50 protein-coding genes and 1 pseudogene (2 of these 51 running past the window's edge) are annotated in these 56064 nt (G+C 66.4%); 26 read left to right on the forward strand and 25 right to left on the reverse strand.

Annotated features, from left to right (window positions below; translation table 11 throughout):
* On the reverse strand, positions 1 to 701 hold the 5' portion of the coding sequence (gene rpsB / locus ILP92_RS09400; RefSeq protein ID WP_198916129.1) for a 30S ribosomal protein S2. 160 nt of this gene lie to the left of the window's left edge; 701 of the gene's 861 nt are visible here — the first part of the coding sequence; it begins with the start codon at positions 699 to 701; its stop codon lies off the left edge, out of view.
* 246 nt (positions 702 to 947) lie between these two features.
* On the opposite strand from rpsB, the gene ILP92_RS09405 reads away from it, so the two are divergent.
* The 3 genes from ILP92_RS09405 to ILP92_RS09415 all read left to right on the forward strand — a co-directional run bounded on the left by ILP92_RS09405 (position 948) and on the right by ILP92_RS09415 (position 3519).
* A complete protein-coding gene (locus tag ILP92_RS09405) occupies positions 948 to 1835 on the forward strand; it encodes a PfkB family carbohydrate kinase (protein WP_198916130.1) in 888 nt (295 codons plus the stop codon).
* On the forward strand, positions 1832 to 2758 hold the full coding sequence (locus tag ILP92_RS09410) for a pseudouridine-5'-phosphate glycosidase (RefSeq protein WP_198916131.1): 927 nt from the start codon (positions 1832 to 1834) through the stop codon (positions 2756 to 2758). Before ILP92_RS09405 ends, ILP92_RS09410 begins: the two co-directional genes overlap by 4 nt.
* A 71-nt stretch (positions 2759 to 2829) precedes the next feature.
* Positions 2830 to 3519, forward strand: coding sequence for a DUF502 domain-containing protein (locus ILP92_RS09415; RefSeq protein WP_198916132.1), 690 nt, complete (start codon positions 2830 to 2832; stop codon positions 3517 to 3519).
* On the opposite strand, the gene ILP92_RS09420 is transcribed toward ILP92_RS09415, so the two are convergent.
* Positions 3520 to 4554, reverse strand: a complete 1035-nt coding sequence (locus ILP92_RS09420; protein WP_198916133.1) for a patatin-like phospholipase family protein — start codon at positions 4552 to 4554, stop codon at positions 3520 to 3522.
* Positions 4555 to 4647: 93 nt separating this feature from the next.
* Entirely contained in the window at positions 4648 to 5421 is a 774-nt protein-coding gene (locus ILP92_RS09425) for a 3-hydroxybutyrate dehydrogenase (RefSeq protein ID WP_198916134.1), read from the reverse strand.
* A gap of 337 nt (positions 5422 to 5758) precedes the next feature.
* On the opposite strand from ILP92_RS09425, the gene ILP92_RS09430 reads away from it, so the two are divergent.
* The 7 genes from ILP92_RS09430 (at position 5759) to ILP92_RS09455 (ending at position 12190) form a co-directional block, all read left to right on the forward strand.
* Complete coding sequence (locus ILP92_RS09430) at positions 5759 to 7582, forward strand: extracellular solute-binding protein (RefSeq protein ID WP_198916135.1); 1824 nt, start codon at positions 5759 to 5761, stop codon at positions 7580 to 7582.
* Entirely contained in the window at positions 7569 to 7700 is a 132-nt protein-coding gene (locus ILP92_RS18720; RefSeq protein WP_268968521.1) for a hypothetical protein, read from the forward strand. Before ILP92_RS09430 ends, ILP92_RS18720 begins: the two co-directional genes overlap by 14 nt.
* 62 nt (positions 7701 to 7762) lie before the next feature.
* The gene (locus tag ILP92_RS09435) at positions 7763 to 8110 is read left to right on the forward strand and encodes a CsbD family protein (RefSeq protein WP_198916136.1); all 348 of its coding nucleotides are present in this window, start codon (positions 7763 to 7765) and stop codon (positions 8108 to 8110) included.
* Between the two features lie 112 nt (positions 8111 to 8222).
* Entirely contained in the window at positions 8223 to 9713 is a 1491-nt protein-coding gene (locus ILP92_RS09440) for a class I adenylate-forming enzyme family protein (RefSeq protein WP_198916137.1), read from the forward strand.
* Entirely contained in the window at positions 9710 to 10357 is a 648-nt protein-coding gene (locus tag ILP92_RS09445; RefSeq protein ID WP_198916138.1) for a DsbA family oxidoreductase, read from the forward strand. The genes ILP92_RS09440 and ILP92_RS09445 overlap by 4 nt, the downstream gene beginning before the upstream one ends.
* An 88-nt stretch (positions 10358 to 10445) precedes the next feature.
* On the forward strand, positions 10446 to 10985 hold the full coding sequence (locus ILP92_RS09450; protein ID WP_198916139.1) for a methyltransferase family protein: 540 nt from the start codon (positions 10446 to 10448) through the stop codon (positions 10983 to 10985).
* Positions 10985 to 12190, forward strand: a complete 1206-nt coding sequence (locus ILP92_RS09455) for a multidrug effflux MFS transporter (RefSeq protein WP_198916140.1) — start codon at positions 10985 to 10987, stop codon at positions 12188 to 12190. Before ILP92_RS09450 ends, ILP92_RS09455 begins: the two co-directional genes overlap by 1 nt.
* Before the next feature lie 120 nt (positions 12191 to 12310).
* Here ILP92_RS09455 and mfd read toward each other — a convergent pair whose 3' ends face one another.
* Complete coding sequence (gene mfd, locus ILP92_RS09460; RefSeq protein ID WP_198916141.1) at positions 12311 to 15793, reverse strand: transcription-repair coupling factor; 3483 nt, start codon at positions 15791 to 15793, stop codon at positions 12311 to 12313.
* Between the two features lie 247 nt (positions 15794 to 16040).
* Between mfd and ILP92_RS09465 the strand changes: the two genes are divergently transcribed.
* Entirely contained in the window at positions 16041 to 17210 is a 1170-nt protein-coding gene (locus ILP92_RS09465; RefSeq protein ID WP_198916142.1) for a type III PLP-dependent enzyme, read from the forward strand.
* A 72-nt stretch (positions 17211 to 17282) separates the two neighbouring features.
* Here ILP92_RS09465 and ILP92_RS09470 read toward each other — a convergent pair whose 3' ends face one another.
* The 3 genes from ILP92_RS09470 to rplM all read right to left on the reverse strand — a co-directional run bounded on the left by ILP92_RS09470 (position 17283) and on the right by rplM (position 19618).
* On the reverse strand, positions 17283 to 18563 hold the full coding sequence (locus tag ILP92_RS09470) for a PQQ-dependent sugar dehydrogenase (protein ID WP_214650008.1): 1281 nt from the start codon (positions 18561 to 18563) through the stop codon (positions 17283 to 17285).
* Between the two features lie 102 nt (positions 18564 to 18665).
* Complete coding sequence (rpsI, locus tag ILP92_RS09475) at positions 18666 to 19154, reverse strand: 30S ribosomal protein S9 (RefSeq protein ID WP_198916143.1); 489 nt, start codon at positions 19152 to 19154, stop codon at positions 18666 to 18668.
* The gene (rplM, locus tag ILP92_RS09480) at positions 19154 to 19618 is read right to left on the reverse strand and encodes a 50S ribosomal protein L13 (protein ID WP_198916144.1); all 465 of its coding nucleotides are present in this window, start codon (positions 19616 to 19618) and stop codon (positions 19154 to 19156) included. The genes rpsI and rplM overlap by 1 nt, the downstream gene beginning before the upstream one ends.
* A gap of 380 nt (positions 19619 to 19998) precedes the next feature.
* On the opposite strand from rplM, the gene speD reads away from it, so the two are divergent.
* From speD to speE, 3 genes are all read left to right on the forward strand, one after another.
* Positions 19999 to 20487, forward strand: a complete 489-nt coding sequence (speD, locus tag ILP92_RS09485; RefSeq protein WP_198916145.1) for an adenosylmethionine decarboxylase — start codon at positions 19999 to 20001, stop codon at positions 20485 to 20487.
* Positions 20488 to 20563: 76 nt separating this feature from the next.
* A complete protein-coding gene (locus tag ILP92_RS09490) occupies positions 20564 to 21067 on the forward strand; it encodes a 2'-5' RNA ligase family protein (RefSeq protein WP_198916146.1) in 504 nt (167 codons plus the stop codon).
* Complete coding sequence (gene speE / locus ILP92_RS09495; RefSeq protein WP_198916147.1) at positions 21064 to 21918, forward strand: polyamine aminopropyltransferase; 855 nt, start codon at positions 21064 to 21066, stop codon at positions 21916 to 21918. Before ILP92_RS09490 ends, speE begins: the two co-directional genes overlap by 4 nt.
* 36 nt (positions 21919 to 21954) lie before the next feature.
* On the opposite strand, the gene ILP92_RS09500 is transcribed toward speE, so the two are convergent.
* The gene (locus ILP92_RS09500; RefSeq protein ID WP_198916280.1) at positions 21955 to 22200 is read right to left on the reverse strand and encodes an usg protein; all 246 of its coding nucleotides are present in this window, start codon (positions 22198 to 22200) and stop codon (positions 21955 to 21957) included.
* A gap of 217 nt (positions 22201 to 22417) precedes the next feature.
* Between ILP92_RS09500 and gyrA the strand changes: the two genes are divergently transcribed.
* On the forward strand, positions 22418 to 25174 hold the full coding sequence (gene gyrA, locus ILP92_RS09505; RefSeq protein WP_198916148.1) for a DNA gyrase subunit A: 2757 nt from the start codon (positions 22418 to 22420) through the stop codon (positions 25172 to 25174).
* Positions 25175 to 25195: 21 nt separating this feature from the next.
* Here gyrA and ILP92_RS09510 read toward each other — a convergent pair whose 3' ends face one another.
* Positions 25196 to 25621 (reverse strand): BLUF domain-containing protein, encoded by a 426-nt coding sequence (locus ILP92_RS09510; protein WP_198916149.1) that lies wholly within the window; start codon positions 25619 to 25621, stop codon positions 25196 to 25198.
* A 219-nt stretch (positions 25622 to 25840) separates the two neighbouring features.
* On the opposite strand from ILP92_RS09510, the gene ILP92_RS09515 reads away from it, so the two are divergent.
* From ILP92_RS09515 to gluQRS, 3 genes are read left to right on the forward strand one after another with little or no spacing between them, the layout of a single operon-like run.
* A complete protein-coding gene (locus ILP92_RS09515; RefSeq protein WP_198916150.1) occupies positions 25841 to 26380 on the forward strand; it encodes a DoxX family protein in 540 nt (179 codons plus the stop codon).
* A gap of 41 nt (positions 26381 to 26421) precedes the next feature.
* A complete protein-coding gene (gene trmFO / locus ILP92_RS09520) occupies positions 26422 to 27783 on the forward strand; it encodes a methylenetetrahydrofolate--tRNA-(uracil(54)-C(5))-methyltransferase (FADH(2)-oxidizing) TrmFO (protein WP_198916151.1) in 1362 nt (453 codons plus the stop codon).
* A 7-nt stretch (positions 27784 to 27790) separates the two neighbouring features.
* The gene (gluQRS, locus tag ILP92_RS09525; protein ID WP_198916152.1) at positions 27791 to 28636 is read left to right on the forward strand and encodes a tRNA glutamyl-Q(34) synthetase GluQRS; all 846 of its coding nucleotides are present in this window, start codon (positions 27791 to 27793) and stop codon (positions 28634 to 28636) included.
* Here gluQRS and hisI read toward each other — a convergent pair.
* Entirely contained in the window at positions 28617 to 28976 is a 360-nt protein-coding gene (gene hisI, locus ILP92_RS09530; RefSeq protein ID WP_198916153.1) for a phosphoribosyl-AMP cyclohydrolase, read from the reverse strand. The two genes, gluQRS and hisI, sit on opposite strands and share 20 nt — an antisense overlap.
* Before the next feature lie 67 nt (positions 28977 to 29043).
* On the opposite strand from hisI, the gene ILP92_RS09535 reads away from it, so the two are divergent.
* Positions 29044 to 29493 carry an iron-sulfur cluster assembly scaffold protein gene (locus tag ILP92_RS09535; protein WP_198916154.1) on the forward strand — a complete coding sequence of 150 codons (450 nt, stop codon included), beginning with the start codon at positions 29044 to 29046 and terminating at the stop codon, positions 29491 to 29493.
* 478 nt (positions 29494 to 29971) lie between these two features.
* On the opposite strand, the gene recG is transcribed toward ILP92_RS09535, so the two are convergent.
* The 4 genes from recG to sciP form a co-directional block, all read right to left on the reverse strand.
* Positions 29972 to 32056 (reverse strand): ATP-dependent DNA helicase RecG, encoded by a 2085-nt coding sequence (gene recG / locus ILP92_RS09540; RefSeq protein ID WP_198916155.1) that lies wholly within the window; start codon positions 32054 to 32056, stop codon positions 29972 to 29974.
* The gene (ligA, locus tag ILP92_RS09545; RefSeq protein ID WP_198916156.1) at positions 32053 to 34356 is read right to left on the reverse strand and encodes an NAD-dependent DNA ligase LigA; all 2304 of its coding nucleotides are present in this window, start codon (positions 34354 to 34356) and stop codon (positions 32053 to 32055) included. The genes recG and ligA overlap by 4 nt, the downstream gene beginning before the upstream one ends.
* 66 nt (positions 34357 to 34422) lie before the next feature.
* Positions 34423 to 35136, reverse strand: coding sequence for a response regulator transcription factor CtrA (gene ctrA / locus ILP92_RS09550; RefSeq protein ID WP_198916157.1), 714 nt, complete (start codon positions 35134 to 35136; stop codon positions 34423 to 34425).
* A gap of 100 nt (positions 35137 to 35236) precedes the next feature.
* Positions 35237 to 35515, reverse strand: coding sequence for a CtrA inhibitor SciP (gene sciP, locus ILP92_RS09555; protein WP_198916281.1), 279 nt, complete (start codon positions 35513 to 35515; stop codon positions 35237 to 35239).
* Positions 35516 to 35647: 132 nt separating this feature from the next.
* Between sciP and mnmA the strand changes: the two genes are divergently transcribed.
* Positions 35648 to 36784, forward strand: a complete 1137-nt coding sequence (gene mnmA, locus ILP92_RS09560; protein ID WP_198916158.1) for a tRNA 2-thiouridine(34) synthase MnmA — start codon at positions 35648 to 35650, stop codon at positions 36782 to 36784.
* 285 nt (positions 36785 to 37069) lie between these two features.
* Here the strand turns inward: mnmA and ILP92_RS09565 are convergent.
* Positions 37070 to 38023 (reverse strand): annotated as a pseudogene (locus tag ILP92_RS09565) (NAD(P)-dependent oxidoreductase); the annotation flags it as partial.
* Positions 38024 to 38058: 35 nt separating this feature from the next.
* On the opposite strand from ILP92_RS09565, the gene ILP92_RS09570 reads away from it, so the two are divergent.
* Positions 38059 to 40521, forward strand: coding sequence for a penicillin acylase family protein (locus ILP92_RS09570; RefSeq protein ID WP_198916160.1), 2463 nt, complete (start codon positions 38059 to 38061; stop codon positions 40519 to 40521).
* Here the strand turns inward: ILP92_RS09570 and ILP92_RS09575 are convergent.
* Both ILP92_RS09575 and ILP92_RS09580 read right to left on the reverse strand, forming a co-directional pair.
* Entirely contained in the window at positions 40518 to 41222 is a 705-nt protein-coding gene (locus ILP92_RS09575) for a VIT1/CCC1 transporter family protein (RefSeq protein WP_198916161.1), read from the reverse strand. The genes ILP92_RS09570 and ILP92_RS09575 overlap by 4 nt on opposite strands.
* Before the next feature lie 12 nt (positions 41223 to 41234).
* Positions 41235 to 42788 (reverse strand): helicase HerA-like domain-containing protein, encoded by a 1554-nt coding sequence (locus ILP92_RS09580; RefSeq protein ID WP_198916162.1) that lies wholly within the window; start codon positions 42786 to 42788, stop codon positions 41235 to 41237.
* Between the two features lie 408 nt (positions 42789 to 43196).
* Between ILP92_RS09580 and ILP92_RS09585 the strand changes: the two genes are divergently transcribed.
* Positions 43197 to 43877 carry an invasion associated locus B family protein gene (locus ILP92_RS09585; RefSeq protein WP_235971291.1) on the forward strand — a complete coding sequence of 227 codons (681 nt, stop codon included), beginning with the start codon at positions 43197 to 43199 and terminating at the stop codon, positions 43875 to 43877.
* Between the two features lie 36 nt (positions 43878 to 43913).
* On the opposite strand, the gene ILP92_RS09590 is transcribed toward ILP92_RS09585, so the two are convergent.
* The 4 genes from ILP92_RS09590 to ILP92_RS09605 are packed head-to-tail and all read right to left on the reverse strand — an operon-like array spanning position 43914 to position 48146.
* Positions 43914 to 45122, reverse strand: a complete 1209-nt coding sequence (locus tag ILP92_RS09590; protein WP_198916163.1) for a beta-ketoacyl-[acyl-carrier-protein] synthase family protein — start codon at positions 45120 to 45122, stop codon at positions 43914 to 43916.
* On the reverse strand, positions 45119 to 45385 hold the full coding sequence (locus ILP92_RS09595; protein WP_198916164.1) for an acyl carrier protein: 267 nt from the start codon (positions 45383 to 45385) through the stop codon (positions 45119 to 45121). Before ILP92_RS09595 ends, ILP92_RS09590 begins: the two co-directional genes overlap by 4 nt.
* 29 nt (positions 45386 to 45414) lie before the next feature.
* Positions 45415 to 46506 carry a UDP-3-O-(3-hydroxymyristoyl)glucosamine N-acyltransferase gene (gene lpxD, locus ILP92_RS09600; RefSeq protein ID WP_198916165.1) on the reverse strand — a complete coding sequence of 364 codons (1092 nt, stop codon included), beginning with the start codon at positions 46504 to 46506 and terminating at the stop codon, positions 45415 to 45417.
* A 38-nt stretch (positions 46507 to 46544) separates the two neighbouring features.
* A complete protein-coding gene (locus tag ILP92_RS09605) occupies positions 46545 to 48146 on the reverse strand; it encodes a L,D-transpeptidase family protein (protein WP_198916166.1) in 1602 nt (533 codons plus the stop codon).
* 329 nt (positions 48147 to 48475) lie between these two features.
* Between ILP92_RS09605 and mepK the strand changes: the two genes are divergently transcribed.
* Positions 48476 to 49045, forward strand: a complete 570-nt coding sequence (gene mepK / locus ILP92_RS09610) for a peptidoglycan L,D-endopeptidase MepK (RefSeq protein ID WP_198916167.1) — start codon at positions 48476 to 48478, stop codon at positions 49043 to 49045.
* A gap of 64 nt (positions 49046 to 49109) precedes the next feature.
* On the opposite strand, the gene ILP92_RS09615 is transcribed toward mepK, so the two are convergent.
* The 3 genes from ILP92_RS09615 to ILP92_RS09625 all read right to left on the reverse strand — a co-directional run bounded on the left by ILP92_RS09615 (position 49110) and on the right by ILP92_RS09625 (position 51657).
* Positions 49110 to 49775, reverse strand: coding sequence for an HAD-IA family hydrolase (locus tag ILP92_RS09615; protein ID WP_198916168.1), 666 nt, complete (start codon positions 49773 to 49775; stop codon positions 49110 to 49112).
* A 45-nt stretch (positions 49776 to 49820) separates the two neighbouring features.
* Entirely contained in the window at positions 49821 to 50774 is a 954-nt protein-coding gene (gene lipA, locus ILP92_RS09620; protein ID WP_198916169.1) for a lipoyl synthase, read from the reverse strand.
* 91 nt (positions 50775 to 50865) lie between these two features.
* Entirely contained in the window at positions 50866 to 51657 is a 792-nt protein-coding gene (locus ILP92_RS09625) for a DUF6456 domain-containing protein (protein ID WP_368667860.1), read from the reverse strand.
* 505 nt (positions 51658 to 52162) lie between these two features.
* Here ILP92_RS09625 and ILP92_RS09630 point away from each other — a divergent pair.
* Positions 52163 to 52453 carry a DUF6477 family protein gene (locus tag ILP92_RS09630; RefSeq protein ID WP_198916171.1) on the forward strand — a complete coding sequence of 97 codons (291 nt, stop codon included), beginning with the start codon at positions 52163 to 52165 and terminating at the stop codon, positions 52451 to 52453.
* Here the strand turns inward: ILP92_RS09630 and ILP92_RS09635 are convergent.
* A complete protein-coding gene (locus ILP92_RS09635; protein WP_198916172.1) occupies positions 52446 to 53993 on the reverse strand; it encodes a trimethylamine methyltransferase family protein in 1548 nt (515 codons plus the stop codon). The two genes, ILP92_RS09630 and ILP92_RS09635, sit on opposite strands and share 8 nt — an antisense overlap.
* A gap of 149 nt (positions 53994 to 54142) precedes the next feature.
* Here ILP92_RS09635 and guaA point away from each other — a divergent pair, with 149 nt between their 5' ends.
* The gene (gene guaA / locus ILP92_RS09640; protein WP_198916173.1) at positions 54143 to 55729 is read left to right on the forward strand and encodes a glutamine-hydrolyzing GMP synthase; all 1587 of its coding nucleotides are present in this window, start codon (positions 54143 to 54145) and stop codon (positions 55727 to 55729) included.
* Positions 55730 to 55875: 146 nt separating this feature from the next.
* On the forward strand, positions 55876 to 56064 hold the 5' end (the start) of the coding sequence (locus tag ILP92_RS09645) for a DMT family transporter (protein WP_198916283.1). It continues 651 nt past the right edge of the window; only the first 189 of its 840 coding nucleotides appear in the window; its start codon is at positions 55876 to 55878; its stop codon lies beyond the right edge, outside the window.

Here is a 56064-nt window from a genome sequence, read left to right on the forward strand (position 1 = left end):
CCGGCGGCCGACATCTGGGCGGACATGCCGTCAAGTGCAGCGCGGCTGATCAGGTCGCAGTAAAGGGCGATGGCGCGCGCCGCGTCGTCGTTGCCGGGTATGATGTAGTCGATGCCGTCAGGGGCGCAGTTGGTGTCGACCACGGCCACGACCGGGATCCCGAGCTTCTTGGCTTCGGCGATGGCCAGGTCTTCCTTGTTGACGTCGATGACGAAGAGCAGGTCCGGCACGCCGCCCATCTCGCGGATGCCGCCCAAGCTGGCGTTCAGCTTGGCCTGGTCACGCTCCATGGACAGGCGCTCGCGCTTGGTCAGGCCTTCGGCGCCTTCGGCCATGCGCTCGTCGATTTCCTTCAGGCGCTGGATCGACTTCGACACGGTCTGCCAGTTGGTCAGCGTGCCGCCCAGCCAGCGGTGGTTCATGTAGTATTGCGCGCAACGCTCGGCGGCGTCGGCGATGGGCTTTTGCGCCTGGCGCTTGGTGCCCACGAACAGGATGCGGCCGTTCTTGGCCACGGTGTCGCGGATGACCTGCAGCGCCTTGTCGAGCATCGGCACGGTCTGCGTCAGGTCGAGAATGTGGATGCCGTTGCGGTCGCCGTAGATATATTCGCCCATGCGGGGGTTCCACCGCTGGGTCTGGTGACCGAAGTGCACGCCAGCTTCGAGCAGCTGACGCAAAGAGAACTCGGGAAGAGCCATTTGCTTATCCTTTTCCGGTTTCAAGCCTCGGCGGAACTGTTCAGGACTGTCGTCCCAACCGGTGGATCGTTCGGGGATGTCTCCCCCGAGGACCCGAGCCCCGCCTGTGAAGTGCGCGCGACTTAGACCGGAACGCGCCGCTTTGCAAGGGGCTCGGGGAAGGCCGAGGATGCGCCGGGATATTTATGAGAACAAAGATGGGGCGGGGCTTGCCCTTGGCCCGGCGGTGGCGCAACACATCGCGGCATGGATAGTCGCGTCATCTGCATCGGATCGGTCCTGTGGGACACGATCGGCCGCACCTCCCGCACGCTGGGACTGGGCAACGACGTGGCGGGATACATCACCCGCGATCCCGGCGGCGTCGCGCTGAACATCGCGGTGGGTCTGGCGCGGCTGGGCGCGTCGCCCGAGCTGCTGAGCGCGGTGGGACGTGATGTCGATGGCCAGGCGATCCTGGAGGCGGCGCGGGTGCGCGGCGTCGGCTGCGATCTGGTCTACGTCTCCGAAGATTTGCCCACCGACCGCTACATGGCGATCGAAGGCGGCAACGGGCTGATCGCGGCCGTCGCGGACGCCCATTCGCTGGAAGCGGCGGGCGACAAGATCTTGGCGCCGCTGGTGGACGGGCGGCTGGGCGATGCCGACACGCCCTTCGACGGCGTCGCCGCGCTGGATGGCAACCTGTCCGAGGATCTGCTGGCCCATATCGCCGACGGGCCGTGGCTGGCGCGGGCGGATCTGCGCGTGGCGCCCGCGTCGCCCGGCAAGGCGCTGCGCCTCTTGCCGCTGCTGCGCCACCCGAGCGCGGTATTCTACGTCAACCTCGAAGAGGCGGGGCTGATGCTGGGCGCGCCGCAGCCCGACACCGCCGCCGCCGCCCGGGCGCTTGTGGCGCGTGGGGCTTCGCGGGCGCTGGTCACCCACGGCGCTGATCCCTGCGCCATGGCCGACGCGAGCGGCGTCCTCCAGGAGCCGCCGCCCCTCGTCACGGTCACTCGCGTCACCGGCGCGGGCGACACCTTCATGGCCGCCCATATCGCCGCCGAGCTGTCGGGGGCGCGCGGTGCCCCTGCCCTGCACGCCGCGCTGGCCGCCGCCGCCGCCCATGTTTCCGGAGAGAGCCCCGTATGACCGAACCCTTTTCCGTCCTGCCTGAGGTCGCGGATGCGCTGGCCGACGGGCGCCCCGTGGTCGCGCTGGAATCGACCATCATCACCCACGGAATGCCCTGGCCCCGCAACATCGAGACCGCGCGCGCGGTCGAGGCCGAGATCCGCGCGAACGATGCCGTGCCCGCCACGATCGCGGTGATCGACGGCACCCTGCATGTGGGGCTGGGCGCGGACCGGCTTGACGCCTTGGCTGAAGCCGAAGACGTCGCCAAGCTCAGCCGCGCCGACCTGGCGGCGGTCATGGCGACGGGCGGCACGGGTGCCACGACCGTCGCAGCCACGATGATCGGCGCGCGGCTGGCGGGGATCGAGGTCTTCGCCACGGGCGGCATCGGCGGCGTGCATCGCGGGGCCGAGCTCAGCTTCGACATATCGGCGGACCTGCACGAATTGTCGCAGACCGCGGTCACGGTGGTCGCTGCGGGCGCCAAGGCCATCCTGGATCTGCCGAAGACCTGGGAAGTGCTCGAAACGCTGGGCGTTCCGGTCATCGCCGTGGGCCAGGACCGACTGCCTGCCTTCTGGTCCGCCGCGTCGCCGCACCCAGCGCCCCTGCGGATGGATCGCGCGGCCGACATCGCCGCGGCGCACGTGATGCGCGGCGCCATGGGTCTGCCGGGCGGCCAGCTGGTCGCCAACCCGATCCCCGCCGAGCACGAGATCCCCGCCGACGACCTGGCCCCCATCATCGAGCAGGCACTGGACGATGCCGAGATCGCGGGGATCAGCGCCAAGTCCGTGACGCCCTTCCTTCTGGCGCGGATCTTCGAGCTGACCGATGGCCGCTCGCTGGAGGCGAATATCGCGCTGGTGCTGAACAATGCGCGCCTGGGTGCCGCGATTGCCCGCGAAATCAGCGCGATCCGACGCGAAATGGCCTGAAGCATCCCGGCCATGTTGTAGCCCCCGGTGGATGGCCCTAGATAAGCTGAAACATCTAGGCACCCGGATCCATGCTGCCCCAAGACGAAACACCCAAGCGCCGGTCGTTCCTGGCGGGCTTTCGCGCGAATTTCCTGACCGGGCTGGTCGTGATCGCGCCCATCGGGCTGACCGTCTGGCTGATCTGGTCGGTGATCGGCTGGATCGACGGCGTCGTGCTGCCCTTCGTGCCGAACCGCTTCAAGCCCGAGCTCTACGGCATCAACCTGCGCGGCGTGGGCGTGATCTTCTTTCTCGTCTTCACGATCCTCGTCGGCTGGATGGCCAAGGGCCTGATCGGCCGCTCGCTGATCCGATGGGCCGAGGGCCTGGTGGATCGCACGCCGATCGTGCGCTCGGTCTATAACGGGTTGAAACAGATCGCGGAAACGGTCTTCGCGCAATCCGAAAGCAGCTTCGACAAGGCGGTCCTGATCGAGTATCCCCGCAAGGGTCTTTGGGCGATCGCCTTCGTGTCCACCGAGGCCAAGGGCGAAATCGACCGGCGCATTCCGTCTCCCGACGACAAGGTGTCGGTGTTCCTACCGACCACGCCCAACCCGACATCGGGCTTCCTGCTGTTCGTACTGCGCCGCGACCTGATCGAGCTGGACATGACCGTGGAAGACGCGGCGAAACTAGTGATCTCGGCGGGGCTGGTTTACCCCAATGCCAAGGATCCGTCGCAGCCCGTCCGCACCCCCGCCGAGGCGGCCGAATAGTCAGCCGTAAAGCTCTTCGAGCTTCACCGACGACGTCTTGCCGACCTTGTCCAGGTGGTCGTCCAGGAAGCGCTCGGCGGCGGCGCGGCCCGCTGCTTTCAGGCGCGCGACGATGATCGGCTGGGGCACGGTCTTCGTGGCCACCGATAGATTTGACATGAGCGCGTCGTCGGAAATCATGTGGACCAGGACGCGTTTCTTGGTGCCGGGCTCGATGGTTCCGTCGGCCAGCATCCGGTGCACGAAGGCGATCGAGCGTAGTTCGGCCAGCAGCGAGGCGTTGAAGCTGACCTCGTTGATGCGGTTCAGGATCTCTTGCGGGTAATAGGGCAGCGTTTCGCGGCGCAAGGGGTTGATGTTCACGATGACCACGTCGTCCGGCAGATGCATCGGGTACAGCGGAAACAGCGCCGGATTGCCTGAATAGCCGCCGTCCCAATAGGCCTGCAGATTGCCGTCCGCATCGGGGATTTCGACGGCCTGGAACAACGTGGGCAGGCAGGCCGATGCCAGCAGCGCGTCCGGCGTGATGTCGTCGCCTTCGAATATGCGGATCTTCCCGCTGCGCACATTCGTGGCGCAGACGAAGAAGTCCGGGCCCTGCGCCGCGCAGACTTCGTTGTAGCGCAGCTCGCGCACGATGGGCGCCAGCGGGTTCTGGTAGAACGGGCCAAGGCCATAGGGACTCGTCGCGCGCGACAGCCAGTCGCTGAACGCGTAGCCGGGCGAGTATTCGATGGACTGGCTCAGATACGGCGTCGAGGGCAGGAACATCTCCATCCAGGCGGGCACGTGCAGACTGCTCAGGTGACCGATCCGGTCCCACATCCAGTCCAGGTTGGCGCGCGCCGCCTCGGCCCCCTCGCGCACCAGTCCCGCTTTCACCGCCGCGCCGTTCAGGGCCCCCGCCGAGGTGCCGCTGATGCCCGCGATCTCGACCTCGCCGCCCTCCAGCAGCCGGTCCAGAACGCCCCAGGTGAAGGCCCCGTGCGCGCCGCCGCCCTGCAGCGCCAGGTTGATCTTCGGTTTGGTCATGGTGCGTCCTCCGTCTTTCGGGATCCCGCCCCTGGCTTCATCTTTCCATAAATACCTGACGGCGCGACGGCTGCGACCGGTGCCGCGCGCGCGTCATAGCGCCGTCCAGCCGCCATCCACGCTGATGGTCGTGCCGGTGATCTGCTCGGCCGCGTCCGAGCACAGGAACACCGCCGTGCCGCCGATCTGTTCGACCGTGGCGAATTCCTTGCTGGGCTGGCGCTCCAGGATGACCTTCTGCTTGGCCTCTTCTTCCGTCATGCCGTATTTCTTCGCGGTGTCGGGGATCTGGCTTTCCACCAGGGGGGTCAGCACGTAGCCGGGGCAGATCGCGTTGCAGGTGATGGGCTCTTTCGCGGTCTCGAGCGCCACGGTCTTCGACAGGCCCACGATGCCGTGCTTGGCCGCGATATAGGCCGATTTGTAGGGCGACGCGGTCAGCCCGTGCGCCGACGCGATGTTGACCACCCGGCCCCAGCCCGCCTTGCGCATCAGCGGCAGCGCCACGGCGGTGGTGTGGAAGGCCGAACTCAGGTTGATGGCGATGATGGCGTCCCATTTCTCGGTCGGGAAATCCTCGATCGGGGCCACGTGCTGGATGCCCGCGTTGTTCACCAGGATGTCGCAGGCGCCCGCGTGGGTGATCAGCGCGCGGCACTCTTCGGGCTTCGACATGTCGGCCTTGATGTAGCGTGCGACCACGTCGAATTCCTCGGCCAGGTCGGCGGCCAGCTTGTGATCCTCGTCGCGGTCGGTGAACGAGTTCAGGACCACGTCCGCGCCCGCGCGCGCCAGTTCGCGCGCCACGCCCAGCCCGATGCCCGAGTTCGATCCGGTGATGATGGCGGTCTTTCCCTTCAGCGTCATGATGCGCTCTCCGTGATGAAACATGCTTGCCGACTTTCTGCACCTGCGAAGGGGTCAGACGCAAACGGGGAATCCCGTGCTGCGGGGGTGATTCCCCCCGAACGGGGAATCACCGGGGATGCTGGCTGGTCATCGCCGCCGAAACCCCATAAAAAAACGCCCGCACAAGGCGGGCGTTAAGTCATTGAGGCAGGTTTCATACAGGCAAGAAACCTATCGAGCAGTGCCCCTGTTATAAGCGATCCCACGCCGAAATCAAATCCATTTTGTTTGCTGTTGCCCGCAAGCCCACGTAATCTGGGGCAAAGAACAAACGAGCAATCGAACAGGACCCATTATGGAAACACAGTTTTTCCGGCGCGGCCTGGCGCTGGCCGTCCTGGTTTGCGCAATATCTGGTGGCCCTGTCGTCGCCGCGCCCAGTCATGGTGTCGCGATGTATGGCGACCCGGCGCTGCCCGCGGATTTCGACGCGCTGCCCTATGCCAATCCCGACGCGCCCAAGGGCGGCAGGATGGTCCAGGGCGAAGTGGGCACATTCGATTCGCTTAACCCGCATATCCTGAAAGGAAAAGCCCCCTGGCAGCTGCGCTTCCTGGCCCACGAATCGCTCATGGGACGCTCCTACGACGAGCCCTTCACGCTTTACGGCGTCCTGGCCGAATCGGTCGATGTGGCCGACGACCGCTCTTGGGTCGAATACACGCTGAACCCGGCCGCGCGCTTTTCCGACGGCAGCCCGGTGACCGTCGACGACGTGATCTGGTCCTACGAGATGCTGGGGACCGAAGGCCATCCGCGCTATCGCAACGCCTGGGAAAAGGTCGAACGCGTCGAGCAAGTGGGCGAGCGCACCGTCCGCTTCACCTTCAACGAGGACAACGACGAACTGGCGCTGATCATGGGCATGCGCCCAATCCTGAAGAAGGCCCAGTGGGAGGGCAAGGATTTCGCCGATAGCAGCCTGGACGAGATCCCGATCTCGTCCGCGCCTTACGTGATCGATGATTTCGAGCCGGGCCGCTCCGTCACGCTGAAGCGCAACCCGGATTACTGGGGCGCGGACGTGCCCTTCATGCGGGGCCAGGCCAACCTGGACGAGATCCGCATGGAATTCTACGCCGACGGCACCGCCATGTTCGAGGCCTTCAAGGGCGGCGCGCTGGACGTCTACCGCGAAAACAGCGCCGAGAAATGGGACACCCAATACGACTTCCCCGCCGTGCAGTCGGGCGAGATCGTGAAATCCGTGATCCCGCACCAGCGCCCGTCGGGGATCTACGGCTTCGTGATGAACACCCGCCGCGCGCCCTTCGACGACTGGCGCGTGCGCCAGGCCCTGACCGAGGCGTTCAATTTCGAGTTCATGAACCAGGTGCTGAACGGCGGCAAGCTGCCGCGGGTCACCTCCTACTTCTCGAACTCGGACTTGGGGATGCGGCCCGGGCCGGCCGAGGGCCGCGTGCTGGAGCTGCTCGAGCCGTTCCGCGACCAGCTTCTGCCCGGCACGCTCGAGGGCTACACCCAGCCGACCGGCGACGGGTCCGAGCGCAACCGCAAGGGCCTGGCCCGCGCCATGGACCTGCTGACCGAGGCAGGGTTCACCATTGAGAACGGCGCGCTGGTGAATGCGGACGGCAAGGCGCTGACTTTCGAGATCCTGCTGGCCAACGGCGACCTGGTCGCGGGCACCGAGCAGGCGATCAACATCTACGTCTCGGCCCTGCAGCGCCTGGGCATCGAGCCGCGGGTCAGCCGCGTGGACGACGCCCAGTTCAAGGCCCGCACCGATGCCTTCGATTTCGACATGACCGAATACGCCCGCGCCCTGAGCCTGAGTCCCGGGACCGAGCAGCGGTATTACTGGGGCTCCGAATCCGCGACCCAGGAAGGGTCGCGCAACTGGATGGGCGTGCAAAGCCCCGTGGTCGACGCGATGATCGACGCGCTGCTGACGGCCGAAAGCCAGGAAGACTACATCGCGGCCGTGCGCGCGCTCGACCGGGTGATGACGGCGGGGCGCTACGTCATTCCGCTGTGGTATCGTCCCGACAGCCTGATCGCCCACAGCGCCGCGCTGAAATATCCCGAAACCCTTCCGGCCTACGGTGACTACCTGGGCTTCCTTCCAGACGTATGGTGGTACGATGAAGATGAATAAGCTGATCCTTCTGGCCCTGATCGTCTCGCTTTCGGGCTGCGCGCTGATCCGCACACCCGTCAAGGTCGTCGGTGCCATGGGCCACGCGACGATCGACTTGGCGACCGCGCCGTTCTAGCGCGCGGAACAACGCCCCGGCTGGCGCATTGGCCCTTTCGAGCAGAAAGGGAGCTTTACGCCATGCAATGGGACACGATCAAACAGAACTGGTCCGCCTTCATCGCGCCGATCATGCAGCGCTGGGAGAAGACCGAGGAAAACGACCTGCTGACGCTGGACGGCAATCGCGATCGGTTCGAGGCCTACCTGGTCGAACGCGAGGGCCTGTCGGAAACCGATGCGCGCGACCAGGTCAACGACTGGATGCAGGGCGCGGCACCGGCCGACGTGGTGATGGATGAAAGCCGCGACGGCGAGAACATCCGCGCGTCCGCGGCCCATATCGGCGTGGGCGAAGACGTCTATGCCGACGACAAGGATTTCGGCGACGACAACAAGACCGAGCGCCCCATCGGCCGCAATACCTGATGCGGGCGGCGCGACGCTGGCCGCGTCGGGTTTTTCGAGTATTTGAAGAACAGTGATGGGGAAACGGCGCGCGCGATTTGCGGCGGCGCGCCGGTCTGGGTAAGTCTGTGCCATGAGCCTGCCACCCTGCCCCGCCCCCTTCAACATGGCTGCCCACGTCCTGCAGCACGCCCGGACCGCGCCCGACAAGATCGCGCTGGAAGTGCTGGGCGACGCGCCCGAGCGCTGGACCTACGCGGCGCTCGCGCGCGCAGTGGGCGGCGTCGCGTCGGGCCTGCTGGAGATGGGTCTGCGCCCCGGCGACCGCGTCGTGATCCGGTTGGGCCATTCGGTCGATGTGCCGCTGGTGCACCTGGCCGCGCTGGCGGTCGACCTGGTGCCGATCCCGGTATCGTCCCAACTGACCGCAGCTGAACTGACGCCGATGGCCCGCCACGTCGCCCCCGCACTGGTGGTGCAGGATCCCGCGCTGGCCGCCCCGGATATCGCGGCGCCGGTCGTGGGACCGGACAGGCTGGCCGCGTGGCGCTCGCTGCCGCCTGCCGCCTTCGCCATGGGCGATCCGGATCGGCCCGGCTATATCGTGTTCACCTCTGGGACGACGAAGACGCCGCGCGCGGTGCTGCATGCCCACCGCGCGGTCTGGGCGCGCCAGGCGATGATCCGCGACTGGGCCGACATGCGTGCCACGGACCGGGTGCTGCATGCCGGTGCCTTCAACTGGACCTACACCATGGGCACCGGCCTGATGGATCCCTGGACGGTCGGCGCAACGGCCCTGATCGCCGCACCCCCGGCGCGGCCCGACGCGCTGGGGGTGCTTCTGTCCGCGGCGCGCGCCACGATTTTCGCCGCGGCACCGGGGGTTTACCGGCAGATGTTGCGGCACCCGGTGCCGGAACTGCCGGACCTGCGCCACGGGCTCTGCGCGGGCGAGAAGCTGACCGAGCCGCTGCGCGACGCGTGGCGGGCGGCCACCGGGACCGACCTGCACGAGGCGTTCGGCCAGTCCGAGTGCTCGACCTTCATCTCGGGCGCGCCGCATGGTCCCGCCCCGCCGGACACGCTGGGGCGCGCCCAAGGCGGACGCGCCGTCGCGGTGCTGGGGCTCGACGGGCCGCTGTCGGCCGACACGCCCGGGGAACTGGCGATCCGTGCGGACGATCCGGGCCTGATGCTGGGCTATCTGGGAGATCCCGCCGCCACCGCCGAGCGCCATCGCGACGGCTGGTTTCTGACCGGCGACCGGGGCCAGATCGACCGGGACGGCTGGGTGCGCTACCTGGGCCGGATGGACGATTTGCTGAACGCGGGCGGCTTTCGGGTCTCCCCGCTGGAGATCGAAGCCGTGGCCGAAAGTTTCCCGGACTTGCGCGAAGCGGCGGCGATCACGCGCGAGGTCCGCGCGGGCGTCAGCGTGATTGCCCTCTGCTACGCAGCCGACCGCGCGCTGGACGAAACGGCGCTGGCGCGCCATTGCGAAGCCCGGCTGGCGCGTTACAAACAGCCGAGGGTCTTCGAGCGCGTCGACGCCCTGCCGCGCAGCGCGAACGGCAAGTTGATGCGCCGTGCCTTGGCCAAGACTGATGAGGATCGCCCATGATCAAGCTCGATATCCTGTCGGACCCGATCTGTCCATGGTGCTATATCGGCAAGGCCAACCTGGATCGCGTCCTGCAAGAGCGACCCGGCCATCCCTTCGACATCGAGTGGCATCCGTTCCAGCTGAACCCCGACATGCCCGAAGGCGGGATGGACCGGCGGGACTACCTGGAGGCGAAATTCGGCGGGCGCGAGGGCGCCGTGAAGGCCTATGCCCCGGTCGTCGAGGCAGCGCAGGCCGCGGGGCTGGACATTGCCTTCGACAAGATCGCGGTGACGCCCAACACGCTGTCGGCCCATTGCATGATCCACTGGGCGGGGCTCGAGGGGCGGCAGATGGCGATGGTGGCGGCACTGTTCCACGCCTATTTCATCGCCGGTCAGGATATCGGTTCGCGCGACGTGTTGCTCGGGCTGGCGGGCGATGTGGGCCTGGATCGCGGGTTCATCGAACGGCTGATGGACAGCGGCGCGGATCGCGACGAGATCGCGGCGCGCGACGCCCATGCCCGCGCACGCGGCGTGACCGGCGTGCCGACCTTCATCATCGCGAACCAACACGCCGTGCCGGGTGCGCAGCCACCCGAGCTTTGGAACCGGGTGCTCGACGACCTGGAGCGCCAGGCGGCCGAGGCGCCCGAGTGAGGGGCGGCGTCGACTGGGGGCTCTGCCCCCGTCCTTCGGACTTCCCCCGAGGTATTTCCGGACAGGTGAAGCAGGGGTTCTGCGCGCGATGGTGACGTGGCTTCTGGTGTCGCTGGGCGCGTCGGCGTTGTGGGGCGTGGTGCTGTTCGTGTCCGATCGCGGCATCGCGCAGATCTGGCCGCCCGCCGAGGGCAATATATGGACCGGCGCGGCGGCCTGGCTGCTGACCATCGCGATCTATATGGGCCTGATCCGCACGGCGACGGCCGACTGGAACGCGCTGGATCTGCCGGGTTGGTTGCGCTGGGGGATCGGCGGCGTGGGCCTGAGCATCGCGGCCACCTGGGTGCAGGGGCGCGGCATCACCGACCTGGGCCTGAAGGGCACCAGCGGCTGGGACGTGGGCGTGGTGACGACGGGGGCCTACGCGCATCGGCGCCATCCGCAATATGCAGGCCAGGTTCTGTCGCTTCTGGGCCTGGCGCTGCTGGGCGGGTCGGCCTGGGCGGGACTGGCGGCCGTGGCGGGCAGCGCGGCGCTTGTCTATGCCAGCGTGGTCGAGGATCGCCACATGGCGCGCACCCATCCCGGCTTTGCCGATTACGCGGACCGGGTCAGGTTCTTCTGATGCGCCTTGGCCCGAGCCGCCAGCCCGGACGGGTCGAGTTCGTGGCCATGGTGGCGGTCCTGTTCTCGACCATCGCGTTCTCGATCGACGCGATGCTGCCGGCCCTGCCCCAGATCGCCGAGCGGCTGTCCCCCGACGAGCCCAATCGCGCGCAGCTGGTCGTCACGTCTTTCATCTTCGGGATGGGGGTCGGCACGTTGCTGGCCGGGCCAATTTCGGACACAGTCGGACGCAAGGCGGCGATCCTCGGGGGGCTGGCGATCTACGGCTTCGGGGCGGTGCTTGCCGTCCAGGCCCAAAGTCTCGAGACGCTGATGGCGGCACGGGTGGTCCAGGGCCTGGGTGCGGCCGGTCCGCGGATCGTGAGCCAGGCCATGATCCGGGACCGCTACGAAGGCCGCGAGATGGCGCAGATCATGTCCTTCGTCATGATGATCTTCATTCTGGTGCCCGCCATGAGCCCCGCGGCGGGCAGTTTCGTGATCGACCTGGCGGGCTGGCGCGCGATCTTCTGGAGCTTCGTGCTGTTCGGATTGATCGGCGGCACCTGGCTGGCACTGCGACAGCCAGAAACGCTGCCGTCCGAGGCGCGGTTCCCGTTGCGCCTGGGCGTGGTCTGGCTGGCGTTGAAAGAGACCCTGTCGCGCGCGGATGTGCGGATCTACATCGCGGTGCTGACGCTGGGAACGGGACAGATGTTCGCGCTGATCAGTTCGGTCCAGCCCGTCTATGACCAGGCGCTGGGCCTGGCGGACAGCTTCCAGTGGTGGTTCATGGCCACCGCCATCCTGGCGGGAACCGGCACGATCGTGAACGCGGCCCTGGTGATGCGACTGGGAATGCGGCGGCTGGCCATCACGGCCTACGCGGCGCAGGCTCTGATCTCGGCGGCGCTGATCCTGGCGCACCTTCTGGACCTGGTGCCCGAGGGCGCGGCGCTGCCGTTCTTCTTTGCGTGGTCGGTGTCGGTGTTCTTCATGGTGGGACTGACCTTCGGCAATCTCAACTCGCTGGCGCTGCAGCCCCTGGGCCATATCGCGGGCACGGCCGCGTCGGTGATCGGGGCGATTTCGACCGTGCTGGGTGTCCTTATCGCGGTGCCGATCGGGCTGGCCTTCGACGGAACGCCGCTGCCGCTGGTGATCGGCACGGGCGTCTGCTCGGCGCTGGCCTTCCTGTTGATGCGGCGCACCGTGGAGGAGTGAACGGCGACGGCGGCCGCCTGGGATGCCGTCCGTGTCGCCGTCCCTGGTCGGGCAGACTAGAACACACGCACCACCGGGTGGGAGCACCTCGCCAGGTTGGGTGGGGCCAAACCAGCCCGATCAGGTCTTCTGCGGCCGGTCCTTGCCCACGTCCAGCGCACGGCGCATGTCCTGGGCGATGGCGAAGGCGCCCTTGATCTTGTCGCTGTCTTTCTTCCAGTCGCGGCGCACCACGATCTTGTTGTCGCGCACCTTGGCCAGCCCGTCCTGGTCGTTGATGAACTTCACCAGGCCTTCGGGATTGGCGAACTTGTCGTTGTGGAACTGGATCGTGGCCCCCTTGGGCCCGGCATCCAGCTTGGCGATGCCCGCGCGCTTGCACTCGGCCTTGATGCGCACGACCAGAAGCAGGGTGTTCACTTCCTTGGGCAGCTTGCCGAAACGGTCGATGAGCTCGGCAGCGAAGCCTTCGAGCTCGACCTTCGTGGTCAGATCCGACAGGCGGCGGTAAAGCCCCAGCCGCACGTCCAGGTCCGGGACGTAGGCCTCGGGGATCAGGACGGCGACGCCCAAGTTGATCTGGGGCGACCAGTCGCCCACGTCGCCCAAGCCGTCGATGCCTTCCAGCTCGCCCGATTTCAGCTTGGCGATCGCTTCTTCCAGCATGGATTGGTAGAGCTCGTAGCCGACTTCCTTGATCTGGCCGGACTGTTCCTCGCCCACCAGGTTTCCGGCGCCGCGAATGTCGAGGTCCTGGCTTGCCAGCGTGAAGCCCGCACCCAGCGAATCCAGGGACCCTAACACGCGCAGCCGCTTTTCGGCGGTGGCGGTCAGCTTGGCGCGGGGCTTGGTGGTCAGATACGCGTAGGCCCGCGTCTTGGCGCGCCCCACGCGCCCCCGGATCTGGTAGAGCTGGGCCAGCCCGAACATGTCGGCGCGGTGGATCACCATGGTGTTGGCGGTCGGGATATCGAGACCCGATTCGACGATGGTCGTCGCCAGCAGCACGTCATAGGCGCCGTCGTAGAAGGCGTTCATCCGGTCGTCGAGCTCGCCCGCCGCCATCTGTCCGTTGGCGACGAGATAGGTCACCTCGGGCACCTCGGTCTTCAGGAACTCTTCCATCTCGGGAAGGTCCTTGATGCGGGGCACAACGAAGAAACTTTGCCCGCCGCGGTAATGCTCGCGCAGCAGCGCCTCGCGGATGGTCAGCGCGTCGAATTCGCTGACATAGGTGCGGATCGCCAGTCGGTCGACGGGCGGCGTGCCGATGATCGACAGATCGCGCACGCCGGTCAGCGACAGCTGCAGGGTGCGCGGGATCGGCGTGGCGGTCAGGGTCAGCACGTGCACATCGCTGCGCAGCTGCTTCAGCCGTTCCTTGTGGTTCACGCCGAAATGCTGCTCTTCGTCGATGACCAGCAGCCCGAGGTTCTTGAACTTCACCGATTTCGCCAGCAGCGCGTGGGTGCCGATCACGATATCGCACTGGCCGCTTGCCATCCGTTCGCGGGCAAGGTCGCTGTCCTTCTTCGACACGAAACGGCTGAGCTGGCGCACCTCGACCGGGAAGCCGCGGAAGCGTTCGCTGAAGGACTTGTAGTGCTGGCGTGCCAGCAGTGTCGTCGGCGCGATCACCGCGACCTGGGTGCCCGACATGGCGGCGATGAAGGCGGCGCGCATGGCGACTTCGGTCTTGCCGAAGCCCACGTCGCCGACGATCAGCCGGTCCATGGGCGTGCCAGACGCCATGTCTGCCATCACGTCCTCGATGGCGCGCATCTGGTCCTCGGTCTCGTCATAGGGGAAGCGAGCGCTGAAATCTTCCCACGCGTGGTCGGGCGGGTCGAGGACCGGGGCCTTGCGCAGCAGACGCTCGGCCGCCACGCGGATCAGCCGGTCCGCGATCTCGCGGATGCGTTCCTTCAGGCGCGCCTTCTTGGCCTGCCACGCGCCGCCGCCCAGCTTGTCGAGCAATCCTTCCTCGTGGCCGTAGCGGCTGAGCAGCTCGATATTCTCGACCGGCAGGTAAAGCCGCGCGCCCTCGGCGTATTCCAGGTGGATGCATTCGTGGGCCGCGCCCAGGGCCTGCACGATCTCGAGCCCGTGGTAGCGCCCCACGCCGTGATCCACATGCACGACCAGATCGCCCGGCGACAGCGATTGCGCCTCGGTCAGGAAATTCTCGGCCCGCCGCTTTTTCGGCGATTTGCGGATCAGGCGGTCGCCCAGCACGTCCTGCTCGCTGATGACCGTCAGCCGCGCATCGCCATGGGGCCCTTCGAAGCCGTGCTCGAGCCCCCAGACGGCCAGGAACAGGCCGCCCTTGCCGTCCGGCACGTCGCGGAAATCGCTGATCTCGGTCATGCCCGACAGATCCTCGTCCTCGAGCAGCCCGCTCAGCCGTTCGCGCGCCCCTTCGGAATAGGACGCGACGACGACCTGCCCGACTTTGCGCTTTGCCTCGATATGGTCTGCCAAGGCGCCGAAAAGGCTGACGTTTTCCTGCTGACGCTCGGGCGCGAAGTTGCGGCCGATGCGCCCGCCTGCATCCACCACGCCCGGCCCGCTGGCCTGCGGCAGCGGATGGAACCGCAAGGTGCGATGGCCGGATGTCGCTGCCTCCCACGCGGAATCATCCATGTACAAAAGGCCCGGCGGCGCGGGCTTGTAGACCGAGTCGACCCGCCCCTTCTTGGTCATCGCATCGTGGCGATTGTCATAGGCGTCGGTGACCATTTCCCAGCGCGCCAGCCGCGCGGGCGTCACCTGGTCGTCCAGGCAGATGGTGGCGTCGGGCAGGTAGTCGAAGATGGTTTCCAGATCGTCCTGGAAGAAACCCAGCCAATGCTCGATGCCCGCGTGTTTCTTGCCCGCGCTCACGGCCTCGTAGAGCGGATCGTCGGTGCCCGCGGCGCCGAACTCGATCCGGTAGGCCTGGCGGAAGCGGGTGATCGCGGATTCGTCCAGGATGACCTCGCTGACCGGGGCCAGCTCGACCTGGTCCAGCTTGTCGGTGGTGCGCTGCGTTGCGGGGTCGAACCGCCGCGCGCCGTCCAGCGTGTCGCCGAAGAGATCCAGCCGCACCGGCCCGCCCTCGCCCGGGGGCCAGACGTCGATGATGCCGCCGCGGATCGCGTAGTCGCCCGGCTCCATCACCGTGGGCGCCTGGGTGAAGCCCATCCGCACGAAGAACGTCCGCAGCGCGTCCTCGTCGATGCGCTTGCCGACCTGGGCGATGAACGCCGCGTCCTTCAGCGTCGCCTTGGCCGGGATCCGCTGGGTCGCGGCGTTGACAGTCGTCAACAGCACGAATCGCTTGGGCATCCCGTGGGCGAGTGCCGCCAGCGTGGCCATCCGCTGGGCCGAAATGTCGGCATTGGGCGATGTCCGGTCGTAGGGCAGGCAATCCCAGGCCGGGAAGGTGAAGACCGGCAGGCCCGGATCGTAGAATGCCAGCGCCTGCTGCAGCGCGGCCAGCCGCTTGTCGTCGCGCGCCACGTGGACCAGGTGGCCGTCGGATTTGCGCAATTCGCGCAGGATCAGGGCGGCGTCGAAGCCTTCCGGCGCGCCGCCCATGGTGATGTAGGTCTGTTCTGCCATGGGGCAGTCACCTATGGGCTGGGCGGGCGGTGTCAATCGCCCACATGCGCGCGGGCCACACCTGTGAATAATTATCCGGGTTTTCCCGTCCCTGCCCCCTTGCCAGAACCCGCTTTGCATTGCATATGCCCGCCCAAGACGCCAACGCACGCGCCTCTGTCGGGGACACACCCTCACGCAGCGACGGTAACGTCTCCGTTGTCACTTTCGGGGGTCATCCTCCCCCGGGTTCACTGGAGATGCTCCCATGACCGCCCTTGCCGACGACCGCGTTCTGCGCGGCCACCCTTCCGTCACCCTGAAACTGGACGCGGCGATCGCCGCCACCACGTTCGACCGTCCGACCCTGGTGCTGGACCTGGACGTGGTCGAACAGAATTTCGCCGCCCTGCAGCGCGGCCTCGGCGACGCGTCCATCCACTACGCGGTGAAAGCCAATCCGGCGCCGCAGGTCATCGAGCGCCTGGCGACCCTGGGGTGCCATTTCGACGCCGCGTCCCGTGGCGAGATCGAGCTCTGCCTGAGCATGGGTGCGCGCCCCGAGCATGTGAGCTTCGGCAACACCATCAAGCGTGCAACTGACATCGCCTTCGCGTACCGGGCGGGCATCACCCATTTCGCCGCCGACGCCGAGGAAGAGCTGCACAAGCTGGCCGAGCACGCGCCGGGCGCGTCGGTCTATCTGCGCGTCATCGTCGAGCCCAACGGCGCCGACTGGCCGCTGACCCGCAAGTTCGGCTGCGCCCCTGCCCGTGTGCTGACCCTTCTGGGCGTTGCGCGCGACCTGGGGCTCGACCCCGTCGGGCTGTCGTTCCACGTGGGCTCGCAGACCCGCCACGCGACCATGTGGTCGCACACGCTGGACCAGGTGGCGGCCGTCTGGGCGCAGGCACAGGATGCGGGCTTCGGCCTGTCGCTGCTGAACATCGGCGGCGGCTTCCCGGCCTTCCACGGCGACGCGGTCGATCCGCTGGAGGCCTATGCCACGGACGTCATGGCGCAGGTCCGCGCGCGCTTCGGCGACGTGGCGGTCATGGCCGAGCCGGGCCGCGCCATGGTGGCCGATGCCGGCGCCATCGCCGCCGAGGTGCTGCTGGTCAGCCGCAAGAGCGACGACGATCTGCACCGCTGGGTGTACCTGGACGTGGGCCGCTTCTCGGGCCTGGCCGAAACCGAGGGCGAGGCGATCCGCTACCAGTTCGAGACCGCCCGCGACGAGGACGAAACGGGCCCCTGCATCCTGGCCGGTCCGTCCTGCGATTCGGTCGACGTGCTCTACGAAAAGCGGCCCGTGTCGCTGCCGGTCAGCCTGCGCGCGGGCGACCGGGTCGTGATCCGCAATTGCGGCGCCTACACGTCGAGCTATTCGTCGGTCGGCTTCAACGGCTTCCCGCCGCTGGACGTGATGGTGATCTGATCCGGCCGACGGCACCGGAATTTTCGAAAATTCCGTGACGATTTCTTCAAAGAAATCGCGGTCGCGCGGCGTCTAGCGCCGCGCGACGCGCCAGATCGTGTTGCCCACGTCATCCGCGACCAGCAAGGCGCCATCGCGCGCGACCTCAACGCCGACGGGGCGGCCCAGGGCATTGCCGCCGACATCGAGAAATCCGGTCAGGATGTCGCGCGGCTGGCCGTTCGGCTGCCCCGCGCGGAAGGGCACGAAGACCACCGAATAGCCCGATGGCGGCTTGCGGTTCCACGACCCGTGAAGCCCGACATAGGCCCCCGCGCCATGTCCCAGCCGCGCACCGTCCGCGAAGCTCAGTCCAAGGGGCGCGACATGCGCCCCGAGCGCGTAGTCGGGCCGTTTCGCGGCGCTTGGCGCACCGGCCTGGTCGACGCGGGGGTCGCGGTTGTCGCCGTAATAGATCCAGGGCCAGCCGTAATCGTCGCCGCGACGCACCCGGGTCAGGTAGTCGGGCACCAGGTTGTCGCCCAGCTCGTCACGCTCGTTGACCACGGTCCAGAGCGCGCCCGTCGCGGGCTCGATATCCATGCCCACGGGATTGCGCAGACCCCGGCCGAAAATCCGCGCGCTTCCCGTGGCCGGGTCGATCTCCCATATCGCGGCGCGGTTCTGCTCGGCCTCGAGGCTGTTCTCGGCGTGGTCGGAGTTCGAGCCGACCGAGACGTAAAGCCGGTCGTCCCGGGCGATCAGTCCCTTGGTCCAGTGCCGATTGGGCGCATTCGCGCGCAGGCGCGCGACAATTTCGGGCGGGGATTCTATCCTCGTCTGTCCGGGTCGGAACGGCACCTTCACAAGCGCGTCCGTGTTCGCGATGAACAGATGATTGCCCATCAGCGCCATGCCGAAGGGCGAGGTCAGGTCGTCGATCAGGATCGTCCGGCCCTCGGCCACGCCGTCGCCATCGGCGTCGCGCAGAAGGCTGATGCGATCGGCGCTGGGCGTCTCGGCGCCCGCTATTCCCATGACGATCCGCTCGGCAAGGCCCCGCAGGCCCTTGGGCGCGCTGGGTTGCTTGTTGGATTCGGCCACTAGCACGTCGCCATTGGGCAGGACGTGCATCCAGCGGGGATGATCAAGACCCTGGTAGAAGGCGTTGACGGCAAGACCGGGTGCGGCGACCGGCGTGCGCCCCTCGGGCCAGCCGCGCGCGGGCGCGATGTCGACCGTGGGCAGCAAGGTCTGGCGGGGGGCGGGCAATTGCGGGTTTGGGCCGGTCACCGTCTCGATCGGCGCGGGCGGCGGACCGCCGCAGGCCACCAGGGCGACAAGGCCAATCGTTGCTGCGAACCTGATGGGCATGACGTCTTCCTTAGCACTTGGGGATGTCCAACTGTGCCCAGCGGAAACGAAAAAGGCCAGCGCGATGGCTGGCCTTCCCCGATGCTGTTTCTTCGGCGGGACTTAGCGCTTCGAGAACTGGAAGCTCTTGCGGGCTTTCGCCTTGCCGTATTTCTTGCGCTCGACCACGCGGCTGTCGCGGGTCAGGAAACCGGCGGCCTTCAGCGCGCCGCGCAAGCTGGGATCGTAGAGCTGCAGCGCCTTGCTGACACCGTGCTTCACGGCGCCGGCCTGGCCCGACAGACCGCCACCCTTGACGGTGGCCATGACGTCGAACTGGCCTTCGACGCCGGCAACGCTGAAGGGCTGCTTCAGGATCATCTGCAGAACGGGACGCGCGAAATAGGTGTTCACGTCCTTGCCGTTCACGACGACCTTGCCCGAGCCCGGCTTGATCCAGACGCGGGCGACCGCGTCCTTGCGCTTGCCAGTGGCATAGGAGCGGCCCAGCTCGTCGCGGACGGGCTCGCGCGGGGCTTCCATCTCGATTTCGGCCGAGGTGCCTGCAACGGCCTGGTTCAGCTCTTCGAGCGAGGTGACTTCTTCAGCCATTACTTGGTCTCCCGCGTGTTCTTCGAATTCATCGCCTTGATGTCGATGATCTCGGGGTTCTGGGCGTCGTGCCCGTGCTGCTCGCCCGCATAGACGCGCAGGTTTGTCATCTGCTGACGGCTCAGCGGGCCGCCGGGCAGCATCCGCTTCACGGCTTGCATGACCACGCGCTCGGGGTGCTTGCCTTCCAAGATCTGGCCGGTGGTGCGCGACTTGATGCCGCCGGGATAGCCGGTGTGCCAGTAGTTCGGCTTGTCGCGCTTCTTGCCGGTCAGCTGGATCTTGTCGGCGTTGATGACGATGATGTTGTCGCCCATGTCCATATGGGGCGTGAAGGACGGCTTGTGCTTGCCGCGCAGGCGCATGGCGATGATCGACGCAAGACGGCCCAGAACGACGCCCTCGGCGTCGATCAGGAACCACTTCTTGTCGATATCCGCCGGGGTAGCGGTGAAGGTTTTCATATCGTGTCCTGTAGATTTCGTGGAACAGGCCGCAGCGCGTCCTGTCCCTGATCCGGAATGGCGCGGTTCTATGGGAGGGGCGCGGCGCAGTCAATGGCGTGCTTCGCCGTTTTATCCATTTAAGACAGAGGCTTGCAAATAAGGTATATCAATACCCCAAGTTTGACGGAGATTTTTCGCCACCCAGTTCTAAGACGTAGCGGCGCATATCGCCCATTGCTCAATCTTTGTGAACATTGCCCCTTGCGCGCGGGCTCCATGGGCTTTAGGTGGCGGCTCACAAGCGGGGACGATCCCAACTTCAGGCGACGCTTTTCGATACGACCTGGGGGGGCGCTAAGGACCCACGGATTCAATCTACTGGCTGAAAGGGGCACTCCATGGACGGAGCCAACCTCTTCCAACTGGGGACTGGTCTGGAGACAGGCGCCCAAACGGAAGATTCCACCGTTCGCGATATCTTTGCGGACGATCGCGACGATCACTTCATTCGTGACGACGAGGGCCGCGTGTTCGCGGGCCGCCACCTGATTATCGAGGTGGTGAACGGTCACGGTCTGGACGACGAAGCCCGCATCCAGCAGGCGTTCCGCGACTGCGTGACGACCTGCGGCGCGACGCTGCTGCACATCCACACCCACAAGTTCTCGCCCCAGGGCGTCAGCGGCGTGGCGGTGCTGGCCGAAAGCCACATCTCGGTCCACACCTGGCCCGAGATCGGCTACGGCGCCTTCGACGTGTTCATGTGCGGCGACGCCCGGCCCTGGCTGGCGGTCGACGTGCTGAAGCAGGCCTTCGGCACGCCCGACGTGCGCGTCAAGGAGCTGCTGCGCGGCGACGGGGTCGTTAACGAAGTGGTCGCGGCCTGACATCCGCGCGGGAGGGGCCTTTCAAGGCCCTTCCCGAACGCGCTTGCAAGCGCGTTCGCCGCCCGGGGGGCATGGCATGGCGATGATCCTGACCTTCGGCTTCGACGCGGCCAGCTTCGCCCGGCTGGCGCCCTTGCGCGAGCGGTATTTCCCGGCCGCGCGCAACTTCATCCCGGCGCACGTCACCCTGTTCCAGCAGCTGCCCGACGACCATCAGTCGCGCATCCTTGCGGATCTTGCGCAGGCGGGGCGTACCCCCGCCCTGCCCTTCAGGGCCACGGGTATCCTAGATTTCGGCGGCGGTGCCGCGGTGGACCTGGATTGTCCCGACGGTGTCGCGTTGCAGCAATCCTTGCGCCGCGGCTGGGCCGATATCCTGACCGACAGCGACGACCGCAAGCGCAAGCTGCACGTCACCGTTCAGAACAAGGTGGAGCGCGAGACCGCGAAATCGACTCAGGCGGCGTTGCGCGCCGGGTTCACGCCGTGGGAGGGGCTTCTGGACCGGCTGATCCTGTGGCATTACCGCGGCGGACCGTGGGAACGGATCGCGACGATACCGCTAGGGGGATCCCGATGACCGACATGACCGGATGGAGCGTCGAGCGGCTGCACGCCGATTACGCGCAGGCCCTGAAGGAGGATCGCGTCCTTTACGACAGCAAGACCGATCACCAAAGGCTGCGGGTTATCGAGAACGGCACGTTCGGCCGGGTCCTGACGCTGGACGGCGTGGTGCAGGTGACCGAGCGGGACAACTTCATCTACCACGAGATGCTGACCCATGTGCCGCTGTTTGCCCACGGTGCCGCGCGGCGGGTGCTGATCATCGGCGGCGGCGACGGGGGCATGGCGCGCGAGGCGCTGCGCCATCCGCTGGACCAGGTGACCATGGTCGAGATCGACTCGGGCGTGGTGGATTTTTCGAAGGAATATCTGCCGTCGATCAGCGCGGGGGCCTTCGACGATCCGCGGCTGGATCTGCAGATCGCAGACGGGGCCGAGTTCATCAAGGCGACCGCGGGCGGCTATGACGTCATCATCGTCGACAGCACCGACCCGGTGGGTCCGGGCGAAGTGCTGTTCACCGATCACTTCTACGGCCACGCCAAGCGCGCGCTGGCGCCGGACGGCATCCTTGTGACCCAGAACGGCGTCCCTTTCATGCAGGGGTCCGAACTGGCGGGCACGATCCGGGCGTTCCGCAGCCTGTTCGCGGACGCCTCGTGCTACCTGGCCGGTGTGCCGACCTATGCCGGCGGCCCCATGGCCTTCGGCTGGGGCAGCGATGGCGACGCGCGGCAGGTGACGCTGCCGGTCCTGCAGGCCCGCGTCGCGGCCAGCGGGCTGGAGTTCGGGTATTACACGCCCGAAGTTCACCTGGCCGCCTTTGCCCTGCCCGGCTACGTCCAGGCGCTGCTGCGCGACTGAGGATCGTCTTCGGCGGCCACCGCCGGACAGGCAGGCCTAGTTGACGGTGAATTCGCCGACCTGGTTGCGCCACTGTCCCGGCGCGATCAGCTTTCTGTGGATGAAGCTGACCGAGTGCAGCGGTCCCTCGATCTCGCGCTGCCAGAATTCCACGAATTCGAACAGCTTCGGATAGTCCGGCGCCAGGTCGTATTCCTGCCAGACATAGGTATTCAACACGTGGCGATAATCCGGCATCCGGTAAAGGAATTCCGCCGTCGTCAGCCCGTATCCCTGCAACATCAATTCCGTTTCGTTCACGGCACGATCTCCTGCTCGGAGTGCTCCCCCTTCGGCAAGCCTGCCCGAAAAAGATTAAAGATCAAAGAAAACAGTTTGTTATCACACGGGCGGCATGGCTGCCGGGCCGTTGGGACAGCAAGCATTGCACCCCATATCCATGTGCTGATATAGTCCCGACAACAATATCTAGAGCAGCCGCGCAGGAAGGGATCCTCCCGTGACCGACCGCACCGATCCCCCCGAAAACATTGAAGAAACCGGCCCCGAGGGGCCGGAGCACAGGGGCCCGTCGATCGACATCGTCGACGAGATGCAGACGTCCTTCCTGGACTATGCCATGTCGGTCATCGTCAGCCGTGCGATCCCGGACCTGCGCGACGGCCTGAAGCCCGTGCACCGGCGCATCCTGTTCGCCATGCACGAAACCGGCAACACCCACGACAAGCCCTACCGCAAGTCGGCGCGGCCGGTGGGCGACGTGATGGGCCAGTATCACCCGCATGGAGACAGCGCGATCTACGAGGCGCTGGTGCGCATGGCGCAGGATTTTTCCATGTCGCTGCCGCTTCTGGACGGCCAGGGCAATTTCGGGTCCATGGACGGCGATAACGCCGCGGCCATGCGCTATACCGAAGTGCGGATGGACAAGCCCGCCAAGTTCCTTCTGGCCGATATCGAGAAGGACACCGTCGATTTCCAGGACAATTACGACGGCAAGCAGCAAGAACCCACCGTTCTGCCCGCGCGCTTTCCGAACATGCTGGTCAACGGCGCGGGCGGCATCGCCGTGGGCATGGCCACCAACATCCCGCCGCACAACCTGGGCGAAGTGGTCGACGCCACGCTGGCGCTGATCGACGACCCGGACCTGAGCACCGAGCGGCTGCTCGAGATCGTGCCGGGCCCGGACTTCCCCACCGGTGGCATCATGCTGGGACGGTCGGGCGCGCGGAAGGCGTATCTTGAGGGGCGCGGCAGCGTGATCCTGCGCGCCAAGACCCGGATCGAAGAGATCCGGAAAGACCGCTATGCCATTGTTCTGGATGAAATCCCCTATCAGGTGAACAAGGCGACCCTGGTCGAGCGCATCGCCGATCTTGCCAAGGAAAAGAAGCTGGAAGGCATCTCGGCCGTTCAGGACGAATCCGACCGGGTGGGCGTCCGCGTGGTGGTCGAGCTGAAGAAGGACGCCACCGCCGAGGTGGTGCTGAACCAGCTGTTTCGCTTCACGCCCATGCAGACCAGCTTCGGCTGCAACATGCTGGCGCTGCACGGTGGCCGCCCCGAGCAGCTGACGCTGCGCGATTTCCTGACCCATTTCATCACCTTCCGCGAGGAAGTTGTTGCCCGCCGCACCGCGCACGACCTGCGCAAGGCGCGCGAGCGGAGCCACGTGCTTTGCGGTTATGCCGTGGCGGTTTCCAACGTGGACGAAGTGGTGGCGACCATCCGCGCCTCGGCCGATGCGCCCGAAGCGCGCGTCAAGCTGATGGAGCGGCGCTGGCCCGCCGCCGAAATTGCCCCCTTCATCCGGCTGATCGACGATCCCGGCCACACGATGAACGACGACGGCACCTACAACCTGTCGGAAACCCAGGCCCGCGCCATCCTGGAGCTGCGGCTGCAGCGCCTGACGCAGCTGGGCGTGAAGGAAGTCACCGACGAGTTGGAAGAGCTGGCGGGCAAGATCAAGGATTTCCTGGATATCCTGCGGTCGCGCGAACGGATCATGGAGATCATCTCTAACGAGCTGAAAGAGGTGCGCGACCAGTTCGCCGTGCCGCGCCGCACCGAGATCGTCGACTGGTCCGGCGACATGGAAGACGAGGACCTGATCGAGCGCGAGGACATGGTCGTCACCGTGACCCAGTCAGGCTGGATCAAGCGCACCGCGCTGGCCGATTTCCGCGCCCAGCGGCGGGGCGGCAAGGGTGTCTCGGGCGGCACCATGAAGGACGACGACGTGGTCACGACCCTGTTCGTCGCCAATACCCACACGCAGCTTTTGTTCTTCACCACCGACGGCATGGCCTACAAGCTGAAGACCTGGCGCCTGCCGCTGGGCGGGCGTACGTCGAAAGGCAAGGCGATCGTCAACATCCTGCCCATCCCGGCGGGTGTCAGCATCGCCGCGATCATGCCGGTGGACCGGGACGAGGCGGATTGGGACGAGCTGCAGATCGTGTTCGCGACCAGCGCGGGCACCGTGCGGCGCAATAAGCTCAGCGATTTCACCAACGTGAACCGCGCGGGCAAGATCGCCATGAAGTTCGAGGATGAGAACGCGGATTTGCGCCTGATCAACGCGCGCATCGCGTCGCCCGACGATGACGTGATGCTGGTCACGGCCATGGGCCGCGCGATCCGGTTCCCGTCGACGGATGTGCGCGTGTTCAACTCGCGCAGCTCATTGGGCGTCCGGGGCATCCGGCTGGCCAAGGGCGACGAGGTGGTGTCCATGGCCGTGATCCGCCATTTCGAAGCGACCCCGGCCGAGCGCACGACCTACCTGAAGATGCGCCGCGCCATGGCGGGGCTTGGCGACGATGCCGAGCTCGAGGTGGACGAGGACGAGACCACCGACGAGGCGCAGGATTTCAGCCAGGAACGCTACGCCGAGATGTCGGCGGCCGAGGATCTGATCCTGACCATCACCGCGGGTGGGTCGGGCAAGCTGTCGTCGTCCCATGACTACCCGGTGCGCGGCCGCGGCGGACAGGGCGTCATGGCGATGGACAAGGCCATGCGCGGCGGCAAGCTGGTGGCGAGCTTCCCGGTGGAGATGGACGACCAGATCATGCTGGCGACGTCCACGGGCCAGTCGATCCGCGTGCCGGTCGACGGCATCAGCTTCCGCTCGCGCGGGGCCGGCGGCGTGAAGGTCTTCGACACCGGCAAGGGCGAAGAGGTCGTCAGCGTCGCGTGGATCGCCGACCAGGGCGAACAGGATCTGGACGAGGCGGGCGACGACTGATCGCCCGCGCCCGGGGCCCTGTTATGGGGCGGGCGCGATCCCTAAGTCGATGCGCTGGCACGCGGCCATCAGGAAATAGATCGCCTCGGCCTCGGTGGGGCGGGTCCGGTCCGTGTCGCCCGTGACTTCCGCGATGAAGGATGCCAGCGACAGGACGCCGGCCTCGGAATATCCCATGCGCCAATCGCCGAAGCGCCGCGCCAGCACGTTTCCGTGGCCCAGAAGGACCAGGTCCGTGTGTCGCGGGTCGTGGCCCAGGCGGTCGTAAAGCTGCCACAGGCTGTCGCTGGGCCCTTCCAGGTACTGGACGAAGCAGCCGTGCTCGGCGTGCAGGAAGCCCGTCAGACCGACGCGCGCATTGTTGCGAATGGAGGTGTCCACGATGTTCCGGCAGGCATCTGACGCGGGATGCACCAAGGCCGTGCTGCGATAGACGAGGTATTGCATCAGTCACGCCTGATCCTGATTTGCATGTCGGAGTATCACGGTCGCGGCGCCGTTTGGCAAGGACGCGACGGCCCGTCGAATCCCGCGCGGACGATCCCCGGATCCGCCAAGCATCCCGCGACGGGCGGCACTTGGCTGCGGGAACATGAATTCGCACCCGACAGGCCACGAAATCGCCCCTTTGAGCGGACAAGCAGGGGCACCTGTCAGGAGTCTGCAATGCTGCCACATTCGCCCATCTCGAGCTTGTCCCTGCCCGTGATCCGCATCCTGATCGGGTCCTACTTCCTTGCCAGCATCGGGTTGATCGACAATTTCGGCAGCGTCGATATCCTGTCGGCCCTCGTGCCCGAACGCGTGGCGCAGGTCTTCACCGCCTCGGTCCTCTATGCCACGTCCCTGAGCGTCATGCTGGGGCTTTTCGTGCGGCCCGCGGCGCTGATCCTGGCGATCTTCTTCTTCTGGTCCAGCTTCATCCAGCACAGTGCCACCTTTTCGTTCCACAACCTGACCGAGTTCTGGCGCGACATGGCGCTGGTGGGCTCGGTCCTGCTGATCGCCGCGACCACGCCGTCTTCGGTGCGCCTGCGGCTGAAGCGAAAGACGCCGCGCCGGGTCCGCGTCGGCACAAACCCGTTCGACGGGCGCACGACGCTGGGCCAAGCGGCCAACACGGTCGTCAAGCCCGGCCTGTCGCGCGCCCGGCCCCGCCCCCAGACCGAAGAGCCGGAAAACATCTTCCGCGAAATGGCGATCTAGCCACCCTTCCCTTGGGCGCGCGGGTGGCATACATCCGCAGCATGGCACCTATCCTACACATCGTCGGCGGCGGCATGGCCGGATCCGAGGCCGCGTGGCAAGCCGCCAATGCGGGGCTAGACGTGGTCATCCACGAAATGCGCCCGCACGTGGAAACGTTCGCGCACCAGACCGGGCACCTGGCCGAGATGGTCTGTTCCAATTCGTTCCGGTCGGACGACGACGAGCAGAACGCGGTGGGGCTTCTGCATTGGGAAATGCGCGCGGCGGGCGGCCTGATCATGCAGATGGCCGACACCCACAAGCTGCCCGCGGGCGGCGCGCTGGCGGTGGATCGCGACGCCTTCGCCGCGGCCGTGACCGAACGGCTGCACGCCCACCCGCGCATCCGCGTCGAGACGGGCGAGATCACGTCCCTGCCCCGCGACGGTCACTGGATCATCGCCACCGGCCCGCTCACCTCGGGCGCGCTGGCCGAAGCGATCCGCGCCGAGACCGGTGCCGAAGCGCTGGCCTTCTTCGACGCGATAGCGCCCATCGTCCATTACGACAGCATCGACATGTCGCAAGCCTGGATGCAGTCGCGCTACGACAAGGGCGACACGGAAGACGAGCGCACGGCCTATTTGAACTGCCCCATGGACCGCGACCAATACGAGGCGTTTATTGACGCGCTGCTGGCCGCCGACAAGACCGAGTTCCACGCGGGCGAGACGGCGGGCTATTTCGACGGCTGCCTGCCCATCGAGGTCATGGCCGAGCGCGGACGCGAGACCCTGCGCCACGGTCCCATGAAACCCGTGGGCCTGACCAACCCGCACGCGCCGGACGTGAAGCCCCACGCCGTGGTGCAGCTACGCCGCGATAACAAGCTGGGCACGCTCTACAATATCGTGGGTTTCCAGACGAAGATGAAATACGGCGCGCAAGCCGATGTTTTCAGGACCATTCCGGGACTTGAGGACGCGCGTTTCGCGCGGCTCGGCGGAATCCATCGCAACACGTTTCTGAACGCGCCGACCTTGCTGGACGCGCAGATGCGCCTGCGCTCGGCCCCGCATATCCGGTTCGCGGGCCAGATCACCGGCGTCGAAGGCTATGTGGAATCCGCCGCAATGGGTCTGCTGGCCGCGCGCCTTGCGGTGGCCGAGATCGTCGGCACGGCCCTGCCGCCGGTGCCCGAAACCTCCGCCACCGGGGCGCTGGTTACGCATATCACCGGCGGGGCCGAGGCCAAGACCTTCCAGCCGATGAACGTGAATTTCGGGCTGTTCCCGCCAGTGGATCTGAAGGGCGGACGCCGGAACCGGCCCGCGCGCTACAAGGCCTATACCGATCGGGCCAAGGCCGATTGGACCGATTGGCTGGCCGCGGGTGACACTGGACGCGCCGCCGCCGAATAGGCGCGTCATGCTGGTCACGCGCTTCGCACCTTCGCCCACAGGCCCGCTGCATCTGGGCCACGCCTATTCGGCGCTGGTGATCCAGCGACTGGCGGGCGACGGTCACGTTCTGCTGCGATTGGAAGACACCGACAGCACCCGGGTGCGCCCCCAATTCGCGACGCAAATCCTGGACGATCTCGACTGGCTGGGGTTCCGCTGGGACGGCGCTGTGCGCACCCAATCCAAGCACCGCGCGGAGTATGACGCGGCCCTGGAGCTACTGGCCGCGCTCGGGCTGCTCTATCCGTGCCGCTGCACGAGGCGCGACATCGCCGATGCCGGTGCGCGGGCGGGCAAGCAGGGTCTGGTCTATCCCGGGTCCTGCCGCGGCCGCCCGATGCGCGAGGCAGAACCGGGCGATGCGCTGCGCCTGGACGTCGCGAAGGCCTTGGAGCGGACCGGGCCGCTGCCGTCGTTCCGCGAACTGGGCCCGCTCCACGCGGGCGCATACCGGCCGGACCCCGAGGACCTGGTGCGCCAGATCGGTGACCCGGTCCTGCGCCGCCGCATGACGCGCGACATCGCCTATGATCTTGCCTGCCCCCATGACGACGCGCTGCAGGGCGTCACCCACGTCATTCGCGGCGCGGATCTGTGGGACAGCACGCCGCTGCACGTCCTGATCCAGACCGTCATGGGATGGCCCGTGCCGCGCTATTACCACCACGCGCTGGTGCGCGACGATACCGGGCGGCGCCTGGCCAAGATCGACCGCTCGAAAGCGATTTCCAAATACCGGAGCGAAGGCCTGAGCCGCGCCGACGTGATCGCGCTGCTGCCCGCCCTGCCCCTTAAGCCTCTGGCGCCATGATCTCGGTCTCGTCGCCGTCCCGGATCGCCGTGAAGAAGCACGATCTTCGCCCGGTGTGGCAGGCCGGGCCCTGCTGCGAGACCAGCACGAGCAGGCAATCGCGGTCGCAATCCACGCGCATTTCGACCAGAGACTGCGTGTGACCACTTGTCTCGCCCTTAACCCAGAAGGCCTGCCGCGAGCGCGACCAGTATGTCACGCGTCCGGTTTCCAGCGTGCGCGCCACCGCTTCGCGGTTCATCCATGCCAGCATCAGAACGTCGCCGCTGTCGGCATCCTGCGCGATGGCGGGGAGCAGTCCGCGGGCGTCGTAGGTCAGGGTGTCGGGGTCGAAAGTCATTCCAAGCTCTCCTTTTCCCGGGGCGCGGAACGCCCTATCTAAAGGCGAGAGCCAAAAAGGAAAAGCCATGGCCGACAGCGACATGATCAAGCTCTACTCGGGCCGGATCCTGGAATTGACCGCCGATATCCCGTTCACCGAGCGGCTTGACTCGCCGGATGCGACCGTGCGGAAGCGCTCGCCGCTATGCGGCTCGTCGGTGACCGTGGACCTGAACGTCGCGGACGGCCGGGTCACGGGATTCGGCCAGGACGTCAAGGCCTGCGCGCTGGGACAGGCCAGCGCCGCCGTCGTGGGACACGCGATCCTGGGACGCACCCGGGCCGAGCTTGAAACCGCGCGCGACCAGTTGAAAGCCATGCTGAAATCCGACGGCCCAGTGCCGGACGCGCCCTTCGACGGTCTGGAAGTCCTGCAGCCGGCCAAGGATTACAAGAATCGCCACGCGTCGATCTTGCTGACCCTCGACGCCGCCACCGAAGCCTTTGCCCAGGCCGAAGCCAGCGCCTGCGCCTGACGCGTCGGCCCACGCTCCGCTTCCTTTCGTCTTCGAAGATCCCGGCCCGAAGGGGACGCCGCCCCCCGCATTGCTTCATCGTGCCCAAAAAAAACCGCCGCGCATCCGGGACGGGATGGCGGCGGAAGGGGCGTAATTCGGACCGGTCGATCCGGGAACATGGGCGTGTCCCGGACGGGATTGGGACAGATGCATCGGTGTTGGGAACGGGGTCGATGCGGGACCGGTTTGAACGATTACGCAGGCAGAAACTGAAAGCTCAGACGATGGGCGGGAAGTGCAGCGCGGCCAGCAGCAGCGCGACCAGTGCGGCCAGTCCGATCACGTCCTCGAGCAACGTATCGCACCGTTTGACCGTTTTCCTGATTTGCTGGATCATCTCGCGTCCTCCGACTGGTGTTGTCACTTTGTTCTCATATTAACCTTTCGGGATCAAGAACTTTAACGGAACATTTGTGAACAAAACGTAACGGATTGGCTAACCGACTGATATCAAACGGATTGCCTTGTCCTTTTCCATCAACCACAGAAGCGTGCGGATCGCTTTCCCCCGGTCAGAGGTTAACGACGGGTCGGCTGCAAGGCTCGCCCGCGCGTCGTCCTGGGCCAGTTTCATCAGCCCGGCCTGCCGTTCCAGATCGGCCACGCGGAAACGTGGCAGGCCCGATTGGGCGTGGCCGATCACGTCGCCCGCCCCCCTGAGCGCCAAATCCTCTTCGGCGATTCGAAACCCGTCCTCGGTCTCGCGCAGGATTTCCAGACGGCGGCGCGCCGTCTCGCCCAGCGGGGCCTGGTAGAGCAAAAGACAGGTCGACGCCGCATCGCCGCGCCCGACCCGGCCGCGCAACTGGTGAAGCTGCGCCAAGCCGAAGCTGTCGGCCCGCTCGATCACCATGATCGACGCGTTGGGCACGTTCACGCCCACTTCGATCACCGTGGTCGCCACCAGCACCGCGGTTTTGCCCGCCACGAAGCGGGCCATGGCCGCATCTTTTTCCGAGGGCGGCATCTGCCCGTGGACCAGCCCCACGTGGTCCGCACCCAGGGCCGCGCGCAAGTTCTTGAAGCGATCTTCCGCGGCGACGAGGTCGCTGACCTCGGACTCGCCGACCAGCGGACAGACCCAGTAGGCCTGGCGTCCTTCGGCGATAGCCGCGCGCAGCCGGTCGATCACGGCATCGGTCCGCTCGGTATTGACCAGCGCGGTTTGAACGGGTTTGCGGCCCCGGGGCTTTTCGTCCAGCACCGACACGTCCATGTCGCCATATTGCGCCAGGCTCAGCGAGCGCGGGATCGGCGTTGCCGTCATCACGAGCACATCCGCCGCGACGCCCTTGGCCCCCAGTTCCAACCGCTGGCGCACGCCAAAGCGGTGTTGCTCGTCCACGATGGCAAGACGCAGATCGTGGAAGACGACGTCCTTCTGGAACACCGCGTGCGTGCCCACGAGGATCTGGATATCGCCCGCTGCGAGTGCGGCCAGCTTGGCGCGCCGCTCGGACCCCTTGTCGCGTCCGGTCAGGATCTCCAGCACGACGCCGACCCGTTCGGCCAGGGGTTGCAGCGCTTCGAGATGCTGGCGCGCCAGGATCTCGGTCGGGGCCATCAAGGCGCCCTGCCCGCCCGCCTCGACCGCAATCAGCAGGGCCAGGAACGCGACCAGCGTCTTGCCCGAGCCCACGTCGCCTTGCAGCAAGCGGTTCATCCGCTGTGGCGATTCCATGTCGTGGGCGATCTCGCTCACGGCGCGCGTCTGTGCGCCAGTCGGGCGGTATTCCAGCGTGTCGAGCACGCGCTGGCGCAGCCTGCCATCGCCCCTGCTGACGAGGCCCGGCCGGGCCCGTCGATTGGCCCGCGCAAGGGCCAGCGTCAGCTGATGAGCGAGCAATTCGTCATAGGCCAGCCGCAGGCGCGCCGGATTGGACGGTGACAGATCCGCGGCCGAAACCGGTGTGTGGGCCTGCTGCATGGCGGCCCGCCATCCGGGCCAGCCTTCGCGCGCCATCAGGTTGGGATCGATCCATTCGGCCAAATGCGGCGCCCGGTCCAACGCCGACTGCACGGCCCGTGTCATCGTCCTGTTGGTCAGGCCCGAGGTCAGCGGATAGACGGGCTCGAACGCCGGGATCGTGTCGGCGTGCTCGGGCGCGACGATGTGATCGGGGTGCACCATCTGCGCCACGCCGTCGAACAGTTCCAGCTTGCCCGACACGACGCGCCTTTGGCCGGTCGGAAGCTGCTTCGACAGCCAGTCGCCCCGCGCGTGAAAGAAGACGACGAAGAAGGACGTTTCGGCATCCCGGACCTCGACCCGCGCGGGGCCCTTGCCCTTGGCCGGTACGTGGCGGCCGACCTCGACCTCGACGGTGACGGTGGCGGGCGGAGTGACATCGCGGATGCTGGCGCGGCGGGTGCGGTCGATGCCAGAATGCGGCAAGGTGAACAGCAGATCGCGCGGGGTCGCGACGCGGAGCTGCGCCAGGGTCTGCGCGCCTTTCGGGCCGATCCCGTCCAGGGTGGTCAGGTCCGCGAAAAGCGGAAACAGGGCTTCGGGGCGGCTCATGCGTCGCCGATCAGGTTCCGCCAACCCTGCTCGTCGAGCGTCTCGATCCCGAGCTCGGCGGCCTTCTTGGCCTTCGAGCCGGACCCGGGCCCCGCGATGACCAGGTCCGTCTTCGAGGATACCGAGCCCGACACCTTGGCGCCCAGGGATTCGGCCCGGGCCTTGGCCTCGGCCCGTGTCATCGTCTCGAGCGCGCCGGTGAACACGACCGTCTTTCCCGCCACCGGGCTGTCGGCGCTGCGGGGTGCGGTGGCTTCCTGGATGTCCAGGAACGCCACAAGGCGGTCGATCGAGGCACGCTCGCGGCTTTGGGCGAAGGTGGTGACAAGGGCATGGGCCGCGACCGTGCCGATCCCGTCGATCGACGTGATCTCGTCCCAGGCCGCGCGCGCGGTCGAGATGTCGGGGGCCTCGCTCCAGATCGCATCCGCGGTGGCCTTGATCTGCGCGCGCCGGTCTTCGCGCTCGGCGCGGGCGCGTTCCTCGACCACGGCGTCTTCGACCTTGGTAAACCTATCGGCGGCGGGCGCGGCGGCGTCGCAGGCGGAGCGCAGGGCCTCCCAGCTGGTGAAGTGACGGGCCAGGTCGGTGGCGGCGACTTCGCCGACATGACGAATGCCCAGCGCGAAGATCAGGCGCGCCAGCGGGATGCGGCGCTTTTCGTCGATGGATCGGAATAGCTTCTGGGCGCTCTTTTCGCCCCAGCCCTCGCGGTTTTTCAGCTGTGTCAGCTGCCCGGGGCCGTGGCGGTCTTCCAACGTGAAGATGTCGGCGGGCTCGGAAATCCAGCCGTCGCGGTAGAATTCCTCGATCAGCTTCGCGCCCAGCCCTTCGATGTCGAAGGCGGCGCGGCTGACGAAATGCTTCAGCTTCTCGACGGCCTGGGCGGGGCAGATCAGCCCACCGGTGCACCGCCGCACCGAATCGCCCGCCTCGCGGATCGCGGCGGATCCGCATTCCGGGCAGGTATCGGGGAAAGCGAAAGGGGCGGCATCGGCGGGGCGCTTCGACAGGTCCACATCCGCGACTTTCGGGATCACGTCGCCCGCGCGATACACTTGGACCAGGTCGCCCACGCGAATGTCGCGGCCATCGCGGATCGGATGGCCCTGGCTGTCGCGCCCGGCGATGTAGTCCTCGTTATGCAGGGTCGCGTTCGACACGACCACGCCGCCGACGGTCACGGGGTTCAGGCGCGCCACGGGACTGAGCGCGCCGGTGCGTCCCACCTGGATCTCGATGGCGTTGAGCCGGGTCCAGGCCAGCTCGGCCGGAAACTTGTGCGCGATGGCCCAGCGCGGCGTGGTCGAGCGCATGCCGAGGCGGCGTTGCAGATCGAGATCGTTGACCTTGTAGACGACCCCGTCGATGTCGTAGCCGAGCGCGCTGCGCTCTTCCTCGATCTTGGCGTAATGCGCCAGCAGCTCGTCCAGCGATCGGCAAAGCCTGGTGTGATCGTTCACGGTGAAGCCCAGTTCCGCCAGCGTTTCGAGCGCCGCGATCTGGGTGTCCCCGATGGATGCCGAAAGCTCGCCCCACGCATAGGCGAAGAAGGCGAGCGGGCGCGCGGCGGTGACGTTCGGGTCCAACTGCCGCAGGGATCCCGCCGCCGCGTTACGTGGATTCGCGAATGGCTTGTTGCCGTCCTGCTCCTGGCGAAGATTGAGTTCGGCGAAGTCCGCGTGGGTCATGTAGACCTCGCCCCGCACTTCGAGGATGTCGGGCGCGCCGCTCAGGGTTTCGGGGATCGTGGCGATGGTCCTTGCGTTGGCGGTGACGTTTTCGCCGACGCTGCCGTCGCCGCGTGTTGCGGCCTGTACCAGCACGCCACGCTCGTAGCGAAGCGACAGGGACAGACCGTCGATCTTGGGCTCGGCGGTGTAGTCGAGGGCTGCGTCCGAGCCCAATCCCAGATAGCTTCTGACCGACTTGTCGAATTCGCGCAGATCGCCTTCGTCGAAGGCGTTTCCTAGGGACAGCATCCGCACCGCGTGCCGGACCTTGGAAAAGCCTTCCGACGGCTCCGCGCCGACCTGGCCGCTTGGCGAGTCCCGCCGCGTGAGCGCGGGGAAGCGCGTCTCGATCGCGAGGTTTCGCTGCTTGAGCCGGTCGTATTCGGCATCGTCGATGAAGGGTGCGTCCTCGGCGTAATAGGCCGTGTTGGCGCGGCTCAGAAGCGACGCGAGACGCTGCAATTCTTGAGCCGCCTGATCCTGGCTCAGCCTGTCGACGGGCACATCCGCAGAAGCCGCGTCGTCGTCCGTCGGCTCGCTCGGCCCTTCAGAATTCTCGACTGCCATCCGCGTTCCCGTCCCGACCGTTCCAGATCGGGTTTTAGGGTGCGGCCCCCGGCACGTCCAGCAGCGCTATCCTGCGGCGGCCACCCGCGCGCTTTCCGCCGCCGCGTCCGGGTCACGCAGGACGTAGCCACGGCCCCAGACGGTTTCGATGTAGTTGTCGCCACCGGTGGCCTGGCTCAGCTTCTTTCGCAATTTGCAGATGAACACGTCGATGATCTTCAGTTCCGGCTCGTCCATGCCGCCGTAGAGGTGGTTCAGGAACATCTCTTTCGTCAGGGTCGTGCCCTTCCGCAGGCTCAGCAGTTCGAGCATCTGGTATTCCTTGCCGGTCAGATGAATCGGCTTGCCCTCGGTCTCGACCGACTTCGCGTCCAGGTTCACGACGATCTTGCCGGTCGGGATGACCGATTGCGCGTGACCCTTCGAGCGGCGGATGATCGCGTGGATCCGTGCGACCAGCTCTTCGCGGTGGAAGGGCTTGGTCAGGTAATCGTCCGCCCCGAAGCCGAACCCCTTGATCTTGGTTTCGGTGTCGTCCGAGCCGGTCAGGATCAGGATCGGCGTGTTGATCCGGGCGAGCCGAAGCTGTCGCAGCACGTCGTGGCCGTGCATGTCCGGCAGGTTCAGGTCCAGAAGGATGAGGTCATAATCGTACAGCTTCGCCAGATCGATCCCTTCCTCGCCCAGATCGGTTGAGTACACGTTCAGATTCGCGTGGGTCAGCATCAATTCGATGCTGCGCGACGTGGTGGGATCGTCTTCGACAAGCAGTACCCGCATCGTAAACTCCGGTTCCATTCATTGGGGCGGAGATTGCGACAGAAAGGTTAATGCCGAGTTACCGCTCGGTTAAGGATACACGATTATGAATATTAACAACCTAAAGTTGTCGATATTTTTGCAAGCGCGTGGTTTTCAGCGCGGCCTCACCGTGGCGATGGACCGCGCGCGCCCAGCTTTCCAGCTCTTCGTCGGATAAATCGTACATGTCGCACGCATCCTGATGTGAGATCAGACCGGCCGTGATCGCCTTTAATACCATGGCCTTGCGACTTGCCACCCATCGCTTCGTGGAGACATCGGGCAGGTCCGCCCGCGTGATAACTTCCCCTCCGGGCAAGGTCACAGCCCGCGGTCCGTCGATTTTCTTGAGATACATGTTCATTCCCCATCCTCTTCCCATGCGGCCGGTCTAAGGCCGGTCCTTTAAGGAGCGGTGAAACCCACGCTTGCGAGTACGGGGCATTTTCCTATATTTCGGTGCAAATCCCCAATGAACCGGACACTCGCCATGGCGCTCGACGCCCCGCTCAATTCGCTCGGCTTCGCCAAGCCGCCCAGCCAGACCCGTGTGGTGGTGGCCATGTCCGGCGGTGTCGACAGTTCGGTCGTGGCCGCCGAGTTGGCCGCCGAGGGCTACGACGTGGTGGGCGTGACGTTGCAGCTTTACGACCACGGCGCGGCTCTGGCCAAGAAGGGGGCCTGCTGCGCGGGCCGCGATATCCACGACGCGCGCCGCGTCGCCGAAACCATGGGCTTCCCGCATTACGTTCTGGACTACGAGAACACCTTCCGCGAGGCGGTGATCGACGAGTTCGCCGACAGCTATCTGGCCGGGGCGACTCCGGTGCCCTGCATCCGCTGCAACGAGCGGGTGAAATTCAAGGATCTGCTGGAAACGGCCCGCGATCTCGACGCCGACTGCATGGCGACCGGGCACTACATCCAGCGCAAAAGCGGCGTGCACGGGCCCGAATTGCATTGCGCCGCCGATGCCGCGCGCGACCAGAGCTATTTCCTGTTCTCGACCACGGCCGCACAGTTGGACTACCTGCGCTTTCCCCTGGGTCACCTGAGCACCAAGGCCGAAACCCGCGCCCTGGCGGCGAAGCACGGGCTGAGCGTGGCGATGAAGCCCGACAGCCAGGACATCTGTTTCGTGCCCAATGGCGACTACGCGTCCGTGATCGAAAAACTGCGCCCCGGCGCCGCCGATCCGGGCGAGATCGTTCACGCCGACGGGCGCGTGCTGGGCGAGCATCGCGGCGTCATCCACTACACGGTCGGCCAGCGTCGGGGGCTGGGGATCGGGGGGCTGAGCGATCCACTTTATGTCGTGAAGCTCGATGTCGAGCGGCGCCAGGTGATCGTCGGCCCGAAAGACATGCTGTCGACCCGCACCGTTCCGGTGCGCGAGATCAATTGGCTGGGGGACGCGCCCTTCACGTCAAGGGATGCATGGGAGATGGGCGTGAAGGTCCGCTCGACCCGCCCGCCGCGCGACGCGGTGATCCGCCCGACCAGCGACACCGAGGCCGAGGTCGAGTTGCTGGTGGCCGAGGAAGGCGTGTCGCCCGGCCAGGCCTGCGTCTTCTACGCACCCGATGGTGGTCGGGTCCTGGGCGGCGGGTGGATCCACAAGGGCTGACGGCGCGCCGGTCGCGGCGTCGGTTTTGGATATTTACAGGAACAAAGATGGCAGTAGGGTCTCGTTAACCTTGCCGGTGCAAGATCGGGAAGCGGTACAGGCGGGGACGCCGATGACCGCAGAACGAAGCTGGACCCGCCCTGCTTGTCACGGGTTCCGGCGCGGGCTTTTCAGGGCAACCCCGCGTCTTTCAAGGGCGCCGCGGCCGATCCGCCGCGCGCGCCTGCTCCATCTTTGTTCTCTCAAATATCCCGGTGCACCAAAACGTGCGCTCGGGACATCGGGTCAGCGCGCAGCGTCCGCTTTCAGCGCCCTGAGACGCCGGATCAGCGCCGACGTGTCCCAGCGACCGCCGCCCAAGGCCTGCACGTCCTTGTAGAACTGGTCCACCAGGGCGGTCACGGGCAGCGCGGCGCCGATCTCGTCGCCGGTGTCCAGGCAGATGCCCAGATCCTTGCGCATCCAGTCCACCGCGAAGCCGTGGTCGAAATCGTCGTCGAGCATCGTCTCGTAGCGGTTCTGCATCTGCCAGCTTCCGGCCGCGCCCTGGCTGATGACCTCGACCACCGCGCGCCCGTCAAGGCCCGCCACTTCGGCGAAATTCAGCGCCTCGCTCAGGCCCTGCACCAAGCCCGCGATGGCGATCTGGTTGCACATCTTCGTCATCTGGCCCGCGCCGCTGTCGCCGATGCGCCGACAGATCTTGGCGTAGACCTCCATCACCGGCAGGGCGCGGTCGAAATCGTCCTGGGCCCCGCCGCACATGATCGACAGCTGACCATTCTCGGCCCCCGCCTGCCCGCCCGAGATCGGCGCATCCACGAAGCCGATCCCCCTGTCGCGGCCGATCTCGGCCAGCTCCCGCGTGACCATCGACGACACCGTGGTGTGATCCACCAGGATCGCGCCCGCTTCCATCCCGGCGAAGGCCCCGTCGTCGCCCAGCACGACCGAGCGCAGATCGTCGTCATTGCCCACGCAGGTCATCACGAAATCGCAATCCCGCGCCGCTTCGCGCGGCGTGGCCGCGTGGTCGCCCCCATGCTCGGATACCCATGACTCGGCCTTGGACGACGTGCGGTTGTAGACGCAGACCTCGTGCCCCGCCGCCTTCAGATGGCCCGCCATGGGATAGCCCATGACCCCCAACCCTACGAATGCCACTTTGGCCATGCCTTCACCTCTGCCTGAGAATTGTCTATGGCCTAACCTACCCCGCGCGGGCCAAGCGTCAAACGCGGACGCCCGCCTGTCCTGATCGCGTCCGAGGCTTCATGATTTCCGTCTTCCGTTGGTCGCTGCGCCTGTTCCTGGGTCTTGCCGTGCTGGTGGGCGTCGCGCTGACCATCGCCTATTGGTTCGCGTCGCGCAGCCTGCCCGATTACAGCGCGAGCTTTACCGTCGACGGCATATCGGGGCCCGTCGAGATCGTGCGCGACAACTCGAACGTGCCGCATATCTTCGGGGCGACCGACCCGGATGTCTATTTCGGGCTGGGCTTTGCGCATGCGCAGGATCGACTGTGGCAGATGATGCTGCTCAGGCGCACCGCCCAGGGGCGTCTGAGCGAGATCTTCGGCGCCCGGACCGCGCGCACCGACGAGCTGTTGCGCAGGCTCGATCTTTACAACCTGTCCGTCCGATCGGTCGAGCATCAAAGCCCCTACGCGCTCAGCGCCCTGCGGGCCTATGCCGCCGGGGTCAATGCCTGGGTGGACGAGGTCAACACGGGCGCGCGCGGACGCGGCGCGCCCGAATTCTTCCTGTTCTCGCCGTCGATCGCGCCGTGGCAGCCCGCCGACTCGATCGCGCTGGGAAAGATCATGGCGCTGCAGCTGAATTCGCATCTGCCCGACGAGGTGCTGCGCGCCCGCGCGTCGCTTCTGCTGAAGGACGATGCGCGCGTCGAGGATATCATGCCGAACCCGAGCGGCAACGGCATCGCCGCCCTGCCGGAATACGCCGCCCTCGCACCCGGTGCGACGGGTCTGCGCTATGCCGAAGCTCCGCGCGACCCGCTGAACCCGGTCCAGCCCGCGGGCCTTGGCGGCGCGTCGAACGCCTGGGCGGCGGCCCCCGACCGCGCGGCCACCGGCGGCACGCTCATGGCCAACGACCCGCACCTGAAGCTGAGCGCGCCGTCGGTGTGGTACCTGGCGCGGCTCGAGCTGCAGTCGGGCGGGGTCATCGGCGGCACCCTGCCCGGCACGCCGGCCGTGCTGCTGGGCCGGTCCCAGACCCTGGGATGGGGCCTGACGTCGTCCTACCTGGACGATGTGGACGTGCATATCGAGCGGCTCAACCCCGACAATCCCGAAGAGCTTCTGACGCCGTCGGGCTGGCAGAAGATGCGCACGCGCACCTCCATCGTGAACATCAAGGACGCCGATCCGATCACCCTGAAGCTGCGGTGGTCCGATAACGGCCCGATCCTGCCCGGACGGCATTTCGACCTGGATACCATCACGCCGCCGGGACACCTGACATCGGTGTCGTGGACGGTTCTGTCGGCGCGCGACACGTCGGTTTCGGCGGGGCTGGACATGATGCGCTCGGGCTCGGTGGACGACGCCATCGCGGCGATGGAGGGCTTCATCGCGCCGTCGCAGAACCTGACGCTGGTCGACCGCGACAAGATCGCGATGAAGATGGTCGGCGCGGCCCCCCAGCGCGACGACGCGCACCAGTCCAAGGGCCGCCTGCCGACGCCCGGTTGGATCGCCGCGAACCGCTGGGACGGGCGCCTGGCCTATACGACCAACCCCGAATTCGTGGCCCCCGAGGGCGGCATCGTCGGCAACACCAACAACAAGATTGTCGACCGCCCCTTTCCGCTGCACGTGTCCTATAAGTGGGGCGACACCCAGCGCGTGCAGCGCTGGCGTCGCCTCATGCAAAGCCGCGAGGTCCACACCCGCGAGTCGTTCATGGAGGCGCAGCTCGACACCGTCAGCTTCACCGCGCGCTCGCTTCTGCCGCTGGTGGGCGCGGATCTGTGGTTTACCGGCGAAGCCGCGCCCGACGGCACGCCCGAGCGTCTGAGCCAGCGCGCGCTCGAGTTGCTGGCGAGTTGGAACGGCGAGATGAACGAACACCTGCCCGAGCCGCTGATTTATGCAGCGTGGATGCGCGCCTTGCAGGAGCGGCTGATCCGCGACGAGTTGGGGCCGCTGGCCGATGAATTTTCCCGGCTCGAGCCGCTTTTCATCGAGCGGGTGTTCCGCGACATCGACGGCGCATCGGTTTGGTGCGACGTGCAGCAATCGGCGCGGGTCGAGACCTGCACCGACATGGCGCGCCTGTCGCTGGACGACGCGCTGATCTGGATTTCCGAGCGCTACGGCACCGCGCTGGAAAGCTTGCGCTGGGGCGACGCGCACGAAGCGCTGCACGAGCATCCCGTGCTGGGCGAGGTCGCGGGCCTGTCGTGGCTGGTCAACATCCGCCAGTCCACCTCGGGCGGCGACAATACCCTGCGCCGCGGTCGCACCAAGGGCACCGGCCCCGATCCGTTCCTGAACGTCAGCGGCGCCGGGTATCGCGGCATTTACGACTTCGCGGATCCGGATTCGTCTTTGTTCGTGATCTCGACGGGCCAGTCGGGCCATCCGCTGTCGCGGCATTACGACGATCTGGGCGAGTTGTGGCGACGGGGCGAATATATCCCCATGGCGCTGGATCCGGACCTGGCGCGCGCGGCGTCGGTCGGCATCACCACGCTGACGCCCCCGGATTAGAAGAGCGACCCAATCGCGTAGGCGACGCAAGCCGCGGCACCGCCAATGGCCAACGTCTCTGCGCCCGAGCGCCACCAGGGTGCCAGCGACCAGTGGCTTTTCGCGGCGCCGATGGCGAAGAAAACGACCATGGTCATCACGCTGGATACCCGGAAGGCGTCGTCAAGCCCCACGAAGAACGGCAAGAGCGGCACCAGTCCCGCCACGATGAAGGCGCCGAATGTCGCCAGCGCCGCGCGCATTGGGTGCGGCTCGACCGAGCTTAGTCCGTATTCGCCGTCCAGCATCAGCTTCAGCCAGTTTTCGCGACTGGACGTGATCTGGGCCGTCGCATCCTGAAGCACCTGCCCCGACAACCCCTTCTGGCGCAGGATCTCGCACACCTCGCGCCGCTCGCCTTCGGGGTCGGTGGCGATGTGGCGCGCTTCGATCGCGCGCAGCCTCTTGATGTCGTCGACCTCGGCCTTGGTGGCCGAGTAATTGCCCGCCGCCATGGAAAAGCCGTCGGCGAAGACATTGGCCAGACCCAGCGCCACGATGACGAAGGGAGACAGGCCCGCCCCGGCCACGCCCGCGACGATGGCGAAGGTGGTCACGGCGCCGTCGATGGCGCCATAGACCACGTCGCGCAGGTAGCCGCGGCCCCGCGGCGCTTCGATGCGGGTGCGGATCTCGTCGTGGCTGTGACCGTGTTCGGACATGGTCCTCTGATCCTAGCGCCCCCGGAACAGCCCGCCCAGGATCCCGCGCACGATGCGCCGCCCGGTGGTGCCTTTCAGTTCCTTGATGACGACCTTGGTCATCGCCTCGCCGAAGCTGTCGCCGCGGCCGGTGCGGCGCGTGGACTGCGAGGTGGAGCGCTCGACCGCCGTGCCGGAATAGCGGCGTCCGGCGCGGAATTCGCGTTCGGCGGCCTCGGCCTGCTGTTCGCGCGCCTCGGCGGCGGCGGCTTCCTGGGCGGCCTGCTCGGCGCGGGCGGTGAGCATCTCGAAGGCGCTGGTGCGGTCCTTCACCGCTTCGTATTTCCCGGCGATGGGCGAGTTGTCGATGACCGCGCGCCGCTCGGCGTCGGTGATCGGACCCAGCTGCGACGACGGGGGGCGGATCAGCGTGCGTTCGACCACGCCCGGGGCGCCCTTTTCGACCAGGAAGGACGTGACCGCCTCGCCCACGCCGACCTCGCGAATGGCGACTTCGGTGTCGAAACGGGGGTTGTCGCGATAGGTGTCGGCGGCGCGCGCCAGCGCCTTCTGATCGCGCGCGGTGAAGGCGCGCAGCGCGTGCTGAACGCGGTTGCCCAGCTGGCCCAGCACGTCTTCGGGGATGTCGTCGGGGGTCTGGGTGATGAAATAGACGCCGACGCCCTTGGACCGGATCAGCCGCGCCACCTGTTCCACCTTGTCGACCAGCGCCTTGGGCGCGTCGTCGAAGAGCAGGTGCGCCTCGTCGAAGAAGAACACCAGCTTGGGTTTGTCGGGATCGCCCACCTCGGGCAGCTCCTCGAACAACTCGGACAACAGCCACAGCAGGAACGTGGCATAGAGCTTGGGCGACGACATCAGGGTGCCCGCGTCCAGGATGTTGATCCGGCCGCGCCCGTCGGTGTCGGTGCGCATGATGTCGGACAGCTCCAGCGCCGGTTCGCCGAAGATCTGCTTGCCGCCCTGGTTTTCCAGCACCAGAAGCCGCCGCTGGATCGCGCCGATGGACGCCTTGCTGACATTGCCGTAGCGCAGGCTCAACGCGTCGCCATTCTCGCCCACCCAGACCAGCAGCGCCTGCAGGTCCTTCAGGTCCAGCAACGGCATCCCCTGCTCGTCGGCGATGCGGAAGGCGATGTTGATGATGCCCTCCTGCGCCTCGGTGGCGTCCAGCAGCCGCGACACCAGAAGCGGGCCCATTTCAGCCACGGTGGTGCGCACCGGGTGGCCGTTCTGGCCGAAAAGATCCCAGAAGGTGACCGGGAAGGCGGCGTAGCTGTAATCGGTGAAGCCGATGGTCGCAGCGCGGCTGGTGAAGGCGTCGTGCAGCTTGAAGGCGGGGCTACCCGCCCGTGCCAGGCCCGAGAGATCCCCCTTCACGTCGGCCAGGAAGACCGGCACGCCGCGCGCCGAGAAGCTTTCGGCAAGGATCTGCAGCGTCACCGTCTTGCCGGTGCCCGTGGCGCCCGCGATCAGACCGTGACGGTTGGCGTATCGCAGGCGAAGCACCTGGGGCGCGGCGTAACCTTCGCCGGCGCCGCCCACGAAGATGTCGGTCTCGGTCATGCGCCCAAATCCCCCGTCCAGCCAATATGCGCCGAAATCAATACATGGTTAATCAATTTGTGCCAGTATGTGTGTGTCGGGCGTCCAGATTTGGTGGCCCGGCACCTCCCTGATGGACTGGTCGCGCCCCATGGCGCGGCCTTTTTTTTGGGCGTCGGGCATGTCAAAAGACATTGCGGACAGCCCAAGTGACGCAACGAAAAATTGTGTGTTGACGGGCACAGTGTTTGCTTCTAGCGTCGCCGCAATAACAAGCTGGCCAGTCCAGCAGGGAGAACGCGACGATCGACAAAGGCCCCCTTGCCGGGGCCTTTTTCACGTCTGGACGGGGCCGGAAATCGGGCCTGACAGTCCTTCCCGAAACTGCTAGAGCAGCCCCATTCTCACACGATCAACGATGGACCAGACATGTTGCAGAAGACCAAAACCCTGACGATGATCGCTTTCATGGCCCTGTCCGGAGCGTCAGTCGCGCTGGCGCAGGACGACGCGGCCGCCACCGACACCGCGGACGAGCCCGCCGCCGCCGCTGAGCCCGCAGCCGAGGGCGCGGACGCGGCCCCGGCCGAGCCCGATCTGAACATGGGCGAAAGCGTCGAGGACGCGAATGCCGTCGGCCGGTCCTTCGTCGCCGCGAATTTCGGCGACTGGGAGCAGCGCTGTGTCCGCACCGCCGATGGTGCCGATCCCTGCCAGCTTTACCAGCTTCTGAAGGACAGCAACGGCAACGCCGTCGCGGAAATGAGCATCTTCGCCCTGCCCCCGGGTCAGCAGGCCGCAGCGGGCTCGACCATCATCACGCCGCTCGAAACGCTGCTCACCCGCCAGGTGACCATCGGCGTGGATGGCGGGCAAGCCAAGCGCTACCCGTTCGACTTCTGCGCCGAAGCAGGCTGCTTTGCCCGCGTGGGCTTCACCGCCGCAGAAGTGTCCGCGTTCAAGCGCGGCAACGAGGCGCAGCTGACCATCGTGCCCGCGGCCGCACCCGATCAGACGATCAACCTGACCATTTCGCTGTCCGGCTTCACGGCGGGATACGACGCGGTCAGCGCGGCCAATGCCGACAACCCGACCCGCGCCCAGGAATAGCGCGACTGCCGCGCGCGGGATCGCCCGCGCGCGGCCTCAGGCCCGCTTCAGGGCCAGCACCGCGTTGAGCCCGCCGAAGGCGAACGCGTTCGACAGCGCCACCGACACCTGCGCCTCGCGCGCCACATTGGGCACCACGTCCAGGGCGCATTCGGGATCGGGCTCTTCGTAGCCGATCGTGGGTGCGATCACGCCGTCGCGCAGCGCCATGATGCAGGCCAGCAGCTCGACCGCGCCGGTGCCGCCGATCAGGTGACCGTGCATGGACTTCGTGGACGAGATCATCAGCTCGTTCGCGTGCCGTCCGAACACATCGGCCACGGCCGCGCATTCCGTCTTGTCGTTGGCCGCCGTGCCGGTGCCGTGGGCGTTGATGTAGCCCACGTCCTCGAGCGCGACGCCCGCGTCCTTCACCGCCCCCGCGATGGCGCGCGCAGCACCCTGCTTGGAGGGCATCACGATATCGGCTGCGTCCGACGACATGGCGAAGCCCGCGACCTCGGCCAGGATCTCGGCGCCGCGCGCCTTCGCGTGGTCGTATTCCTCGAAGACGAACATGCCGGCGCCCTCGCCCTGCACCATGCCGTTGCGCGTGGCCGAGAACGGGCGGCACGCATCCTTCGACATGACCCGCAGACCTTCCCACGCCTTCACGCCGCCAAAGCACAGCATCGCTTCGGTGCCGCCGGTGACCATCACGTCCGCAAGCCCCGTGCGGATCATGTGGAACGCCTGGCCCATGGCGTGATTGCTGGACGCGCACGCCGTGGACACCGTGAAGCTGGGGCCCTTCAGGTTGTGCTGCATCGACACGTGGCTGGTGGCCGCGTTGTTCATCAGCTTCGGGACCACGAAGGGATGCACCCGGTTCTTGCCCTCTTCGTAGACCGCGCGGTAATTTTCGTCCTGGGTATTCAGCCCCCCGCCGGAAGTGCCCATGACGACGCCAGACCGCGCGGCAAGATCCCCCGCGAAGGTCAGGCCGGACTGGGCGATGGCCTCGTTCGCGGCCAGAAGGGCGAACTGGGTGAACCGGTCGTAAAGCGCGATCTGCTGGCGGTTGAAATGCTCGGCCTCGTCATAGCCGTGGATCTGACCGCCGATCTGCACCGACAGCCGGTCCACGTCGCGGATGTCGAGTTGCGAGATCCCGCACCGGCCCTCGCGCATGGCCTCCAGCGTCTCGGGGACCGAAGTTCCCAGGGCGTTGATCGTCCCCGCGCCGGTGATGACGACGCGCCTCACGCCTCTTGCGCCGCCTTCAGGCCCTCCACCGCGCCGACGATGGCCGCCACGGTCGAGATGTCGAAATCGCCCGCTTTCGGATCGTTGGCGTTGAACGGCACCGAGACGTCGAATTCCTCTTCGATGGCGAAGATCGCTTCGACCAGGCCCAGACTGTCGATCCCCAGGTCTTCCAGGCTTTGGGTCGGCTTGATATCGGACGGCTCGAGCATCGCCTGCTCGGCCAGGATCGCGATCACCTTCTGCTTGACGTCATCGGCCATGGGTCCGCCCTTCTGCTTCGGGCGAAGATTTAGTCATTCGCGTCCGGATTTAAAACCCGTTTCTGCCCTGCAGCAAGATCGCGCATCATGCGGGGCAAGCGGCGCAGCGCCTTGTAAATCTCGACATGCTGATCCATCCGCACCGCGGGCGTCCCGGCCATGACGCGGCCATCGGGCACGTTCGACAACACGCCCGTGCCGCCGGTGATGATGCAGTCATCGCCCACCTTCAGGTTGTCGCCGACGCCCGATTGCCCGCCGAAGACGCAGCGGTCGCCCACAACGGTCGATCCGGCGATGCCGGTCTGGGCGGCACACAGGCAGTCCCGCCCCATCACGACGTTATGGGCGATATGCACCATGTTATCGAGCTTGCAGCCGCTTCCGATCCGCGTTGCCCGGATCGTGCCGCGGTCGATGGTGGTGTTCGCGCCGATCTCGACATCGTCGCCGATCTCGACACCACCCAGCGAATGGATGCGGGTCCAGCTCTGCTGCGTGATCTCGCCCTGGTCGCCCAGCGATTGGCGCGCGCGCTCGACGCCCGAGGTTTCGGGGGTCACGAAGGACAACCCGTCCGAGCCCACCACCGCGCCGGGATGCGCCATGAAGCGATCGCCGATGGTGACGGCGTACTGCAGCGTCACGTGGGGGTGCAGCAACGCGTCATCGCCCAGCCGGACGCCCGCGCCGATCACGCAATGGGCCGAGATCCTGGCGTTCGCACCCACCACCGCATCGCGCCCAATCACCACGAACGGCCCGATGGCCGGGTTCGCGCCGATCCGCGCGCTGGGGTGGATCACCGCGCTGTCGTGGATGCCGGGGGCCAGGTCGGGGCCGGGATCGACCATGGCGCTCAGATGGGCCATGGCCAGCCGGGGACGTTGCACGAACAGCGCGCCCTTCAATCCCAGCGCTTGCCAGTCCGCGCCGTCCCACAGGATCGCGGCCTGCGCGCTGCCTTCGCCCAACCGTTCGGCGTATTCGGGCTTCATCGCCAGGGCCAGGTCGGTGGGCCCGGCATCGGCAGGCTCGGCTGCCCCGGTGATCTTGAGCGACGCATCCCCCACCAGCCGGGCGCCCAGCCCGTCCGCGATCTTGCCGAGTGTGAGGGCCATGCAGCCGTCCTTTTGCCGGGAAGGTTCCGGCGTCAGGCTTAGCTGCCCGCGCCCGGCAGCACCACCCCGGCCGCAAGCAGCGCGTTCAGCACTCGCGCATTGCGACCATAGACATCGCGGCGATATTCGACGCCGCCCTCGGGCTTGGCGATGGCCGTGCGATAGACCAGGTGGACCGGCAGCGGGTTTTCGAGGTTGACCCGGGATTCCCGTCCGGTGCGCAGGTGGCGCTGGAACTCGGCCTCGGGGTTGTCGGTCTGCATCGACAGCAGCGCGTAGGCGAATTCGAACGGATCGTTCAGCCGGATGCAGCCATGCGAGAACGCGCGCACGTCGTTCGAGAACAGGTTTTTGGCAGGCGTGTCATGCAGATAGATGTTGTACTTGTTGGGGAACATGAACTTCACCAGCCCAAGCGCGTTCTGCGAACTGGGCGGTTGGCGCATCGAGTACGGGAAGCTGCGCGCGGAAAACTGGCTGAACCCGGCGCCGCGATTCACCTTGCGCCCGCGACGGTCGGTGATTTCGAGATAGCTGAGCGCGTAGGGGTTGCGCTTCAGCGTGGGCAGGTATTCGTTGACCGCGATCGAGCGCGGAACGTACCAGCTGGGGTTGATGACCATGTGTTCCATGACGTCCGAGAATTCGGGCGTGCGGCGACCTTCCTGGTCCTTGCCGATAACCGACTTCGTCTCGAAGAACGTCTCGCCATCGACCACGATCTTGGCCTTGAAGTCGGTCAGGTTGACCCAGACGTGGCGCTGGCCCAGGTCGCGGTTCATCCAGCGTTCGCGCTCCATGGACACAAGGACGTGGCCCAGGCGATCCACCGGCGACCGGTTGAGTTCGCTCAACGTGTTGCCGCCCACGATCCCGTCCTCGGCCAGGCCGTGATCGGCCTGGAACCGCTCGACCGCGCGGCGCATCTCGTCGTCGAACAGGCTGGTATCGCTGCGGCCCAGATAGCCAAGCGCGATCAAGCGGTCGCGCACCGACACTACGGCGGGGCCGCTCTGGCCCGGCTCGATCTTGATATCGGGGATCAGCGCACCGAGGCCGCCCCGGGCGATCGCCTGCTCGAGTCGCACCTTTTCGCGCACCAGTCGGGTGTATTCGACCGAGCCGGGCGTCAGTGCTTCCAGGAACGTGTTCGGGCGCGCGCGCTCGAAACTGCGCAACAGCTCCAGCCCGTCGCGCAAAGGGGCTTCGCGCTTGATGTTGCCGTCGACCTGGTTCGGGGCAAGGATCCCGGTCTCGATATCCCGGGCGAAACGCAGGAACAGTCGGCTCAGGGCGACCTCGACACGGCCGCGGTCACGCTCGGAGCGCGCGCTGGCCATCAGGTCGCGCAAGATGCTTTCGTCGTAAAGGCCGCGCGGCAGCCCGTGCAGATCAGCCTTCGCCACGATGGACAGGAACGCTTCACGCCGGGCCTTGTCGTCCGAATCACGACCCGTCCAGAGGGGCTCGTATCCGGTCTCGCGGTAGAAGGCCGACAGCGTGTCATCCTCGGCGGCGGACACCGCGACCGCCTGTTTGAAGGCCGTGACCTGCGACAATGCAACACTCGGGGCCAGCGACAGCCCCGTCAGCAGGAGCATGCTCGCCACAAGGCGACGCGGTTTTTCGGCATCAAACATCTGGTCATCCTCAAATCGAACAGCAGAACCCCAAGTGCTTGATTTGGCCTGCATCCTTTGAACTCACAAGACAGCAATTCGGGTCCGCGATCCATACACACAATTGCGAGTGACCTTGCGGCAACATTTTTGTCCGAACGTACACGCGGCGTTAACCTTACCGATTTAAGCAAGTTATTGCCGAAGTGATGGAACCAAATGGGATTACGACCTTCATGACCTTGGTTGCCGGACGAAGTCGTGGCATAACGTCGTCACGAGACACGAGGCTAGATAAAAGTCGCGATTAACGCGGCTGGCAGGAAAATCGGAAACGGGACGCACTCTTCATGGCAAGCAACAGCACGACGCGCCTCACGCGGCGCGGTCTTCTTGGCGCATTCGCTGCAACCACGCTCGTGGCAGCGCCGACATATTCCAACGCGTTCGGGATACTTCGCGGTGCTGGCGACATCCGCCGCATCAAGATGTATAACGGCCGAACCGGCGAGAACATGGACACGATCTACTGGGTCGAGGGCAATTACATCAAGGACGCCCTGGACGAGGTGAACCACTTCATGCGCGATTGGCGCAACAACAAGGTTCGGGGCATCGATACCCGCACGGTCGACATCATGGCGGCTGCCCACAACCTGATGGACACGACTGAGCCTTACCAGCTGATCTCGGGCTATCGCTCGCCGGAGACCAACGCGATGCTGCGCTCGCGCTCGAACGGCGTGGCCAAGAATTCGCGTCACCTGAAGGGCGAAGCGGCCGATTTGCGGATGAACGCGCGCTCGGTCAACCAGATGTACCGCGCGGCATCGGCCTGCGCCGCGGGTGGCGTGGGACGGTATTCGTCGTCCAACTTCGTCCACATGGATTGCGGCCCGGTCCGCAGCTGGGGTCGGTAAGGACACCCTGCCCCCCTGACAGTATGGATGCCCGCGCCACAGGTCGCGGGCATTTTCGTTTGGCTCAGGCTGAGTCCCAAGCCAGCACCCCGTCCGCAAGCTCGACCAACGACGTGCCGGTCACGTCAGGGCGGGCCATGACCGACGGCCAGCCTTCGCCGTGCCGCGACACGAACCCGGTGGTGTAATCTGCATTCGCGGCGCCCGCGCAGTCCCAGGGATGGACGGCGAAAAGCGCCATTTGCGATGTCGGCACACCGGCGACCTGCGCCGCATGCTCGTAGACCTCGGGGGCGGGTTTCCAGCGCCCGATCTCGGTGATCGAGATCACCCGTTCGACCAGCGAATCCAAGCCGTTATGCTCCAGAATCTTTCGCGTCACGTCTTCGCTGCCGTTGGTCAGCGCCAGCACCCGGATCCCGGCAGCGCGCAACCGCGTCATGGCGGGCGCGGCGTCTGGATGGACGTCGAGCGTGGCGAAGCCGTCGATGACGTTGGACACCTGCTCGTCCGACAGGCCCAAGGCGGCGAGCGAGGATTTTGCGAGATCGGGGAACGGCGTGAACTGCCCGATCGTGTCGAGCGCGAAGGCATCCCGCAGAAGACCGGCGAACCACGTCTCCATCCGGTGTCCCGCAAGGCCTGCCACTTCGAAGCGCGGACGCAGCTTTTCCAGCGAAAAGGTCGTTTCGACCATGTCGAACGCAACGCAGGCGGGTCTTTGGGGCATGGGCACTCCTTGCCTGTCCAACCCCAACCCCGCCTGCGGGTTCCGTCAGGCGCGCCCCAGTTTTGCCTGGCGCGCGGCGTGCAGCTTCGCGAAGTCGTCGCCCGCGTGATAGCTCGACCGGGTGAGCGGCGTCGCCGACACCATCAGGAAGCCCTTGCCCCAGGCCGCCTTTTCGTAGCCCGCGAATTCCTCGGGCGTGACATAGCGGGCAACGGCGTGGTGCTTGGGCGTGGGCTGGAGATATTGGCCGATGGTGATGAAATCCACATCCGCCGCGCGCATGTCGTCCATGACCTGCAAAACCGCCTGCCGGTCTTCGCCAAGACCCACCATGATGCCGGACTTGGTGAACATGGACGGATCCAGTTCCTTGACGCGCTGGAGCAGGCGCAGCGAATGGAAATAGCGCGCGCCGGGGCGCACTTCGGGATAGAGGCCGGGCACGGTTTCCAGGTTGTGGTTGAACACGTCGGGCCGCGCCGCGACCACCGCTTCCAGCGCGTCCGCGCCGCATTTCAGGAAATCCGGCGTCAGCACTTCGATCGTGGTGCCGGGCGATTGCCGCCGCGTGGCGCGGATGGTCTGCGCGATATGGGCGGCACCGCCGTCATCCACGTCGTCGCGATCGACCGAGGTGATGACCACGTGGTTCAGCCCGAGCTTCTTCACCGCATCGGCGACCCGGCCCGGCTCGAACACGTCAAGCGCGTCGGGGCGCCCCGTCGCCACGTTGCAGAAGGTGCAGCCGCGCGTGCAGATGTCGCCCATGATCATCATCGTGGCGTGACCCTGGGACCAGCATTCGCCCACGTTGGGGCAGCCCGCTTCTTCGCAGACCGTCACCAGCTTGTGCTCGCGCATGATCTCGCGCGTGGCCTTGTAGCCGTCGCCCGACGGCGCCTTTACCCGGATCCAGTCGGGCTTTTTCAAGCGCGGGGTGTCGGGCCTGTGGGCCTTTTCCGGGTGGCGCTGGTCGGGCAGTTTCAGATCGCGGGGCATGGGCGGTCCTCCTGCCCTTTAGTTAGGGGAGGAGCGCCCGAAAGTCCAAGCCCCGGCAAGCATTTGCGTCGCGGCACTGCGCCGCGTGGGCTCAGCCGATCATCGGGCCAAGCGCGCCCTGGGTTTCGCGGTAGTGACGCTGAAGACGCTGCAGGCCGATTCGCAGCACGATCTTGCCCGAGCGCGCTGCCCACCCCATGCGTTTTTCGATGCTTTCCATGCCTTCCAGGTGGCAGCAGGCGCGCAGCACCACGTCCCCAAGCCCGGGGCCGAGGTCGTGCATCACCGCATGGACCCGCGCACGGGCGGCGTCCGGGCCGTGGGCATGGGCGATGTCGTCGCCGATGGTCGGCGTCTCGGGGCCGTTCATCATGTCGTCCCAGTTCTGCTCGGGCGTGCCCGCCATCTCGGCGATCTCGAAATCCTCGCGCATCCGTTCGCCAGCCCGCACCAGATCTTCGGTCAGGAACACGTTGCCGTCCTTGTCGCGGCGACGCGACAGCATCATCAGCGGGCTTTCCACGGTGCCGTAGCGCATCCCGCGCGCGTCGCGATCCTCGGGCTGGGCCTTGGTGACGGGCGCGTCCGTCAGCAGGTCCTTCAGCGCCACGCGGCCCGCGGGCTTGATGTGATAGCGCGCGATGCGGCCGTTGGATTGGGACGCGATCCATCCCTTCAGCGCCATGGCCTCGGCGATCATGGTGTCGACCGTGCCGGTGCGGACGGTCTGGCCATCCTTCTGTTCGCGGACGACGACGGCCTTCTCCATGCCGTCGGCCACGGCAAGGCAGGCGCCCGGCTCGGACAGGCGGCGCAGGATGCGGCGTGCCTCGTTGGCGATCAGCTCTTCGCTGGGCGCGTCGTCGATCTTCGTCATCTTCATGGAAGCAGCTCCAATGCTCACAACCCCGTTTGACGCGGGGGTGCGCTGACGTCCGAGACGTTGCAGCGCGTGGTCAATGAGAGGATCGTCCCGAAGCTGTTCGCATCTTCGTACCTGTCGCAGGATGGTCGATGCGTGGCAGTCCGATTGCCGCGCGAGTGCCCTGATCGGCACGCCGTCCACCACGTGGCTGAGATAGACACGCGCCTGTTCTGGCACCCAGCCCGGCACCGGGCTGTGAGCGAATTTCGTCATAGGTCCGTTCCCCTGTTCAGCACAGCCATTCGGCCAAGTTGTCCACAGCGTTTGTCGCCGTATGTATAAGAATCATCCTACAACCTGAGGTTGCCGTGTGGATATCATTGGCGGCGAATTGCCTGTATTGGCCACATTGGTGACACAATATTAACACAATTTAACAGATGCGAACGCTCGACATTGTCGCCACGCAACACTACTTCAGGTTGTGTCAGGTCTTGTGCATAACTTTTTGCAGGAGCCTGCCATGAAACACTTCGCCTCCCCCCTAGAATCGCTGCGCCGCCCCAAGCTTCTGATCAGCGCGGCGCGGCACGGCCTGTCGGATTACGACCGCGCGACGGCCCTGCGCCGGATCTTGGGCAGTCCCGCACCGCTTGAGGGGCGCTGGTATCTGGCGGATCTGGTTGCGCTGGAAGACGCCCAGAACGATCGGCGCAAGGAGAGGGACGCGCGCTATTCGATCGCGCGCCACGTGGATCTTCTGGTGGCGTTGCTGGCCGAAAACGCGGCGATGCTGGAGGCCGCGTCTAGCTGAACGCGTCTTTCATGCTGGCCTTCTTCGTCGCGATGTATTCGCGCAGGTTGCCCGCGATTTCGGGATCGAGGTCCGGCTGGCGATACTCGGCCAGCCGCTTGGCGACCAGCGCGGTCGCCAGCGTCTGGGTATCGCGGCTGCCTTCTTCGAACCAGGTCTCGAACGGTTTGTGGTCGAAGATCTCGGTGCGCCAGAAGGCGTCCTTGAAGTTGGCTTGGGTATGCGCGCAGCCAAGGAAGTGACCCGCGGGCCCGACCTCGCGAAACGCGTCCATGGCCTGGCCGTTTTCGCTGATATCGACACCCGCGGCGAGACCGTGCAGGACACCCAGCTGGTCGGCATCCATGACGAATTTCTCGTAGGAAGACACCAACCCGCCTTCGAGCCAGCCACAGGCGTGGAGCATGAAATTCACGCCCGCCAGAAGTCCGGCATTCAGCGAATTCGCCGTCTCGTAGGCGGCCTGAGCGTCGGGCAGTTTCGAATCGCAGAACGATCCGGCCGACCGGTACGGAAGGCCAAGGCGGCGCATCAGCTGACCCGCGCCATAGGTGATCTTGGCGGCTTCCGGCGTGCCGAAAGTGGGCGCGCCCGAGTTCATGTCGATGGACGTGACGAACGCACCCGCGATCATCGGTGCGCCGGGGCGGATCAGCTGGGAATAGGCCACGCCCACCATCACCTCGGCCAGCACCTGCGTCAGCGTGCCCGCGACGGACACGGGCGCCATCGCCCCGCCGACGATGAAGGGCGACAGGATGCAGGCCTGGTTGTTGGCGGCATAGACCTCGAGCGCGCCGATCATGGTGGCATCGAAGGTCAGCGGCGAGTTCACGTTGATGAGCGACACCATGCAGGTGTTGTCCTGCACGAACTGCTTGCCGAACAGGATCTCGCACATCTCGACCGAATCCTGCGCGCGGCTCGGCTCGGTGACCGAGCCCATGAAGGGCTTGTCGGACAGCGTCATGTGGGCGTGCAGCATGTCCAGGTGGCGCTTGTTGACGGGAATGTCGGTCGGCTCGCAGACGGTGCCGCCCGAATGGTGCAGCCACTTCGACATGTATCCGAGCTTCACGAAGTTCTGGAAATCGGCCAGCGTAGCGTAACGGCGGCCCCCCGCGGCGTCGCGCACGAAGGGCGGGCCATAGACCGGGGCCAGCACCAGGTTGCGCCCGCCGATCTCGACGTTGCGCTCGGGGTTGCGGGCGTGCTGGGTGAAGGATGCGGGCGCCGTGGCACAGAGCCCGCGCACCAGGCCCTTGGGGAAGCGGACCCGCTCGCCGTCCACGTCGGCACCCGCGTCGCGCCAGCGCTGCAGACCTTCGGGGTTTTCGACGAAATTGACGCCGATCTCTTGCAGAAGGATCTCGGCGTTGGATTCGATGATCTCGATGGCTTCGGGTGTCAGAACCTCGAAATCGGGGATGTTGCGGGTGATGAAGCGGGCGGTCTCGAAGCTGACCGCGCTGCGCTCGGCCCGGCGCGCAGCCCCGCCCCCTGCCCCGCGCCCGCGTTTGCGTGTTGCTGCTTCAGACATGTTCCACCCTCATGATCGATGTTTTTCACCCATACGTCTTTCGATCTGCGCCCCATCGCCGGTTTGCGCCGCCTGATGGTGGGAAACGACATCGCCGGGCGATACTGCCGCGGCTTGCGGGCGCGCAGGCAACGATTTAACAGCGCACCATGTCCGATATCGCAATCGCCCCCGCACATCAGGCCGACCACCAGAAGCTTCTGATCGTGGATTTCGGCAGCCAGGTCACCCAGCTGATCGCGCGTCGTCTGCGCGAGCTGAACGTCTATTGCGAAATCCATCCCTTTCAGAATGTCGACGACGCGTTTCTGGACAGTTTCCAGCCGATGGCGGTGATCCTGTCGGGCGGACCGGCATCGGTGCGGGACGACGGATCGCCCCGCCCGCCCATGCGGATCTTCGAGATGGGCGTGCCGGTGCTGGGGATCTGCTACGGCCAGCAGGTGATGATGCAGATGCTGGGCGGCCAGGTCGAACGCGGCCACGGCACCGCCGAGTTCGGGCGCGCCTACGTGACGCCCGCCGCGGCGCAGACGAAGCTGCTGGACGGCTGGTTCGACGGCGGGCGCGAACAGGTCTGGATGAGCCACGGCGACCACGTGGCCAAGATCGCGCCCGGCTTCGAGGTTTGCGGTACGTCCCCCAACGCGCCCTTCGCCGTAACCGCCGACACCGACCGGCATTTCTACGCCGTGCAGTTCCACCCCGAGGTGCACCACACCCCCAACGGCGCGAAGCTTTACGAGAACTTCGTGCGGATCGCGGGCTTCACCGGCGACTGGACCATGGGCGCCTACCGCGAGCAGGCGATCGCCGCCATCCGCGACCAGGTGGGCGATGCGCACGTGATCTGCGGGCTCTCGGGCGGCGTGGATTCGTCGGTCGCCGCCGTCCTGATCCACGAGGCTATCGGCGACCAGCTGACCTGCGTCTTCGTAGACCACGGCCTGCTGCGCAAGGGCGAGGCCGAGGAAGTCGTCACCATGTTCCGCGACCATTACAACATGGCGCTGATCCACGCTGACGAGCGGGACCTGTTCCTGGGCGAGCTCGACGGCGTGAGCGACCCGGAAACCAAGCGCAAGATCATCGGTCGTCTGTTCATCGACGTGTTCCAGAAGCACGCCAACGTGATCCCCGATGCGCGCTTCCTGGCGCAGGGCACGCTCTATCCCGACGTCATCGAATCGGTGTCGTTCAGCGGCGGGCCGTCGGTCACCATCAAGTCGCACCACAACGTGGGCGGCCTGCCCGAAAAGATGGGCCTGACGCTGGTCGAGCCGTTGCGTGAGCTCTTCAAGGACGAGGTGCGTGCGCTCGGCACCGAACTGGGCCTGCCCCAATCCTTCATCGGCCGCCATCCTTTTCCCGGTCCGGGTCTAGCGATCCGGTGCCCGGGCGAGATCACGCGCGAAAAGCTCGATATCCTGCGCGAGGCGGACGCGGTCTATATCGACCAGATCCGCAAGCACGGGCTTTACGACGAGATCTGGCAGGCCTTCGTCGCCATCCTTCCGGTGCGGACCGTGGGCGTCATGGGCGACGGGCGCACCTACGACTTCGCATGCGCGCTGCGGGCCGTCACCTCGGTCGACGGCATGACCGCCGATTACTACCCGTTCACCCACGAGTTCCTGGGCGAAACGGCGACCCGGATCATCAACGAGGTGCCGGGCATCAACCGCGTCACCTACGACATCACGTCGAAGCCGCCGGGCACGATCGAGTGGGAATGACGCCATGCGCACGGATCTGCCTGTGATCCTGCGGGCGATCGTGGCCGCGGACAGCGCGATACCGAGTTCGACGCGCCCCGACGCACGGGCCCGCCCGCCGCGTGTCTGACACCGGACCTGCCCCCTTGGTGCGCGCCGCGCTGTGGATGTCCGGAGCGATCGTGTCGTTCACGACCATGGCGGTGGCGGGCCGGGCCGTGTCCATTCAGCTCGATACGTTCGAATTGATGATGTACCGCTCGCTGGTCGGTATAGTGCTGGTCGTGACGATTGGAGCGATCGCGGGCAGCCTGCGGCAGATCACGACCCACCAGCTGGGCCTGCACGCCGTGCGC

This window comes from Palleronia pontilimi (assembly GCF_016412875.1).
Lineage (GTDB): Bacteria > Pseudomonadota > Alphaproteobacteria > Rhodobacterales > Rhodobacteraceae > Palleronia > Palleronia pontilimi.

What these genes read in the sequence shown, in the direction of transcription:
- ILP92_RS09405 (WP_198916130.1), top strand. Translation starts at nt 948, where the DNA reads ATGGATAGTCGCGTCATCTGCATCGGATCGGTCCTGTGGGACACGATC.
- ILP92_RS09410 (WP_198916131.1), top strand. Translation starts at nt 1,832, where the DNA reads ATGACCGAACCCTTTTCCGTCCTGCCTGAGGTCGCGGATGCGCTGGCC.
- ILP92_RS09415 (WP_198916132.1), top strand. Translation starts at nt 2,830, where the DNA reads ATGCTGCCCCAAGACGAAACACCCAAGCGCCGGTCGTTCCTGGCGGGC.
- ILP92_RS09420 (WP_198916133.1), bottom strand. Translation starts at nt 4,554, where the DNA reads ATGACCAAACCGAAGATCAACCTGGCGCTGCAGGGCGGCGGCGCGCAC.
- ILP92_RS09425 (WP_198916134.1), bottom strand. Translation starts at nt 5,421, where the DNA reads ATGACGCTGAAGGGAAAGACCGCCATCATCACCGGATCGAACTCGGGC.
- ILP92_RS09430 (WP_198916135.1), top strand. Translation starts at nt 5,759, where the DNA reads ATGGAAACACAGTTTTTCCGGCGCGGCCTGGCGCTGGCCGTCCTGGTT.
- ILP92_RS18720 (WP_268968521.1), top strand. Translation starts at nt 7,569, where the DNA reads ATGAAGATGAATAAGCTGATCCTTCTGGCCCTGATCGTCTCGCTTTCG.
- ILP92_RS09435 (WP_198916136.1), top strand. Translation starts at nt 7,763, where the DNA reads ATGCAATGGGACACGATCAAACAGAACTGGTCCGCCTTCATCGCGCCG.
- ILP92_RS09440 (WP_198916137.1), top strand. Translation starts at nt 8,223, where the DNA reads ATGAGCCTGCCACCCTGCCCCGCCCCCTTCAACATGGCTGCCCACGTC.
- ILP92_RS09445 (WP_198916138.1), top strand. Translation starts at nt 9,710, where the DNA reads ATGATCAAGCTCGATATCCTGTCGGACCCGATCTGTCCATGGTGCTAT.
- ILP92_RS09450 (WP_198916139.1), top strand. Translation starts at nt 10,446, where the DNA reads ATGGTGACGTGGCTTCTGGTGTCGCTGGGCGCGTCGGCGTTGTGGGGC.
- ILP92_RS09455 (WP_198916140.1), top strand. Translation starts at nt 10,985, where the DNA reads ATGCGCCTTGGCCCGAGCCGCCAGCCCGGACGGGTCGAGTTCGTGGCC.
- mfd (WP_198916141.1), bottom strand. Translation starts at nt 15,793, where the DNA reads ATGGCAGAACAGACCTACATCACCATGGGCGGCGCGCCGGAAGGCTTC.
- ILP92_RS09465 (WP_198916142.1), top strand. Translation starts at nt 16,041, where the DNA reads ATGACCGCCCTTGCCGACGACCGCGTTCTGCGCGGCCACCCTTCCGTC.
- ILP92_RS09470 (WP_214650008.1), bottom strand. Translation starts at nt 18,563, where the DNA reads ATGCCCATCAGGTTCGCAGCAACGATTGGCCTTGTCGCCCTGGTGGCC.
- rpsI (WP_198916143.1), bottom strand. Translation starts at nt 19,154, where the DNA reads ATGGCTGAAGAAGTCACCTCGCTCGAAGAGCTGAACCAGGCCGTTGCA.
- rplM (WP_198916144.1), bottom strand. Translation starts at nt 19,618, where the DNA reads ATGAAAACCTTCACCGCTACCCCGGCGGATATCGACAAGAAGTGGTTC.
- speD (WP_198916145.1), top strand. Translation starts at nt 19,999, where the DNA reads ATGGACGGAGCCAACCTCTTCCAACTGGGGACTGGTCTGGAGACAGGC.
- ILP92_RS09490 (WP_198916146.1), top strand. Translation starts at nt 20,564, where the DNA reads ATGGCGATGATCCTGACCTTCGGCTTCGACGCGGCCAGCTTCGCCCGG.
- speE (WP_198916147.1), top strand. Translation starts at nt 21,064, where the DNA reads ATGACCGACATGACCGGATGGAGCGTCGAGCGGCTGCACGCCGATTAC.
- ILP92_RS09500 (WP_198916280.1), bottom strand. Translation starts at nt 22,200, where the DNA reads ATGTTGCAGGGATACGGGCTGACGACGGCGGAATTCCTTTACCGGATG.
- ILP92_RS09510 (WP_198916149.1), bottom strand. Translation starts at nt 25,621, where the DNA reads ATGCAATACCTCGTCTATCGCAGCACGGCCTTGGTGCATCCCGCGTCA.
- ILP92_RS09515 (WP_198916150.1), top strand. Translation starts at nt 25,841, where the DNA reads ATGCTGCCACATTCGCCCATCTCGAGCTTGTCCCTGCCCGTGATCCGC.
- trmFO (WP_198916151.1), top strand. Translation starts at nt 26,422, where the DNA reads ATGGCACCTATCCTACACATCGTCGGCGGCGGCATGGCCGGATCCGAG.
- gluQRS (WP_198916152.1), top strand. Translation starts at nt 27,791, where the DNA reads ATGCTGGTCACGCGCTTCGCACCTTCGCCCACAGGCCCGCTGCATCTG.
- hisI (WP_198916153.1), bottom strand. Translation starts at nt 28,976, where the DNA reads ATGACTTTCGACCCCGACACCCTGACCTACGACGCCCGCGGACTGCTC.
- ILP92_RS09535 (WP_198916154.1), top strand. Translation starts at nt 29,044, where the DNA reads ATGGCCGACAGCGACATGATCAAGCTCTACTCGGGCCGGATCCTGGAA.
- recG (WP_198916155.1), bottom strand. Translation starts at nt 32,056, where the DNA reads ATGAGCCGCCCCGAAGCCCTGTTTCCGCTTTTCGCGGACCTGACCACC.
- ligA (WP_198916156.1), bottom strand. Translation starts at nt 34,356, where the DNA reads ATGGCAGTCGAGAATTCTGAAGGGCCGAGCGAGCCGACGGACGACGAC.
- ctrA (WP_198916157.1), bottom strand. Translation starts at nt 35,136, where the DNA reads ATGCGGGTACTGCTTGTCGAAGACGATCCCACCACGTCGCGCAGCATC.
- sciP (WP_198916281.1), bottom strand. Translation starts at nt 35,515, where the DNA reads ATGTATCTCAAGAAAATCGACGGACCGCGGGCTGTGACCTTGCCCGGA.
- mnmA (WP_198916158.1), top strand. Translation starts at nt 35,648, where the DNA reads ATGGCGCTCGACGCCCCGCTCAATTCGCTCGGCTTCGCCAAGCCGCCC.
- ILP92_RS09570 (WP_198916160.1), top strand. Translation starts at nt 38,059, where the DNA reads ATGATTTCCGTCTTCCGTTGGTCGCTGCGCCTGTTCCTGGGTCTTGCC.
- ILP92_RS09575 (WP_198916161.1), bottom strand. Translation starts at nt 41,222, where the DNA reads ATGTCCGAACACGGTCACAGCCACGACGAGATCCGCACCCGCATCGAA.
- ILP92_RS09580 (WP_198916162.1), bottom strand. Translation starts at nt 42,788, where the DNA reads ATGACCGAGACCGACATCTTCGTGGGCGGCGCCGGCGAAGGTTACGCC.
- ILP92_RS09585 (WP_235971291.1), top strand. Translation starts at nt 43,197, where the DNA reads ATGTTGCAGAAGACCAAAACCCTGACGATGATCGCTTTCATGGCCCTG.
- ILP92_RS09595 (WP_198916164.1), bottom strand. Translation starts at nt 45,385, where the DNA reads ATGGCCGATGACGTCAAGCAGAAGGTGATCGCGATCCTGGCCGAGCAG.
- lpxD (WP_198916165.1), bottom strand. Translation starts at nt 46,506, where the DNA reads ATGGCCCTCACACTCGGCAAGATCGCGGACGGGCTGGGCGCCCGGCTG.
- ILP92_RS09605 (WP_198916166.1), bottom strand. Translation starts at nt 48,146, where the DNA reads ATGTTTGATGCCGAAAAACCGCGTCGCCTTGTGGCGAGCATGCTCCTG.
- mepK (WP_198916167.1), top strand. Translation starts at nt 48,476, where the DNA reads ATGGCAAGCAACAGCACGACGCGCCTCACGCGGCGCGGTCTTCTTGGC.
- ILP92_RS09615 (WP_198916168.1), bottom strand. Translation starts at nt 49,775, where the DNA reads ATGCCCCAAAGACCCGCCTGCGTTGCGTTCGACATGGTCGAAACGACC.
- lipA (WP_198916169.1), bottom strand. Translation starts at nt 50,774, where the DNA reads ATGCCCCGCGATCTGAAACTGCCCGACCAGCGCCACCCGGAAAAGGCC.
- ILP92_RS09625 (WP_368667860.1), bottom strand. Translation starts at nt 51,657, where the DNA reads ATGAAGATGACGAAGATCGACGACGCGCCCAGCGAAGAGCTGATCGCC.
- ILP92_RS09630 (WP_198916171.1), top strand. Translation starts at nt 52,163, where the DNA reads ATGAAACACTTCGCCTCCCCCCTAGAATCGCTGCGCCGCCCCAAGCTT.
- ILP92_RS09635 (WP_198916172.1), bottom strand. Translation starts at nt 53,993, where the DNA reads ATGTCTGAAGCAGCAACACGCAAACGCGGGCGCGGGGCAGGGGGCGGG.
- guaA (WP_198916173.1), top strand. Translation starts at nt 54,143, where the DNA reads ATGTCCGATATCGCAATCGCCCCCGCACATCAGGCCGACCACCAGAAG.